Annotated in this window: 48 protein-coding genes and 4 pseudogenes (1 of these 52 running past the window's edge); 23 read left to right on the top strand and 29 right to left on the bottom strand. The window is 34.4% G+C overall.

Annotation, left to right across the window (positions count from 1 at the left end; all coding sequences use genetic code 11):
- From IPK14_17085 to IPK14_17135, 11 genes and pseudogenes are all read right to left on the bottom strand, one after another.
- Nucleotides 1-436: CRISPR-associated DxTHG motif protein (locus IPK14_17085; protein ID MBK7995030.1), on the bottom strand; the 436-nt coding region annotated here is incomplete at its 3' end.
- 38 nt (nucleotides 437-474) lie between these two features.
- Complete coding sequence (locus IPK14_17090) at nucleotides 475-942, bottom strand: hypothetical protein (protein ID MBK7995031.1); 468 nt, start codon at nucleotides 940-942, stop codon at nucleotides 475-477.
- A complete protein-coding gene (gene cmr6 / locus IPK14_17095; GenBank protein ID MBK7995032.1) occupies nucleotides 833-1,519 on the bottom strand; it encodes a type III-B CRISPR module RAMP protein Cmr6 in 687 nt (228 codons plus the stop codon). Before cmr6 ends, IPK14_17090 begins: the two co-directional genes overlap by 110 nt.
- A gap of 21 nt (nucleotides 1,520-1,540) precedes the next feature.
- Complete coding sequence (gene cmr5 / locus IPK14_17100) at nucleotides 1,541-1,894, bottom strand: type III-B CRISPR module-associated protein Cmr5 (protein MBK7995033.1); 354 nt, start codon at nucleotides 1,892-1,894, stop codon at nucleotides 1,541-1,543.
- 18 nt (nucleotides 1,895-1,912) lie between these two features.
- Nucleotides 1,913-2,799: pseudogene (gene cmr4, locus IPK14_17105) on the bottom strand (type III-B CRISPR module RAMP protein Cmr4).
- 14 nt (nucleotides 2,800-2,813) lie between these two features.
- Entirely contained in the window at nucleotides 2,814-3,509 is a 696-nt protein-coding gene (locus tag IPK14_17110; GenBank protein MBK7995034.1) for a hypothetical protein, read from the bottom strand.
- A gap of 110 nt (nucleotides 3,510-3,619) precedes the next feature.
- Nucleotides 3,620-4,044: pseudogene (gene cmr1 / locus IPK14_17115) on the bottom strand (type III-B CRISPR module RAMP protein Cmr1).
- Nucleotides 4,044-5,234 (bottom strand): type III-B CRISPR module-associated protein Cmr3, encoded by a 1,191-nt coding sequence (locus IPK14_17120; protein MBK7995035.1) that lies wholly within the window; start codon nucleotides 5,232-5,234, stop codon nucleotides 4,044-4,046. Before IPK14_17120 ends, cmr1 begins: the two are co-directional and overlap by 1 nt.
- A 3-nt stretch (nucleotides 5,235-5,237) precedes the next feature.
- Entirely contained in the window at nucleotides 5,238-5,555 is a 318-nt protein-coding gene (locus IPK14_17125; protein ID MBK7995036.1) for a hypothetical protein, read from the bottom strand.
- Nucleotides 5,531-6,034, bottom strand: coding sequence for a type III-B CRISPR-associated protein Cas10/Cmr2 (gene cas10 / locus IPK14_17130; GenBank protein ID MBK7995037.1), 504 nt, complete (start codon nucleotides 6,032-6,034; stop codon nucleotides 5,531-5,533). The genes IPK14_17125 and cas10 overlap by 25 nt, the downstream gene beginning before the upstream one ends.
- Before the next feature lie 73 nt (nucleotides 6,035-6,107).
- Nucleotides 6,108-6,743: a hypothetical protein gene (locus tag IPK14_17135; GenBank protein ID MBK7995038.1), complete on the bottom strand. Its 636-nt coding sequence runs from the start codon at nucleotides 6,741-6,743 to the stop codon at nucleotides 6,108-6,110.
- Between the two features lie 466 nt (nucleotides 6,744-7,209).
- Here IPK14_17135 and IPK14_17140 point away from each other — a divergent pair, with 466 nt between their 5' ends.
- A complete protein-coding gene (locus tag IPK14_17140) occupies nucleotides 7,210-7,974 on the top strand; it encodes a hypothetical protein (GenBank protein ID MBK7995039.1) in 765 nt (254 codons plus the stop codon).
- A 269-nt stretch (nucleotides 7,975-8,243) separates the two neighbouring features.
- Here the strand turns inward: IPK14_17140 and IPK14_17145 are convergent, their stop codons facing one another.
- The 3 genes from IPK14_17145 to IPK14_17155 all read right to left on the bottom strand — a co-directional run bounded on the left by IPK14_17145 (nucleotide 8,244) and on the right by IPK14_17155 (nucleotide 11,524).
- Entirely contained in the window at nucleotides 8,244-9,092 is an 849-nt protein-coding gene (locus IPK14_17145) for an OmpA family protein (protein ID MBK7995040.1), read from the bottom strand.
- A gap of 285 nt (nucleotides 9,093-9,377) precedes the next feature.
- On the bottom strand, nucleotides 9,378-10,322 hold the full coding sequence (locus IPK14_17150) for an SAM-dependent chlorinase/fluorinase (GenBank protein MBK7995041.1): 945 nt from the start codon (nucleotides 10,320-10,322) through the stop codon (nucleotides 9,378-9,380).
- Between the two features lie 14 nt (nucleotides 10,323-10,336).
- Nucleotides 10,337-11,524 carry an MFS transporter gene (locus tag IPK14_17155; protein MBK7995042.1) on the bottom strand — a complete coding sequence of 396 codons (1,188 nt, stop codon included), beginning with the start codon at nucleotides 11,522-11,524 and terminating at the stop codon, nucleotides 10,337-10,339.
- A gap of 206 nt (nucleotides 11,525-11,730) precedes the next feature.
- On the opposite strand from IPK14_17155, the gene IPK14_17160 reads away from it, so the two are divergent.
- On the top strand, nucleotides 11,731-12,534 hold the full coding sequence (locus IPK14_17160) for a carbon-nitrogen hydrolase family protein (GenBank protein ID MBK7995043.1): 804 nt from the start codon (nucleotides 11,731-11,733) through the stop codon (nucleotides 12,532-12,534).
- 12 nt (nucleotides 12,535-12,546) lie between these two features.
- Nucleotides 12,547-13,488 (top strand): GntR family transcriptional regulator, encoded by a 942-nt coding sequence (locus IPK14_17165; protein MBK7995044.1) that lies wholly within the window; start codon nucleotides 12,547-12,549, stop codon nucleotides 13,486-13,488.
- A 3-nt stretch (nucleotides 13,489-13,491) separates the two neighbouring features.
- On the opposite strand, the gene IPK14_17170 is transcribed toward IPK14_17165, so the two are convergent.
- Nucleotides 13,492-14,007, bottom strand: a complete 516-nt coding sequence (locus tag IPK14_17170) for a (2Fe-2S)-binding protein (GenBank protein MBK7995045.1) — start codon at nucleotides 14,005-14,007, stop codon at nucleotides 13,492-13,494.
- 32 nt (nucleotides 14,008-14,039) lie between these two features.
- Entirely contained in the window at nucleotides 14,040-14,606 is a 567-nt protein-coding gene (locus IPK14_17175; GenBank protein MBK7995046.1) for a DUF4287 domain-containing protein, read from the bottom strand.
- 147 nt (nucleotides 14,607-14,753) lie between these two features.
- Here IPK14_17175 and pepP point away from each other — a divergent pair, with 147 nt between their 5' ends.
- Together pepP and IPK14_17185 are read left to right on the top strand one after the other, a co-directional pair.
- Complete coding sequence (gene pepP / locus IPK14_17180) at nucleotides 14,754-16,118, top strand: Xaa-Pro aminopeptidase (protein MBK7995047.1); 1,365 nt, start codon at nucleotides 14,754-14,756, stop codon at nucleotides 16,116-16,118.
- Nucleotides 16,119-16,122: 4 nt separating this feature from the next.
- Nucleotides 16,123-16,833: a hypothetical protein gene (locus tag IPK14_17185; GenBank protein MBK7995048.1), complete on the top strand. Its 711-nt coding sequence runs from the start codon at nucleotides 16,123-16,125 to the stop codon at nucleotides 16,831-16,833.
- A gap of 70 nt (nucleotides 16,834-16,903) precedes the next feature.
- Here the strand turns inward: IPK14_17185 and IPK14_17190 are convergent, their stop codons facing one another.
- The 5 genes and pseudogenes from IPK14_17190 to IPK14_17210 all read right to left on the bottom strand — a co-directional run bounded on the left by IPK14_17190 (nucleotide 16,904) and on the right by IPK14_17210 (nucleotide 21,089).
- Nucleotides 16,904-17,686 (bottom strand): hypothetical protein, encoded by a 783-nt coding sequence (locus tag IPK14_17190; GenBank protein ID MBK7995049.1) that lies wholly within the window; start codon nucleotides 17,684-17,686, stop codon nucleotides 16,904-16,906.
- Between the two features lie 95 nt (nucleotides 17,687-17,781).
- Nucleotides 17,782-18,428, bottom strand: a pseudogene (locus tag IPK14_17195) (NAD(P)H-dependent oxidoreductase).
- A 130-nt stretch (nucleotides 18,429-18,558) separates the two neighbouring features.
- On the bottom strand, nucleotides 18,559-18,828 hold the full coding sequence (locus tag IPK14_17200) for an HU family DNA-binding protein (protein ID MBK7995050.1): 270 nt from the start codon (nucleotides 18,826-18,828) through the stop codon (nucleotides 18,559-18,561).
- Nucleotides 18,829-18,833: 5 nt separating this feature from the next.
- Nucleotides 18,834-19,997: a hypothetical protein gene (locus IPK14_17205; GenBank protein MBK7995051.1), complete on the bottom strand. Its 1,164-nt coding sequence runs from the start codon at nucleotides 19,995-19,997 to the stop codon at nucleotides 18,834-18,836.
- Nucleotides 19,998-20,033: 36 nt separating this feature from the next.
- Nucleotides 20,034-21,089 carry an aldo/keto reductase gene (locus tag IPK14_17210; protein ID MBK7995052.1) on the bottom strand — a complete coding sequence of 352 codons (1,056 nt, stop codon included), beginning with the start codon at nucleotides 21,087-21,089 and terminating at the stop codon, nucleotides 20,034-20,036.
- A 275-nt stretch (nucleotides 21,090-21,364) separates the two neighbouring features.
- Here IPK14_17210 and IPK14_17215 point away from each other — a divergent pair, with 275 nt between their 5' ends.
- The 5 genes from IPK14_17215 (at nucleotide 21,365) to IPK14_17235 (ending at nucleotide 32,172) form a co-directional block, all read left to right on the top strand.
- Nucleotides 21,365-23,662: a hypothetical protein gene (locus IPK14_17215; GenBank protein MBK7995053.1), complete on the top strand. Its 2,298-nt coding sequence runs from the start codon at nucleotides 21,365-21,367 to the stop codon at nucleotides 23,660-23,662.
- A 157-nt stretch (nucleotides 23,663-23,819) separates the two neighbouring features.
- A complete protein-coding gene (locus tag IPK14_17220; protein MBK7995054.1) occupies nucleotides 23,820-24,230 on the top strand; it encodes a hypothetical protein in 411 nt (136 codons plus the stop codon).
- 626 nt (nucleotides 24,231-24,856) lie between these two features.
- The gene (locus IPK14_17225; protein MBK7995055.1) at nucleotides 24,857-27,550 is read left to right on the top strand and encodes a VWA domain-containing protein; all 2,694 of its coding nucleotides are present in this window, start codon (nucleotides 24,857-24,859) and stop codon (nucleotides 27,548-27,550) included.
- 177 nt (nucleotides 27,551-27,727) lie between these two features.
- Nucleotides 27,728-28,603, top strand: coding sequence for an alpha/beta hydrolase (locus IPK14_17230; GenBank protein MBK7995056.1), 876 nt, complete (start codon nucleotides 27,728-27,730; stop codon nucleotides 28,601-28,603).
- A 23-nt stretch (nucleotides 28,604-28,626) separates the two neighbouring features.
- A complete protein-coding gene (locus IPK14_17235; protein MBK7995057.1) occupies nucleotides 28,627-32,172 on the top strand; it encodes a protein kinase in 3,546 nt (1,181 codons plus the stop codon).
- Here IPK14_17235 and IPK14_17240 read toward each other — a convergent pair.
- Nucleotides 32,169-32,621, bottom strand: coding sequence for a hypothetical protein (locus IPK14_17240; GenBank protein MBK7995058.1), 453 nt, complete (start codon nucleotides 32,619-32,621; stop codon nucleotides 32,169-32,171). The genes IPK14_17235 and IPK14_17240 overlap by 4 nt on opposite strands.
- A 194-nt stretch (nucleotides 32,622-32,815) precedes the next feature.
- Here IPK14_17240 and IPK14_17245 point away from each other — a divergent pair, with 194 nt between their 5' ends.
- Nucleotides 32,816-33,331, top strand: coding sequence for an NUDIX hydrolase (locus IPK14_17245; protein MBK7995059.1), 516 nt, complete (start codon nucleotides 32,816-32,818; stop codon nucleotides 33,329-33,331).
- A 49-nt stretch (nucleotides 33,332-33,380) separates the two neighbouring features.
- Here IPK14_17245 and IPK14_17250 read toward each other — a convergent pair whose 3' ends face one another.
- The 3 genes from IPK14_17250 to IPK14_17260 form a co-directional block, all read right to left on the bottom strand.
- The gene (locus tag IPK14_17250; protein MBK7995060.1) at nucleotides 33,381-34,463 is read right to left on the bottom strand and encodes a serine/threonine protein kinase; all 1,083 of its coding nucleotides are present in this window, start codon (nucleotides 34,461-34,463) and stop codon (nucleotides 33,381-33,383) included.
- Nucleotides 34,464-34,677: 214 nt separating this feature from the next.
- Nucleotides 34,678-35,847, bottom strand: a complete 1,170-nt coding sequence (locus tag IPK14_17255) for a thermonuclease family protein (GenBank protein MBK7995061.1) — start codon at nucleotides 35,845-35,847, stop codon at nucleotides 34,678-34,680.
- A gap of 126 nt (nucleotides 35,848-35,973) precedes the next feature.
- Nucleotides 35,974-37,515: an MFS transporter gene (locus IPK14_17260; protein ID MBK7995062.1), complete on the bottom strand. Its 1,542-nt coding sequence runs from the start codon at nucleotides 37,513-37,515 to the stop codon at nucleotides 35,974-35,976.
- Between the two features lie 249 nt (nucleotides 37,516-37,764).
- Between IPK14_17260 and IPK14_17265 the strand changes: the two genes are divergently transcribed.
- Together IPK14_17265 and IPK14_17270 are read left to right on the top strand one after the other, a co-directional pair.
- Nucleotides 37,765-37,980: a hypothetical protein gene (locus IPK14_17265; protein MBK7995063.1), complete on the top strand. Its 216-nt coding sequence runs from the start codon at nucleotides 37,765-37,767 to the stop codon at nucleotides 37,978-37,980.
- 161 nt (nucleotides 37,981-38,141) lie between these two features.
- On the top strand, nucleotides 38,142-39,266 hold the full coding sequence (locus IPK14_17270; GenBank protein ID MBK7995064.1) for a response regulator: 1,125 nt from the start codon (nucleotides 38,142-38,144) through the stop codon (nucleotides 39,264-39,266).
- A gap of 19 nt (nucleotides 39,267-39,285) precedes the next feature.
- On the opposite strand, the gene lepB is transcribed toward IPK14_17270, so the two are convergent.
- Nucleotides 39,286-39,921, bottom strand: coding sequence for a signal peptidase I (gene lepB, locus IPK14_17275; protein ID MBK7995065.1), 636 nt, complete (start codon nucleotides 39,919-39,921; stop codon nucleotides 39,286-39,288).
- A 693-nt stretch (nucleotides 39,922-40,614) separates the two neighbouring features.
- Here lepB and rpmE point away from each other — a divergent pair.
- The 6 genes from rpmE (at nucleotide 40,615) to IPK14_17305 (ending at nucleotide 48,360) form a co-directional block, all read left to right on the top strand.
- Entirely contained in the window at nucleotides 40,615-40,824 is a 210-nt protein-coding gene (gene rpmE / locus IPK14_17280; protein ID MBK7995066.1) for a 50S ribosomal protein L31, read from the top strand.
- Nucleotides 40,825-41,029: 205 nt separating this feature from the next.
- The gene (locus IPK14_17285; protein MBK7995067.1) at nucleotides 41,030-42,127 is read left to right on the top strand and encodes a DUF1385 domain-containing protein; all 1,098 of its coding nucleotides are present in this window, start codon (nucleotides 41,030-41,032) and stop codon (nucleotides 42,125-42,127) included.
- 67 nt (nucleotides 42,128-42,194) lie between these two features.
- Nucleotides 42,195-43,271: a peptide chain release factor 1 gene (prfA, locus tag IPK14_17290; GenBank protein MBK7995068.1), complete on the top strand. Its 1,077-nt coding sequence runs from the start codon at nucleotides 42,195-42,197 to the stop codon at nucleotides 43,269-43,271.
- Between the two features lie 251 nt (nucleotides 43,272-43,522).
- A complete protein-coding gene (locus IPK14_17295; GenBank protein MBK7995069.1) occupies nucleotides 43,523-44,722 on the top strand; it encodes a hypothetical protein in 1,200 nt (399 codons plus the stop codon).
- 13 nt (nucleotides 44,723-44,735) lie between these two features.
- Nucleotides 44,736-47,681, top strand: a complete 2,946-nt coding sequence (locus IPK14_17300) for a TonB-dependent receptor (GenBank protein ID MBK7995070.1) — start codon at nucleotides 44,736-44,738, stop codon at nucleotides 47,679-47,681.
- 226 nt (nucleotides 47,682-47,907) lie between these two features.
- Entirely contained in the window at nucleotides 47,908-48,360 is a 453-nt protein-coding gene (locus IPK14_17305) for a DUF2721 domain-containing protein (GenBank protein ID MBK7995071.1), read from the top strand.
- Between the two features lie 30 nt (nucleotides 48,361-48,390).
- Here IPK14_17305 and IPK14_17310 read toward each other — a convergent pair whose 3' ends face one another.
- The 3 genes from IPK14_17310 to IPK14_17320 all read right to left on the bottom strand — a co-directional run bounded on the left by IPK14_17310 (nucleotide 48,391) and on the right by IPK14_17320 (nucleotide 53,275).
- Complete coding sequence (locus IPK14_17310; GenBank protein ID MBK7995072.1) at nucleotides 48,391-49,689, bottom strand: UDP-glucose/GDP-mannose dehydrogenase family protein; 1,299 nt, start codon at nucleotides 49,687-49,689, stop codon at nucleotides 48,391-48,393.
- Nucleotides 49,690-49,725: 36 nt separating this feature from the next.
- The gene (locus IPK14_17315; GenBank protein ID MBK7995073.1) at nucleotides 49,726-51,060 is read right to left on the bottom strand and encodes a nucleotide sugar dehydrogenase; all 1,335 of its coding nucleotides are present in this window, start codon (nucleotides 51,058-51,060) and stop codon (nucleotides 49,726-49,728) included.
- A gap of 88 nt (nucleotides 51,061-51,148) precedes the next feature.
- The gene (locus IPK14_17320) at nucleotides 51,149-53,275 is read right to left on the bottom strand and encodes a hypothetical protein (protein ID MBK7995074.1); all 2,127 of its coding nucleotides are present in this window, start codon (nucleotides 53,273-53,275) and stop codon (nucleotides 51,149-51,151) included.
- A gap of 713 nt (nucleotides 53,276-53,988) precedes the next feature.
- Here IPK14_17320 and nuoH point away from each other — a divergent pair.
- The 4 genes and pseudogenes from nuoH to nuoL all read left to right on the top strand — a co-directional run.
- Nucleotides 53,989-55,023, top strand: a complete 1,035-nt coding sequence (gene nuoH / locus IPK14_17325; GenBank protein MBK7995075.1) for an NADH-quinone oxidoreductase subunit NuoH — start codon at nucleotides 53,989-53,991, stop codon at nucleotides 55,021-55,023.
- 15 nt (nucleotides 55,024-55,038) lie between these two features.
- Nucleotides 55,039-55,542: an NADH-quinone oxidoreductase subunit J gene (locus IPK14_17330; GenBank protein ID MBK7995076.1), complete on the top strand. Its 504-nt coding sequence runs from the start codon at nucleotides 55,039-55,041 to the stop codon at nucleotides 55,540-55,542.
- A gap of 14 nt (nucleotides 55,543-55,556) precedes the next feature.
- Complete coding sequence (gene nuoK, locus IPK14_17335; protein MBK7995077.1) at nucleotides 55,557-55,859, top strand: NADH-quinone oxidoreductase subunit NuoK; 303 nt, start codon at nucleotides 55,557-55,559, stop codon at nucleotides 55,857-55,859.
- Between the two features lie 34 nt (nucleotides 55,860-55,893).
- Nucleotides 55,894-57,671, top strand: a pseudogene (gene nuoL, locus IPK14_17340) (NADH-quinone oxidoreductase subunit L) (it continues 303 nt past the right edge of the window).

A 57,671-nucleotide genomic window follows, 5' to 3' on the forward strand; every position in this document is an offset into this window, starting at 1 on the left:
CACCATAAAGTAAATATTTAATTTTGATGTTCTTAGCAACTCGTAAATATGAAATAGCTAGTAGTGATAAAACAGGTAGTGAGCGAAAACTATGAGTTATGTCAAAAGCAACTTCGTCATTTTGATTAATAGATTCTGTAAGATTAGAAAATATATCCCAAAGCTCATTTTCGCTACTTCCATTAGGAATATTTATGGGTTCAATAGATTGGCCTTCAAATTTTGTTTCTAACAAATTTTTTAACTCAGTCCAATTATTATGTTTTTGAACAGTTTCTGTTAAAACTATTAGAATTTTTTCTGGTTTAAGCCAGCTAATAACAGCTTCAGAAAAAAACTTTGTTTTATATTCTAACTTCTTTGATGCGTCTTTTTCCCAAAAATAATTTGTTTCTTGATAGTTACCTGTACCTACAAGAAATGTAATTAATTTCATAAAATATACTCCAAAAATTTATAAATCATTTCAAATGTTCAACTAGCAGAATAATTTTTAAACTTTTCATACCAATGTTTATCTTTAAACTTTTTCTTATCAACTTCGTCGGCTCTTTTTATTATTACTTCAGCCACTTTTAGTTTTTGACTAGGTTCTGTTATATCTTCCCATTTTTTAATATAATTGCCAATTTCACCAGCAAATCTATTATTTGGTAAATTATTAATTGCCATTATCATAGGATCTTCTATTTTAGTTTCTTTTTTTTCTAATACTGCTACTGACTGATTTTCTACAGATATTTTTCTTTCAGGAATTTCTAATTCCATACGACCATATCCGCTAGATGTTTTTGCTCCAACACCTAATTCTTTTAATGCTTCTTTTAGTATGTCAAAAGTTAAACTTACCCAATCTTCTGGGCCTGATAATGCAATTAAATATTCTCCTGTAGCAGTAAGAAATGAAATAGGCGTTGTGCTGTCCCAATCTGCTGGTTGCAAGATTTTTATCTTGATAATAATCTTGGTGGTGGACTGTGATTACATCAGCATGTAAAGCTTGTTTATTAATTCCACTATCAGGAACATAAAGCGCGTCATAAAATGTAACAAAACCTGCTGCTTCTTTATTATTTTGATCATCTGCGGAAGTACCAAAGACAGTTGCATAATTAGGAGAAGTTTTTTCCCAACCTTGTAAATAATCTCTTGCATAACTAGCTGTTACACCTTTTAATGCACTAGCAGGGATATAAGGCACGCCATAAGTATGATGTAGCTTTATGGAAGTTTCTAAAACGCTTTCTGTGCCAAGCCCAACAGCCATACGGCCTTGAACCGTAGCTTTACCAGTTTGCACATCTGAAATTTGCTCTAAAGTTTGCTTCCAGCGTTGATAAAATTTTGTGTAAATTTCTGGTTGAGAAATTGTTCCTACTTCATTGACTAATCTAGTTTTTGGTTGCTCATTGTTATTGGTTGATTCCTGTTGAGTTGTAAGAAATTTATCTAGCCAAAGACCTGCATGGTTAGCTATTGATTTATCTAAATTAACAAAGACATTTCGACAACTATTCATAAATATTTCCTTGTAAGTTTTTTAATTATCTTTTTCCTCTAACAAGCTTTGTGAAAGGCGTTTGTACCAAGACAAGGCATCTAAAACATCTTTAGTTAATTTCATATATTCGGCTAAATTTGCTTCACGGCTTTGTTTTAGTAAATCATCTTTGTTGCTGTTAGTGTTCAGTGTTTTAGCTAAGTCTTCCAGCAAAAAAGCACCATTTTTAGCATTAGCAAAAGCTAAGGCTTGAGCTAGACCAGCAGTATGGATTAACACAGGGAGTTTATCTGCCATTGTTTTGTATTTGTCTTTTTTTTCTTTAGATTCTGTAGCAACTTGGCTAACGTGTCCATAAGCACTGCTTGCATATTTTTGATTTCGTGTTGGCATAGTTTTTTTCCTCCTAACTTACTGGTTTATTAATTTGACTGAGCATAAGCCATGACCAACGGTTGCTTTACCGCCAAATTGCACAGTTTTGTTAGTTATTGTTGTAATAGCTTCAAAGACTTTGTTGGTAGTTATCTCTGCTTTCTTAGTAGGGTTAGCAATGACTAAGCCAGACAAAATTGTTTCTGTTGGCAAGGTTTCTTCATACCAAAGATTTTCTGCTGTTTTAGATTCATCATTTATAACAATTCTTGCAGAAACTTCTGTTGCAGTTTCTAACAAAAGCTTAATAAATCGTCTGAGACAATACAAAAACGTGCTTTAAGCATATCTTGCCATTCTGGAGAGTCAGCAAAAATTCTTGGTGCTAGCCAATCAGCCCAATTGCTAGCTTTTACAACTTCAGTATTATTATTGCTTGGAGTTAAATCTAAATCTTCTAAAAATACCTTGCTATTATTGTTAACACCATGTTTTAGACAACTAGTTGTTATTACTAAACAAGAGGTTTCTTGTAATGTTTTTGGGGTTTCAGGCAATTTATTTATTCCTGCTACCTTAGCATCACGAACAAATCTTTGTAGAATGTAAGGCGAAGTCACCCAAGCAAACGTTCCTACAAGGCTACGAATAGGCAGCAACAACAAACGTTGATCAGAAAATTGCACAGATCCAGCATGTTCCATAGTTTGAGATTTTTCTTCATTCCCAGTTCCAAAAATACTTTTTTGTTGTTTTTCGTCTGTGCAAAGATCTCGCAAACTACCTTTTACAGATGAACCTGGCAAAAAAGGTATTCCAGTAGCTTTTTCTCTAGCGATAGGCAAATCAATTACACCAATTCCTTGGCCTGTGCCAGCGTGCAAAGGCGATAGTGCATGGACAAAAGCTAAACGCGCTTCCATAAAATTTCTCCTTGTTAATTTTGTTTAGTAAGAAAATCAAGAAATGCTTTAAGTATATTAGTTTCTTTATTTAATAATGGGGTTCCATTACTTCTTGTTATTTTAAGTGCTTCTTGTTCTGTAAGGTTAATTTGGACATTTTTTGGCTGATTCCAATTATTAGCTTTTAAGACCACTTGATTATTAATCGCTTGTTGAGTACCTTCTAAAACCGCAGCTAAACCTACATAACCATTGCTACATTTGATTGGCCGCAAAATAAGAGGACTAGCTAATCTATCAGAGTTTTTTAGAGCAAGTGTTGTATCTTGTGGATCACTAGTTTTATATCTGTTCCCATCCTTAAAATGAAAAATTATTGGTAAACCAAAAACTGCACGAGGAAATTTATTAACAGGATGTGTTGGATTATGATCTTTATTTTGGTTAACTAAATGTTGTCCTGTTAATCGCCTAATAGCATCTGGTTCAGGCCATCGGCTACGGCCTTGGTTCCCGTTGCGTTGTTGGCGAAAAATTTTTAGTTTACTGATTAAAATGTTACTGGCTTCTTTACCATTAGCAAAAGTTGTTGGAAGAATCTTAAATTCTAGCTTATGGCTTAAATGAGGAACATTTTGAGGCCAATTTGTAGAATCAATAACATGTTTTTTTAAGCCTGCACGAATATTATTTTCTACATCTTTTGTACTAATCTCTTTTGATTTCATAGAGATAGCTCCAAATCCGCGTCTAGTTCTTGCTCCAATGCCGCCAAATGTTTCCCAAGCCCAAAAAGCAGCTTCTACATCAGTTTGTAAATCTTTTGGATATTTAATGCTTAATTTAAAAGTAATGTTATCTCTGAGTTTTTGTTTTCTTGTCTTAAAGCAAAAGCTGCATAAGGGTTAACATCCTTTGCAGATTGAATAAGTTCTAACACCTTGATAGTTGTTTCAACAAAAACTTGTACTTTTGAAGCAGGCTTTTCACCTTTTTTATCTTTGCTAGCTGTTCCCCAAATCGCATCTTCTGCTCTTTTCATTTGTTCTAAGTTTGCAATGCCCCACCACGACAAGCACGCCACCAAAAAAGAAGTTGCCCACGAATGCTTGAACCACGAATTGTTGTTATTGGGTCGGCTTCGCCCGGCTTTACTCCACCACCAAACAAAGGTGTGATTAATTCATATTTACGTTCTTGAGTAATGTTTGATTCCTTAAGTGGAGGAAATTTTGGGCATTCAACCTTTGGTTTTCTATTCATTATTTCACCTCCATTATTTCGTTTTTTCCTGACCAAGTGCCTAGCACGGCTAAACCAAAACTGTCTAAGCGGCTTTGTTCATCGTCGCTAACTGAACTTAACCAGATTTTGTCAACCCAGTTTTCTAACTCTTTTTCATTTGTCGTCTTCTCATCAAACTTTAAGAAAAACACTGTTCCAGCAGGTGCCAAGCGTCGTGTAGCTTTAGGCTTGTTAGTTTCAAAGTCCCAGCCAGAGATGACTTGAGGACGCTCTACACGAATGGCTTTTATTTGTGGAGTTAAAGTTTTGTGAGGTGTTATCAAATATTCAGGTTGACAAATATCCTTAAAACAGCCTGGCGTTAACAGCAACACTCTACAAGCTTTTGTGCAAAGAATTTGTTTTTTAATTTGGTCAGGACATTTAGCAAAAGGTATTGAATCGTTGTTTTTATGCCAATTGACTATTCGCCTTTCACCACCAAGCATGGCAACACCTTCGCGTAAATTAGCCTCAGTTTGCACAGCTAAAGCAAGACGAGTTAAATTAGCAAGCTTTTTATCAGCTTGTTTTTGATAAGTAAATTCTAAGCCTTGTGTTTGAAATAACGCGCCTTCTCTAGCAGTTTGGCTTTCATTCAAAATGCTTACATGTGTTCGTATATCTAAACTTGGGCCTTTATGCCCAAGATCAGAGAGATTAACATCTAGCTTATCTTGAGCGTTATTTAACCACTCTTCAAGTTTTTTCCAATACCAAAATCTTGGTGGAGGTTTATGAGGTTTTCTGTTGTCGCTTTGAGTCATGCCAACCAAAGAAAGGTTTGGAAAATCTGTTTGTAGATCAGTAAAACTATTTTCAGGCATGTTTATTGGTACAAGTTTTTTTATATTAACTGTAGTTTCATTATTTGAATCATTGTTAAGAATTACTAAATCCATTGGTGCAGGCATTAACCAATTTTGAATGCTTCCTGTTTCAGCAAGTTCAACTAAAAATGGCCCTTTAATAGCAATTTTTTTAACTTCACTAATTTTTCCTTTTTGGAAATTTCCTTGTGCATCTAGTCCAGCACGGGTACGAACTCCGCCAGCAATCGTTGATGGGAAAGGAAAACTTAAGCTAGCGGCTCTCGCACCAGGATCACCAAATGGACGACCATCACGAAAAATTATTGGATCACGGGGTTCAAGTATCCAAACAGTCATATGCTATTTTTCCTTTCCTATTAATTTTTTAACTTCAGCAAAAATGCGAGCAACTACAAGTTCATCAGCTAGATCTTTGATGGAAACTTTGTCTTCATCAATTCTTTTTTCAATGTTTGTTAAAACATCTTTATCTACTTTTTTGCGTCTAAAAATTCTTTTCGCTTCTACTTTAATTAAATCTTTTAAGTTAGCTGTATCACCTAAACTTAAAACTAAATCTCTTAATTCATAAGCCACCCCGTCAGGAATTTGACCATTTGCATGCAATGTGATCCAATTTTTTAGACGGTCATCTATTTCGCCCCCAACTTTGCACAATCTAAAATTGTATGTATTGGCACAAACGCTAGCACATCATCGCCACCAGCATAAACAAGTGAGCCTTTATGCTCTGCTACAATTCTTCGGACATTGCTAGCAAATCGACTTAGAGCGTTAGAAATATTTCTGTGTGCTTCTGGAGTGTTTTGGCTGTCAATAGCTTCACCCATTCGATCACCATCAGCTAAAAGCAGCCCGTAATAGGGGCTTGGGCGTTTGTCAGCAAGATTGCAACTTTTATAAAATTCGTTTAGTGCTTTTTTAGCTTGTTTTAGTTTCTCATCTTCATTTTTAGCAAAAAAATCAACTAATCTTTCTTCAAACAAAATATGTCCATCATAATTTTCAAAAACAGGATGAGGATCTCGTGGCACATTTCCCAGTTCACTTTCAAGACCAAAATCTTGTTTTAAGGTAAGAATATATTTTCTTACAGCAGTTTTATGCTCTTCTTTTAGCAATTCTAAAAATGGCAAAGATGCTACGTGAGATGTAGAAAAGAATCTATCTTTCCCTTTCGCCGTTCTCCATGACGTTTTAATAAGCCTACTACCCGCAAAGCTTTTCACCTCGACCAATACCATATTTACGCCAAAGTTTTTCATCATCAAATCGGTCATATTGTTTTTCAGGAATAACAGATTCACGTTGTCCATCTAGCGACGATTTTGGCACACCTGCTTTTCCCCAAGAAACAGCATTGTAATTTTTAGTAGCTTTTCGTGCGGCCATTAAAGCTTCTGCTTGCTTGCGAGTTTCAACATATTTTTCTAAGCTCTCTAATTTTGTAGCTACCCAGAAAAACTCTAGCATGTCCGCTATTTGTGCATCTGCGGTTTTATTATCAAAATATCCTCGAAGATTTTTCAAGCCATCTTCTTTAATTTCATTAAGTCGAGTTTTTACATTAGTTAGAGCTTGTTTACAAATTTCTTCAGGATTATTTTTAACAATTGCTACTATTTTGTTTGCAACATCAAAACTAATATCAGGCTCTAAATCAGATAATTCTGTTGGAGCAGGGAAAATTAAGTTCTCAATGCCTTCTTTTTCCGCAATGCTATGAGCAGCCGTTTTTGAAAGCTCACTAAGTAGCCAAGAACCAAACCAAAGATCCCGACTTCGCCTAGCAGTGATAATAAAATCCTGCACTGGGCCGATATGAATAATAATTAAGTATTCCATAGCACAACCTGTAAATGAAAGTTGATTAAATTGTTATTATGAAAAAGTAATATGCTATTTTTGCTAGACGCAAAATTTACATAACTTTTTACTAATAATCAACTACTTAATCTTAAAAAGATAAAATTACTATTTATAGCTTTTTAACTAAAGCATTATTTGTATTTTTATTGGGATTCTAAAACAAAATTGGCAGATTAAAAGAGCCAGCAAGCTTGCTGAGTGGAAAATTTTTAGGGTTTATGTTGTCTATTTAGCTACTCTCATTTTCTGACTGCTGCTAAATTCCCAAACTCTAGTTAATCCTTGGGAAATGTAAGTAATATAGATTCGTGAGAGTTTTTTAGAGTTTTTTGACATTTTTTTCATAGAACTTTTTTGCAGGTTAAGCAAAAACACCCAAATTATGCTAGGAATATATCTTGCATGTTAAATGGGTTAGCATGATTATGGAGGTTAAACTGTTATGAAAAAGGTAATAAGCTTGTTGATCTCTAGAATAGCTATTATTAGTTCTCTAATAATAGCTACTACGCTAGGTGTAACAGCACAGTGGAACAACCCGTATTGGGGAACAAGTTGGAATAATCCTACATCAAGCCTACTGCAAACTATGACTATGAATAAAGTTTTTGCCGATAGTATGAGAAAACCGTTTGAGCAAAGAGGCAAAGCTTTAGATCAAAGGTCGATACCAAAGCAAAATAAACTTACTCCATACCAGCAAAAATCTGTAACTTTCTCGCCTGTTGCTAATATGATTATGCCAAAACAGCTAGCTGAAACGATTGGAGCAACACCCAAGGATCGCAAAGAACTTCAAAAAGCATTTACCGAATTTTTGCAGGTTTTCGACCAGGAAGCCGCTTTAGACAAAGAAGAAAATAATGTTGCTCGTGCAGTCACTTTTTTTATTGTTTGCAACTACATTGTTGCTACAGGCTTGGAGTTTGAGGAAGAACAGATCAATTTTATGGAGAGAGATATAAATATTTACCTAGCAGAAAACGAGTATTTTTGCGCCTTTGATAACCACAGGAAGCAAGAACTTTATGAAAGCTTGGTCATTCTTGGCACCCTTGCTGCCGCAGGCTATCATGACGGAGAGGAAAACGGACGAAAAGAGCAAATGGAGAGATTCCGCTCTTTAGCACGTAATGGCTTGGAAACCTTGCTAGGTGTACCTGTTGAGAGGTTGAAATTGACAAAAGTAGGGTTGGTTATTAAATAGTTTTACTTCTGCTCGAATAATCCATTTCTATCAGATTTGCCTTTTTAATGTCTTCTTGTTTTTTTCCTTAACTCTAACAGAAATAGAATAAAGGGAAACAAAAGGATATTACGATACAACTCAATAAGCAAATCATACAAAATCAATAGTTTATCTATTAAAACATCTCAATTCTTGAGAGTTTTCTAATGATTAAGTAGTTTTATCTAAAATCAAAAATGCAGCCGTGCTACAAACAACAGGACTAAATTTTGACCATGCTGGCTATATTATTGCTTGACCAGTTCTACACGACGGTTTTTTGCGCGACCTTCTTCGGTATCGTTGCTTGCCATAGGAGCTAAGGGGCCGACACCGCGGCTAATAAGGCGACTTGCAGAAATACCGTGTTGTGTAATGAGTGCTTGCACTACTGCTTCAGCACGGGCATGGGAAAGCCTCATATTTAGATCCAGCGAAGCAATATTATCTGTATGACCTACTACATAGACCTTCAATGCTAAGTCTGCTTTCAGCAATTTGGCAATTTCGGTTACGGCGTTGTCTGATTCAGGTTTCAACTCAGATTTTCCTGTGTCAAAGTAAATTCCTGGAACCTCAACGTGTCCACTAGTTCTAAGGCTAGTTTTAAAGATTTCTGCACTTGAAGTTACTTCCTGGGTCATTGCTTCCTTTTCGATAATGGTTAGCATATAGCCTTTTCCCCAAGCAGTGTCAAGCAATGCCCAGACTTCCTTACCATTCTTAGCTACTTTCAGAACTGTATAGCGTTTATCTTCAAAAAGTGTTGTTCCACCGATTTGAGCGATAGCTTGCTGATGATTACGTATGATCTGCAAGGGTGAAGGGGCTACTGTAGCATCAGTCTTATATCTAATTTCAAAGCGTTTTCCTTCTACAGCAGTTTCGGTTGTCTTTCCAGTTTTAAAAGCAAATCGGTCAAAAGCGACTGTTTTGCAATATTCTATATGCATGTCCTGCATGCGAGTAAAAAGCGGATGGTCTTGGCAGCCAGCTTTATCTGGACTCTGAGACAATACAATACTACAAAACAAAAAAATCCAAATGATGAGAACATGGATGGAAACCAATAGAGATTTTAATTTAGTACATTGCATATGATGCCTCCAGTCAAAAGTTGCTCATTGTTTTGCTTAATACATCAATTACTTACAATAACTACAAAAACAAGACTTCCAAAATCGTCCCACAACTTTGCTGATGTGCTTCTATACTTAAAGCAATGAGTATGCCTAATACTAAGCTTATAAAAATGGGTGGTTATATTTTGTATATGGGTTATATTTCCCAAAATTGAAGAATAATTGGGGGAATTAACTGTAGTGATTGCAATGTCTATTGACCATATTTAATACTCCAAAGTATTTTTGTTTGAAGTTTATTTATTTTCTTGCAGAGATATAAATTTTTACAGGTGGTTGCACTTTGTACACTTGAGCAAAGTTGTTTTGGTTGATTGCTAAGGCTAAATGGCCGCGAGAATCAATGTAAAGCAGAGGTTGGTTAACTGCCACATCACTAAAGGTTTTTACAAAAGGTAAGGAAATATTTTGCTCCCCTATTTTTATATTTATTTTTTCACTAATTTTATAGCCTAGTTTATAAAAAACTTCTGCATCAACATTGGTGACTAAATTTCCATAGGGGCCATCTAGCCCGATGACCTCAGCACTTAAGCCTTTTTCATCAATTTGTGCAGCACTGATATTAAGTTTTACTAGCTCATTAATTGGTAATATGGGCCCTACTTTAGCCCAATTTTCACCTTTTGCTATGTGTGCTGCTACAGGTGAAAAAATATCTCGGCCATGAAAAGTTGATGACAAGGCTTGACCAATCATTAATTTAGTGTTGGTAATTTCCCTTACAGCTTCTAATCCGTCTTGTTGCTCAACTAGCGTTAGCAAACCATTGTTAGGCAAAACAAAATATTGACCGCGCTTTGATTTAGCTACAATAGCTTTTCTTTCACTCCCAACACCAGGATCTATAACAACTGCAAACACTGTTGCAGGCGGGTAATAAGCAGTTGTTCCTGCCAAAAATCGCGCTCCATCTAAAATTGAGTAAGGCGTAACTTGATGGCTAATATCAATAATTTTAAGTTTTGGTTCGATTGAAAGCATTACACCTTTACAAATTGCTACAGAATCGTCAATTACTCCAAAATCAGACATAAACAGTATTGTAGGGCTGTTAGTTTGCTGAGTTTTCGGAGTTCGCTTTGAAGTTTGATAACTGCTAGCAAAAGTCATTAAGCTAGGCGACACCAACAAATTAAAAAGAATAAAAAAAGTAGCAAAAATAGATAAGATTAATTTTTTCATATAGATAAAACACTCTAAGCTTTTTGTTTGATTTTTAGCATCATTATTGCAGAAAGAAAACCAAGAAATAAACAACTTATCCAAAGTGTTGATGCTCCAAAGTTTTCTAAAACGTTTGTACCAAAAACTGGCCCTAAAGTAGTTCCAAAACCAAAAGACATTGCAAAAATGCCCATGTATTCACCACGTCTACTAACTGGTGAAACTTCAGCAACATAAGCAGAACTTGCAGGAAATAAAATCATTTCTCCAAAAGTCCAAATAACAACGCTAATTGCTGCTGTGATTGGATCGCTAATCCAAATCATTGCACCAAACCCTAGTGCAATTAAAATACAACCTAATGCTAGAGAATATTTGTAAGCCCAAGTGTTGGTGACGGAATTAATAGGAATTTCTAGAAATGTGATAATTATTGTATTTAATGTAAATAATAAACCATAAATGGCTTCTGACATTTTTAGATCTCTAACTAAATAGAGTGCTGCTGTACTTTCTAGCTGAAAAAATACTAATATAGTTGGAATTAGTGCTAGTAGGAAGTAAATAAAAGCTCTATTTTTAACTGGGGGCAATGGATTATCAATGTTTTCTAGCTTTGCATGACTTTCGCTTTTTACGATAAAAGCTTTTTTTACATGCTTAAAGAAAAGTATAAGCACAATTCCTGCTACTAGTGAAGTAACACCATCTACAACAAATAGAAGAGGATAAGAAAAATAAACTAAAAAACCTCCAACCGCTGGGCCAACACTCATTCCTAGATTTATTGCTAGACGATTTAAGGCAAAAGCTTGTTTTAACTGCGAGCTTGGGACTATTTCGCTAATTATTGCCATACAAGCTGGCCTAAAAGCTTCACTAATTATTGACCAAATAAAGGTGAGGGCAACAATAGCTGGAAAACTATTGATAAAAGGAAATAAAAACAATGTTAAACCAGATAAAACTAGGGAGGTTTTCATCACTTTACTTGCACCAATGTTGTCGGCAATACGCCCAGCTATTGGAGCCGTCAGTATTCCACCAATTCCATGCGCTATTAAAGCAAGACTAGCTTTTTGTGCTGGAATATTTAATGCTTTGGTTAAATAGATCATTAAAAAAGGCAGTACCATAGTACCAGCACGATTTATTAACACGGTTGCAGACAGTAACCATAACTCTTTAGGTAAACCTTTAAGATCTCGCCAAGGATTCATAAAAATTCTTCTACCCAGACAACAGCAATTTGAGCTACAAATTGGGGATTCACGGGATTTTTAGATTAAAAATTAAACTTCTATTTGCTATTTGCAAGAATATAAACTAAAAACAAATACAAAAAGGCTTGCTAAATTGTTCTCTTTGTTGGCAGATTTGGCTTTAATGGCTATAAAAACTAATTGTAAAAGAGGAGATTATACAGATGTTTACTGTTGGTGTGGTGCAAATAAATTCTACAGATAAAGTTTTAGACAACTTAAATCGTTGCGAGAAGCTTATTTGTCAAGCTGCTGAACGAGGGGCAACAATGGTAGCTTTGCCAGAAAATTTTGCTTATTTACGCTCAGAATCAGAAGCTGTTGAATATCGACAAACTCTTACAAGTGATTTAGTTACATGGTGTAAAGAGCTTGCTCAAAGATTAAAAATTTTTCTCCTAGCAGGAAGCTTTCCAGAAAAAACGGAAACGTCTGATAAAATATATAATACAAGCTTAGTTTTTGACACGGAAGGTAATATTATTGCTCATTACCGAAAAATACATCTTTTTGATGTTACATTGCCTGATGGTACAGTGTTGATGGAATCGCAGTTTGTTCAAGCAGGCGGTGAAATGGTTACTACAACGGTATTAGGTCATAAAATAGGTTTAACTATTTGTTATGATTTGCGATTTCCTGAACTTTATCGACGGCTAACTTTAGCTGGAGCAAAAGCTATTTTTGTCCCTTCGGCTTTTACATTGCAAACAGGGCGCGATCATTGGGAAGTGTTACTGCGAGCGCGAGCAATAGAAAATCAAGTTTATATAATTGCTCCAGCGCAATTTGGACAGCATACCCCAAAACGTGCTAGCTATGGTCGAGCTTTAATTGTTGATCCTTGGGGAACTGTAATTGCAAAAGCATCTGATAAAGAAACTGTAATTCTTGCTGATTTAGATTTTGATTACCTTGATGCAATTCGTCAAAGAATGCCTTGTAGCAAACATATTAAGTTAATTTAACTAGGAGATTTAATGACTAACTTACGCGGTAACAAAACTTTGGAGCTAGTTTTATCTCGTGACAGCACGATTTCAATTCATGAACAATTAGTAACACAACTAAGCTTGCAAATAGTTAATGGTCTGCTTAAACCAGGTGATAAACTTGCCTCAGTTCGTACCCTAGCACGTCGCTTAGGTATTCATCATAATACAGTTAGCACTGCTTATGGAGAATTAGCAGACCGTAATTTAGTAGAAATTAAACATGGAAGTGGAGTTTATGTAAGTAAACCTAGTTTAATTACTTCAGAAGAGACAGATTTAGATAGCATTATTCGTAGCTTTTTAGATGTTGCTCGTAAACAAGGCTATTCTTTGCAATCAATTCGTGAGTCAGTAATAAAATGGTTAGATAAACAGCCGCCAGACCATATTTTAATTATTGAGCCAGCAAAAGATTTACAAAAAATATTAATTTATGAGCTAAAGCAGCATTTTGATTGTGAAATTTTAGCAGCAACTCCAACAGAAGTAGCTACAAAAACAGCAATTTTAACAGGTGCGCTTTCAGTTGCTACTATTTATCATTCAGTAGAAATTAAGAAGTTATTACCTAAAGATATTTTACTAATAAATATAAATTTACAAACAGGTCAACAAGAAGCTGAAAAGCTTAAAAAGTTGCCTGTAGGGGCAATGGTTGGACTAATTTCTATTGGGGAAACAATGCTAGAGTTTGCCCGAATTGTGATAGGCTCTTTACGAGGGGAAGATTTAATGGTTAGAACAGAAATTTTTGCTGATACTAAAAAATGGCAATCGCTAGTTAATGTTGCTGATTTAGTTATTACAGATAGTTTTTGTTTTGAAAAAGTGGCTCAAGTTGCAGGGAAAAAAGTCTTACAACTAAACTTAATTTCCCCTCAAATAGTTCGTTATTTGCGTAATGCCTTAAAAAATTCTTTTAGCTAATAATTAGGCAATAATAACTGTGATAGTTGAAAATTTTTCATGAAATCTTAAATCTAGCCAAAAACCTAAAGTGTATTTTTGCTCTTGGTCAGCACCGTTTAAGGCTAAAACTATTTCTTCACCACTTTCTATAACTTGAGCCGTGACATTAAATTTTGCTAAATAGGGATTAATTTCTTGTAAAAGGAAATTTTTAATTTCTTCTACAACATAACTTTCAATTACTTTATCTTCTGTATTTTCAGCTAAATGAAAATGTAAGTCTTCCTCATCATCTCCAATATGATTATGAAAATCTAAAGTTGTACAAAAGCGACGTGACATAATAAGTCGAGCAATTTCTTCATGACAGGAGCCACAACCGCCGCCAGCTTTGCACTTACGGCGGACTTGAGCTACAGTATTTGCATCTATTTCTAAAATTGTGTCTAAAACTTTTTGTCGGCTAACTTTTAAGCATAGACAAATTAACTCATCTGGAGAGCCTGTATAAATTCTACGGTCGCCATGTAAGTGCATAAATTTTCCTTTTCTGATTTTATTAATAAAAATTATTCAGCCGCTTCATAAGCTTGTTTAATCCAGTTAATAAGCTCTGAGTCTACTTCATCAACAGTTGTTAACTTTACCTTAAAATGACACATACTATTAGCAGGCATTTCAGCTAGTCTATCAGTAGCTTGAAGACTTTTTAGGTTTATCCCCACTTCAACACGACTATTAGTAGCAGGTGTAATCATTGCAAATTGTTTTTTACGACGTAGACTAACATAGCCTTTTTTTGGTGCAATTTCAAATGTGCCAAATTCATTAATTGCTTCCATTAGCTTTTCATGGATTGGTCGTAAACTAGCCTTAGTTCCTGCGTAAATTTCATTAAGTATGTCAGTTGATGAATTATCTTTAGTTTCATTTTCAGCAGGCTTAAGAAATAAATGTGTTAGAGTGTTAGCATCTCCATGCCCTAAAGTTAAGTCTTTTTTAAGCATGTCTCGGATTTCACCATGTTTTGCAAGGCCACTTTGTTTAATTATTGACATTAAATCATCTAGAGTTTTACCTGTTTTTGTTTGAATATTTTTTAGCTGAGTTTCAATAGCTTTGTTAACATCACTCATAGATTTTTCCTTTCAATAGCTTGTTTTTATCATTTAAAAGGCTTTGCTAGCTTTGTTATGAGTACTAGATTTAAGCGTGTTATATTAGCAAGATCAAGTTTTCTTTATCTATCAAATTTTCCAAAAAGCAGTTTAGGATAAATTTTTATGTTTAGCCCAGAAACCATTATTACCGAGCAAATAGCAAATAATTATTGGCCTACTTTATCACCAGAAATTTACAAAAAACGTCGGGAAGAATTTTTGTCAAAACTAGGTAATGGAGTAGCAATTTTTCCTAGCGCACCAACTACTATTCGCACTAATGACACAGATTATCGTTATAGACAAAATAGCGATTTATATTATTTAACAGGATTTACTGAACCAGAAACAGTATGTTTACTTGCACCAAACCACCTAGAACATAAGTTTGTCTTATTTGTTCGTCCTCGAAATGAGGAAAAGGAGATTTGGGAAGGGCGACGAGTGGGCCCGGAAGGAGCTAAAGAATTACTTGGCGCAGATGCTACTTATGAAATTGAAAAGTTGGATGAAGAACTACCTAAATACTTAGAAAAAGTAGATTTTATTTACTATTCATTAGGCAATGAGCAGCGTTTTGACCAAAGAATTATTAATTTAATTAAATATTTTCGCTCAATGCGTCGGCGCAATGGTGTAGGGCCTTATTCAATAATTGACCCAACGGAAATTTTACAAGAAATGCGGCTTATTAAAACACCTGAAGAACTAGAACTGATGAGACGTTCGGCTACAATTGCTGCACAAGCTCATTTAGCTGCAATGAAAGCAGTTAAGGTTGGGATGTATGAGTTTGAAATTGAAGCAATTATTGAGCATTATTTTCGTCGAAGTGGTGCTAATGCACCAGCTTATAACTCAATTGTTGGAGCAGGTGCTAATGCTACAATTTTGCATTATGTAGAAAATAACTGCCAGATAAAGGATAACGATCTTTTACTAGTAGATGCTGGTGCAGAATATGAGCATTATTGTTCAGATATTACCCGAACTTATCCGGCTAATGGACGATTTACTAAGGAACAAAAAGAAATCTATGAAATTGTTTTGGCGGCTCAACTTGCTGCAATTGAAAAAGTAAAGCCAGGTGCAGCCTTTGATGATGTTCATCAAGCAGCTTTAGATATAATTGTAGACGGACTTTTTAATTTAGGGCTGCTTTCTGGTGAACGGGAAAAAGTTATAGAAGAAAAACAATATCAAAAGTTTTTTATGCACCGTACTAGCCATTGGTTAGGGATAGATACACATGATGTAGGTAAATATAAACAATCCGATGAGTCGCGTATATTAGAGCCAGGAATGATACTAACCGTTGAGCCAGGAATTTATATTAGACCAATGGATGATGTACCAACAAAAGATCATAATATTGGAATACGTATTGAAGATGATGTATTAGTTACTGAGCAAGGGTCAGAAATATTAACTGCTTTTGTACCAAAGCAAATCAATGAATTAGAAGCAATTATTGGACGGGGGAATTAGAAAAATGAAGCGTTGCCCAATATGCGATAAGATGTGGGAGATTAATAAAGTATTTTGTCCCTGGGATGGATACCGGCTAAAGGAAATGACACCTGAAGAAGTGACAGAAAGAATGGCTGCTAATGCTATAGAGCCACAATTTGAAATCTTTGAAGAAATAAGAAAGATGGATAAAACATTGCTTGATTCTGTAGCTGAATTTGGGGCAACAGAAACCAGCAAATTAGTTGATATTGCTATTTCTGCATTGGAAAAACGCCGGGAACGTGACCAAGAAAATGTCCGTGATCAAATGAAACTAATAGATTTATTTAATCTGCATTGTAGGACAATGCAATATTTTGTTGATCGGCTGAAAGGACAAAGTGAATTATTCTCCTTTCAAATTGAACATAGAGACGATGTGGATCAAATGTATATGGTTTTTGTAGTCTCTTTTGGACAAGCTCAGTATCGACGGCATTTTCCTGTAAAGATTACTTATTTTCGTGATCCTGTTAGGGAAGTTACTTTTGAAATCAATCTTCATGATATTGCAGATAATAAAGATAAAAGACACTTAAAAACAGAAAGAGTTGGAGGAAAAGCAGAAACAAATATTTTTGGACATAAATATTTTATAGCTGCTCCTAAAGGTTTAGAAGGTATTGAACTGCTCCAATGGTTGGAAAATTCATTTAAGGATGTTTTCAAACAAGCTTACTCAGTTGATTAAGTAGTTAAAAAATAAATGTCTTGCTTACATTTTAGCAAGACATTTATTTTGAATGTTTTCCAAAGTTATTTTAATTTTGTTGTGTTGTGGGTTCTGCTGTCTCTACAGGTTTAGTTATTTCAGTAGTTCTATTCAGTAATATATCTGCATCTAATCTAACTTGTAAGCGTGAACCAGATAATAATTCAATATCACGTCCTCTTGCTAATAACACTCCACCTAAACCAACTCCAGCACCAATGCCAGCACCAATACCAGCACCAGCAGCACCTCCAGTAATTGCACCAATACCAGCACCTATGCCAGTTTGAGTTGCTACTGTTCCAGCTTTACTTTTTCCTTTGCTTGGATCTTTTATTTTACCTTCTCCATCTTCTTCTACTACTTGATCAGTGCGGTTAATCACAGAAAAAAGAGAAGCTTTCAAAGGAATTTTTGTTCCATCATCTAAAATTAGTTCATCAAAACCAATGGTTAAAGATCCATTTTTTCCCTTACGTGCTGCTGCTTCAACATTTATTATGTGGCATTTAACCGATGCTCTAGTAAGTGCTAGTTTATCCTTAACAAATACTGGTTCAGATAATCTAACAATAAACTCTTCACCTTTTTTATTAGTTTTTGAGCTTAAAGATTGATCTAAATGTAGGTTTAACAAAGTATTTTTAGGGATTTTGTCAGCAGTTGGAGTGTTTGAAGGAATTGAAGTGCTATTACTATTGCTACGGGAAAGAGAATTAGGAGTGTTACTATCACGAGATTTTACACGTCCAGATTGAGCAAAAACATTAGCTGAAAAAAGATTGGCTATTAAAAAAAGAGTAAAAGATAAAGATAATTTTTTTAATGACATAATAATTATTTACCTCAAATTACCAGATCTACCCTTTGAATAATAGAATAGGCCATTGGATGTTGCAAACAATCTAATTAGGTAAATAGAGACTATTACTTTTTAAGCTGAAAAGTCTCGTCATAATCGGCTAAGGTTGGAAAAACAAGTTTAGGTGTTTCGTTAACACTTAATAACCTTTGTTTATATTCTTCTAAGTAAGCTTTGCGGCGTTCAGTGTTAACACGGCTAACACCATAAGCTATAAATGGTGGTAAGACATCAAAGCCAACAAAATAAAGGATTCCATGATTAATAGGGAAAAGAATTTGGTGAATACTTCCATTTAATCCTAATGGAGTATACATTGACTCACCGCCTCCAGTAGTAAGCACAAGCATAGCTTTTTTGCCATGAAAAACACCCTGGTCATACCATTTACCCCCGCCATAAATGCGACCCATAGCAAAAACACGATCTACCCAACCTTTTAATATTGCTGGAAGACCAAACCACCAAAGTGGGAATTGAAAAACTAGTACATCACACCAATCTAGTTTAGCCATTTCAGCTTTTACATCAGAGGCAAAGCTATCTGTTTCTGAAGCAAAGATTTCTTCAACTTGTTGTTTATAGTAATGTGGCTCTTTGACATTAAGGAAATTGTGACGACCAGAAACAGGATTAAATTGTCTACCATAAAGATCAGATACTATTATTTCATGTCCTGAGCAGGCAAAACTTCTTTGGCTAAATTAAGCATCGCACCATTAAAGCTTTTTGGTTCTGGGTGTGCATAGACAACAAAATACTTCTATCTTTTATACTCCTGCGCTTTTTGGGGAAGTTATTTTAGAAGTTTAATATGTTAAGACTTAGTTTTGTCAAACTGATTATTCTGTTTTATTAATAATATTGCGCAATTTAGTACTAGGTACAAAACGAATTATGGTTTTACTAGTTGATGGCGGGGGATTTTCTAGGGGATTTTCTGATTTAGCAAAAAGCTTGAACCCTCCAAAATCCCCTAAACTAACTTGTCCATCTTTTCTTAACCCTTCTGCTACACCACTTAAAATAAGATTAATAGCCCGTTCCGCTGAATCTAGCGGGAGATTTGTATCACGGGCTACTTTTTCAATTAAGTTAGTTTTTTTGCTCATAGAAATTAAATAGTCTCTATCAGTGATTTTTTAGGTAAGAAAAAATTAGAAATTTCACTTACTACCCGTTGAGTAGCATCTGGTGTAGATAACTCTTGTGCTGCTTCACTCATTGCTTGGCAGTCACTTTGGTTATCAATAAGATTTTTTAGGATTGGTACTATATCGCTTACTTGACAAAGCCTCAAACCAGCATTATGACTAGCAATTAAATCTGCTGTATTAGCTTCTTGGGGCATTGGCTCAGTAATATGATCCATAATAATTGGTAGTTGACAAGCCAAAGCTTCAAAGGTTGTTAACCCACCTATTTTAGAAATCATTACATTAGCTGAACGCATTAGCCGTTCCATATTATTAGAATAACCTAATACTTTAACAGGAAAACGAGAATTAGCAGCAAGTTTGTCCATTTCTTGTTTTAGTTTTGGATTATTTCCTGCTAGGAAAATTGCCTGCATATCTAGGTTAGTGTTAGTTAAATGGGCAAAAACTTTTGGAATGTTTCCACCACCAATCCAACCTGCATTAATAAAAACTGTGAATTTATCAGGATCTAAGCCAAGTTCTTGCCGCATTTCGCTTGGTACTAATTGGCTAGCTTTTTGGAATTTAGGATGTATTGGCATACCACAAATACGAATACGTTCAGGACTAACACCATAAGTTATCATTTCTTGGCGAGCTTGTTCATGTGCTACTAAATAAAGTTGTACATGCTCATTTGCCCAACCTTTCCATGAATTTCCACAGGGATCTGTTACTACAGTAACTAATGGAATACGATCTAATAATTTTAAGTCTTCTAAAATACGAGCAATACCATACTGCACCATTGGATGTACTGATACAATTACATTAGGACAAAACCGATCTACAGTTTGACTTATATATTTACGGTAAAACCTATAAAGAGAGCGATCCAAATTAAATTGATGTATTGCCCAATGATAGTATTTAACATAGGACTGATAATGACGAAGTAAGAAATTATAAAAATTGATAGATTGGCGAGTAACATAACTAGAATCTTCAACAATACGAGAAATTTCTACTAAGTAAGAGAGGCGACCGGCAAACATTCCTAACCCAGCTTCAATAGCATGAGCAGCCGAAGTATGACCACCACCACTGTCAGAGGTAAGGATAAGTATTTTCTTTTGTGACATTTAATGGCCTTTCATCACAGATTTGCGATAAATAAGTTAAATAACTTCAAAAAGTTCTAAGAATTCTTTTTGTGCAATTGGAGATATTGATGCTGTAGAAAGATTTTCCTCTACATGCGGTTTTTGGCTCATTCCTACTAAAGCTGTAGTTACTCCAGGAGTTGAGCGTACAAATTGAATTGAGCGTTGAGCATCGGTTTTTAATCCAGGAAAATGAACTTTAAGCTCTTTAGGTAAATTATGAGCTAGCCGAGATTGCAAGATTGAAGCAGAAGACATCACTGTTAAACCATAATGTTTGGCAGCTTCTAGGACACAATATTTTTCATCATCAATAGTTTGATTAGTAATTGTAAAAGCTTCTGGCATAGCTAAATTATATGGTAATTGGATAAATCGAAAATGATGGCTTTCCCCTGCTAATGACTTAGCTATTTTTACTAGATCAGTTAAATCTAAAAAATCTCTAGTATTTGACATTTGACGGTAGCCATTCCATGTAGAAGTACCATAAAAGGCTATTTTTCCATCAGATGCTTTTTTTTCTAAAAACTCAAATGCTAGCTGAATACGATGGTAAAATTCTGACTGGCTAACTTCTTGTAATTGAGTTTCTGGATTATGTAAGTAATAAATATCAATTTTATCAACATTTAAGTTTTGTAAACTTTGCTCTAGTTGGTTTTCTAGATAAGCTGGGGTCATACAATGGCAATCAGCTACAATATCATTTTGAGTAATTATACCTGGGTCAATAAATTGTTTTTGTCGGTATTGATAAGGATCTGGTGCTGCTTTTGAATCAAAGGGAAGAAAACCACCTTTTGTAGCAATAATAATTTCTTCTCTATTTATTTTACCTTGTTGGAAAAGTTGTTTTAGAGTTGTTCCAATAATTCGCTCACTACGTTGGCTACGATAATTAATTGCTGAATCTAAAACATTACAACCAAGCTCAATTGCTCTAGTAATAGCAAGTTGATAAGCTAGGTCTGTTATTTCATTAGGTTGGCCCAGATAAGTACCTAATCCTATAGAAGAAAACCAAAGATTTTGTTCTTGACGAAAGTGTCCTAGTTGGGCTTGGGGTATTTTTTTTCACAATAAGCCGCTGTTGCAGCTAAAGTTGCTCCCGACCTCATCAAAATCTCCTAAAAGAATTTAAGCCTTATATATATGAATTGTTTATAGTAATGCCGAAAGCTACTAAGAGTCAATTAAAGTCAACCATTAGAATTAATAAAAATAAAAACTAAAGAAAACCTTTTTGTTTTTATCCAACCTTGCTTTATTAAATTATCACTTTCATAATAGTTAATCCTTAGACTTTGTTCTCTAAATTTTTACTATATAAGAAAGGATGTTTTATGGCAGAAAGAGATGTCCGGGAACGGGATATTTTAGTTGCTCCTAATGAATATGCTTATGTACAAGACTTAACTAAAGGAGACATTATCCTTTATGTAGGCCCTACTAAAATAAGTCTTTCCAATACAGAACGCTTGGTTGAATATTATGAAGGTCGGTTTATCCCAATTCGAGGAGAAGAAGGAGGTGTTGGAGTCAAACCTTTTATTATTGCTTCTTCCTCAAAATATATAATTTTAGAAAATCCTCCTAAAGATACTAGCGCAAAACCAATTAAAGGTGCTAATTATTCCATAGAATTACTTATAGGTAGAAAAGTTGTTGTTTCCGGCCCAGCGGCTTTTCCACTCTGGCCCGGACAAATGGCAGAAGTAATTGATGGTCACGAATTAAGAGAAGACCAGTATTTAATAGTAAGAGTTTATGATAGGGTAGAGGATGATAATAGTCCTATTGGTACAGAAAAAGTTATTAAGGGTATAGATGTTAGTTTTTATATTCCCAAAACTGGCCTAGAAGTTGTTCCAGATGAAAAAGATGATTATGTACGAAGTGCTGTTACTTTACTTGATGGAGAATACTGTATTTTACTTTCTCCAAATGGTAAAAAGACTTATTTTAGAGGCCCAGCAGTAGTATTTCCAGAAGCCACTGAAGAATTTGTAGAAAAAGATGGTGAACGAGTATTTAAGGCGCATCATTTAAGAAAAAATATGGGCTTACATGTCCAGGTGATAAAAGATTTTCAATCCGATGGAAAAGATCAAGTTCCAATGGGTTCTTATACAGCAGGACAAGAAATTTTTCTTAAAGATAAAGAAGGATTTTTCTTTCCTAGTGAAAATTTAGAAGTAGTTAGCGAAGTTTATTCTATTCCAATTGCAGAAAAAGAAGGAATTTACGTAAGAGAGATTGAGACAGGAAGAATTTCTACAGAAGTAGGGCCAAAAAATTACTTACCAGATCCTACAAAAGTAGACATCATTACTCGACAACTGGACAAAGAAACTATGCGGCTATATGGGCTTATTGAGCGAAATTCCCAGCTTGTACCTGCACAAAATATGATTTCACAAGTGGAAATGGAAGAAAAACGAGGCAGAAAAAATGTTGCAGTCCAACGTTTTGCCAATGTCATAGGCCCAAAAGCGGCTGAATATGACACAACTAAAGCTATTTCAATTTATATTCCTCCAAGTTTTGCTGTACTTGTTACAGCAAAAAATAAACGTGAAGTTGTAAAAGGGCCTCAAACCCGGATTCTAGATTATGATGAAGACCTGGAAGTTTTACGACTTTCTACAGGTAAACCAAAAACAGATGAATATTTGCTTACAACTTGTTTTTTGCAAAAAGATGGTAATAAGGTTTCGGATATTGTTAAAGTCAAAACAAGTGACCATGTTGAGTTAGAAGTTTTGCTTTCCTACAGAGTTTCTTTTCTTAGTAAAGGAGATCAGCAGGATGAAAAATGGTTTAATGTAAAAAATTATGTTGGTTTACTTTGTGACCATTTAGGCTCAATTGTTCGTGGAACTGTAAGAAATACCTCTATAGATGCTTTTCATGCAAATAGTACAGAAATAATTCGCACTGCTATTTTAGGCGATAAGCGCGAAGGAAAGCGTGTTGGGCGACTTTTTGAAGAAAATAATATGTGGGTTTATGATGTAGAAGTTTTGGATGTTAAGATTTTAGATTCAGACGTTAATAAGTTACTTTCCGATGCTCAACGAACAGCAATTGTTTTTGAAGTTAATAGCAAACAAGAGTATATGCGCTTAAATAGTGAAAAAATTAAAGAAGAAGTAAATCAACAAATTTATCAAACTCAAATGGCTACAGTAGAAAAAGCTATTGCGCTTGAAAATGTTAAAAAAGAACTAGTTCTTACAAAAGCACAACTTAATATTGATACTGACAAACTAGAAACAGTTGGTAAGGCTAAAAATAGGGCCGAAGCAATAGAAATCACTGGAGTTAAACAAATTGAGTTAGCTAAACAACAAGCTGAAGTAGACCAACATATCTTAGCTAGCAAAGTTGCTGCTTTTAAGGAAGAAATGGCTGCTTTAGCTCCAGAACTTGTTACAACTCTAAAAGTTTTGGGAGATCAACAACTTGCTACAGAACTAACAAAAAATCTTTCTCCCTTAGCAATACTTGGTGGTGAAAGCGTTGCAGAAGTGGTTCAACGTCTATTAAAAGGCTTGCCTATAGGTATAAATCTGGATAATAATGGTGATGCTAAAGCTGTTGGGCAATTACAAAAGCCATCAGAAGAGAAGAAAAAATAATTAAATTTCTTAATTGTTAAAAATAAAAAGGTTAATCTTAAAGGTTAGCCTTTTTTATTTGCCGGAAAATATTAAAAAATTTTTCTTAAATAAAAGACAGATTTTTCTGCATAAACGCATCTACAACTAAAAAATAATCTTATAGGAGTATAAATTTATGCAAAAAACCTTAATTAATAAAACTAGTAAAACTAGTATTTCTCTCTTTCCAAAACAAACTTTTGCTTCTGAAATTTTATTAACAGATAGTAATATTCGTAGCTTTGAAGTTATTACAGAAAATAGTACCTACTGTTTTCTTAAAGTAGGACAAACTACAGAAGATTTTCCACTTTGGTATGTTATTTCAGGTCAAAAAGACTTGTTAGGTTGCAAAGTTGGAGTTTTAGTTCTAAATGAAAAAGGACTTTCTCCTAAAGCTATAAACCGTGGTGATAGACTTGCAATTTGTCTTAATGAAGTAATTGCAGATGCTCCTGTTAAAGTCTGGTATACAACAAAAATATTAAACTTTTCTATTTTAGATTATCAAGATAACAATTTAAGTAACCTTAAGAAAGCATGTTAATTTATAAAAATTCTCCCTAAAACGAAATTTTGGCCTTACCAATTTAATCAGAAAACTTAGTTTACATTGTACTAAATACACTGTAAACTAAGTTTTCTGATATTTTAATCTTAAGCCCCAACGGGGCGGCATATTATACGTAGGGTTTCAACCCTACGTATAATAGTATAGTATTTACAGAGTCACGAACTTGACGACATAATTAACTTATTGAATTTAATATGTTTATTATGTTGTCGCTACGCGACTCTGTAATATTATATTACAATACGTAGGGTTGAAACCCTACGCTACAATTATTTCGTCACGCGCATGACTTAAGAAATTGAAAAAATATTAACTTACTTTGTTTACAGTATACTAAATAATTTTAATCTTGACAGCATTACAGTAATTTTTTAACATACTGTCAGTTTGCAAATATTTAAGCAATCTTCGCGTTAGTTTTGGGGAACGTATCCAATTTATTTTTATGATTGGATAGCGCAAGATTGCTTAAATTTATATCTAAAATAAATAGCAAATAGGAACTTGTTAGGTAGATAAACGATGTTAATAAAAAATAAATCTCTAGCAATGTTATAGATAAAGAAACTAAGTAAATAAAAAAGTTGGAGGGTAAAAAGATGAGTTGGTCAGTAGAAGGTAGCTATATCCCTAGAATAGAAATTCCTAGTGAAAGAACTTGTGGTGTAGGTAGTATTTTTGCAGAAATAAACTCAAGACGTGTAATGTTGCCCTTAGCAGATGTAAAAATCAATGCACAAATAGCTAGCCAAGTTGCTTCTGTAGTGATGAAACAGACATTTGAAAATCCTTATCAAGAGCATTTAGAAGCTGTATATATTTTTCCCTTGCCAGGTGGGGCTGCTGTAAGCGATTTTGAAATGAGGATTGGATCTAAGATTGTAAAAGGTAAAGTTGAAGAACGCGCTGAGGCTCGCCGCCAATACCAAGAGGCAATTAACCAAGGCAAAAGAGCCGCTTTGATGGAAAAAGAAAGAGACGATGTTTTTACTCTACAATTAGGAAACTTGCCTCCTGGACAAGAAATTACAATTGCTATTACCTACTCTGAAAAATTAATATTTTTTGAGGATGGGACAACGGAAATTAGACTCCCATTAGTTGTTGCGCCTCGCTATATTCCAGGTCAATCTCTATATCGTGACCCTGTTGGAGATGGTATTGAGCCAGACACAAATATTGTTACAGATGCTTCTAGGATTTCCCCTCCAAGGCTTGCAAAAAACTTTGATCCAAAAATTTCTTTATCTATTGAAACGCTAATTCTTTGGGACGATACAATAGATGGCGGAGAATTACGTAATCTTTGTTGTTCTCAACACGCTACACGAACTTCTGCTGGTAAAGAAGGTGTTAAAGTCTCGCTAGCACGTCAAGATGAAGCTTTAGACCGGGATTTTGTACTTCGTTGGACTCTTAGCAATGCAAAACTACGTACCTCACTTTTAGTTTATCGAGACTCCTATAGTGAAGCTTATGGAATGCTCTCAATTATTCCGCCTTCAGAAGAAGGACGTTACAACCAAGCCCGAGATGTTGTTTTTATTGTTGACCGTTCTGGATCAATGCAAGGGATAAAAATGGCTTCTGCTGCTCGTGCTTGTGCCTTGCTGCTTAAAACCCTTGGCCCACAAGATCGATTTGCTATTCAATCTTTTAGTAATGGGGTGGAATGGCTTAATCCTAATTATAGTGCTTATGGTAGAGATAATTATTTTATTCCAGCCGATTATTATGGGCTTGAGCAAGGAGAACGTTATTTAAGGGGTATTAATGCTGCTGGAGGAACAGAAATTTATAAAGCTTTGGTTGAAGCAATGAAAATGCTTGAGCAAAGGCGCGATAGCTATCGACGAGTACCAGTAATTGTTTTACTTACGGATGGTGAAGTAGGTAATGAATCTCAAGTCTTAAAAGAAGCACAACAGAGATTAGGCGTAACTAGACTTTTTACAATTGGAATTGATACAGCCGTCAATCAAGGATTTTTACAACATTTAGCTAATGTTGGTAGTGGAACAGCAACTTTTGTTACTCCTGGCTCGCAGTTAGAAGATGCTTTAGTCAATGTTGGGCGGGAAATTGGAAGTCCATTAGTTGTAAATTTAAGATTAGAAGATGTGGATAGCGGACTAGACATTTCAGCTATTGCACCAAGTAAAATACCTGATCTTTTTAATGGTCGTGCTAGTTCAGCATTCTTTGTTGCTAGAAATATTGGACGTATTAGAGTTAGGGGACAATTTATTGCAGGCGGGGATTTTGACATAATTGTTAACCCTCAAGAAGTGTTTATGTCGGCTATTGCTCAACTTTGGGCTAAAGAACGAATTACAGATTTAGAAGATCGTTATAGAGTAGAACTATCATCACAGGAACGCTTAAAACGGGAAATTATCAGTCTTTCAACAAGGTTTAATATTTTAACAAGGTTTACTGCTTTTATTGCTGTAGATCATAGCGAAATAGTTAACCATCAAGGCTATCAACGTCATGTTGTTCAACCTGTGGAAATGCCTGCTGATTGGCAAGCTGCTCCAGCATCAACTTCTTATGAACAGGCAAGTAAATCTAATTGCGCTACTAAATCAATTCGTACTCGTGGCGATTATTTAATGCAAGAAAGAGAAATAGCAGACACAGCTAAAAGAAAAGAGAGTATTGTTAGTAAGAGTTCTAACAGGCCAATGGCACCACAAGTGCCACAATCAGCACCTCCAAGACCTGCTGCGCCACCAGCACGACCCATACCACCAGCAGAACCAATGCTTGATAGGAGACAAAGCAAATCTGAAAGTTTTGGACAAATAGAAGGTGTTGTACCTGCAAGCAAAAAAGTTGATGTAGCTAAACCTCAACCCAGCATTGTTGAAAAGGCAATTGATGCTGTCAAAGGCTTGTTTAATACTGGTGTTTCTAACAGTCAACCAATTAACGCTTTACCAACTAATGAACGAGAGTTAATAGAGCTTGCAATTAAAACTCTACAAGATACTTATAGCGATGTTATGAATGGATATGCTCCTTCACCAGAACGTTTAGATCAAATTCGTAGCAGCATAATTAATTTAACTAACACGCTACTTAAGCAAAATCTACCAAAATTCTTTAGATTTTTTGAGGTAGAAGTTTATGACTTAGTTGGAGGTTTAAGAAGACAAACACCAAAACCAATTTTTGAGCAACATCAATATATTTTTCAACAAGTAGTTGTAGAAGTAAAAAATTATTTTGCCAGTCCGTCCCAACCTTCTAATCGTAAAGATGGCTCTTTTTGGGACTCTAACATCTAAGCAAAGTCTAATCTGGTTAAAGTAAATATCTTACCTTAAAAAGTAGCTGCTAAATTTGGTAGCTACTTTTTAATTTTTAGCTCTAAGTTTTCCCTAGGCTATATTCAATTACGGCGAAGTTATAAGACAAACTAGATATTTTTTAATAAGATAAAAAGAAATTCAGAAAAAAAAGTTATGTTAGAAGTAAAATCACAAGTGCTTGGTCTTGCTACCAATATGGTAAGCCAGTTGGTTTACTACCGTAATGGTATGGAAAGACAAAAAAATATCGCCAAATTTATTAAAATTAAAGGCCATAGAATTTGGTATCAGGATATTGGGCAGGGTCAGCCTATTTTGTTTTTACATGGGCTAGGGTCAAATTCTCTTAGCTGGTTGATGAGTGTTCCTATGTTTTGCCAACAATATAGAGTGATTGCTATTGATAATATTGGACATGGACGTTCTGATAAACCAGATTTAGATTATAAAATTACAGACTTTGTTAATTATGTTGAAGGTTTTTTGGATACGCTAAATCTTAAGGAAATTTATATAGTAGGTAATTCCTTGGGAGGTTGGATAGCAGCGCGGTTAGCAATAAAACGGCCTGAACTAATAAAACGGCTTGTTTTAGTTTGTAGTGCAGGCTTGCAACCTTGGCCGGAGCTTAGAGAAAAACTAGAAAAAGTTAAATTTGCCCCCCGTACAATTTCGGAAACTAGGTCAATGTTATCTCTTTGTTTTTATAATAAAGTACAATATGTTAATCAAGTTAGCGTAGTAATTAGCTATTTGCTACGGAATTTAGAATCTAACCATAAAACAGTAGAAAAGGTTTTAGCATCGGCTTTAGATCCTAATGAATGGCTAGATGATAAATTAACTAAAATTAGAGCAGAGACTTTAGTTTTATGGGGTCAACACGATGAATTGATGCCAATAGAATTTGCTAGACAATTTGCAGAAAATATCCCTGGTGCCAAACTAGAAGTAATCCCCAATTGTGGGCATGTTCCACAAATTGAACGACCAAAAGAGTTTAACCAGTTATTAAAAATTTTTCTTTAATTAATTTTTGCTAAGGATTTTTTATGGGGCAAGCTAATAACGCTACTTTAGCTGCTGATACACTTATAGCTGATAAATATAGAGTTATTGAGCTTATTGGTTATGGTGGTGTAGGAGAAGTCTACTTAGCGAAAGATGAAAAAATACAACGACTTGCAGCTATAAAATTGCTTTTTAAGGAACTTAATAACGATATTGATCATAAATCTCGATTTCTTCGAGAAGCTCGGACAATTTCCTCTCTAAATCATCCTAACATTATTACCGTCTATGAAATAGGTTTTTTTGATGATCAATTATTTATTGCTACAGAATATGTTGAAGGTCAAACACTACGCCAAATTGTAGAGAAAAAAGGGAGTTTTAAGCTAAAAGATTTTTTTAGTATTGCAATCCAATCAATCCAAGGCTTAATGATTGCCCATCAAAATGGTATTGTTCATCGAGACTTAAAATTAGAGAATTTTATTTTGCGCTCAGATGGATTAGTAAAAATTCTAGATTTTGGCCTAGCAAAAGTTTCTGACAATTGCTCAAATACGGTTTTAAGAAGCGGTGCAGGCTTTAAGACTGATGCAGGTGTGATTTTAGGAACGCCTAATTATATGTCTCCAGAACAAGCCAAGGGGGAAGATGTAGATATAAGATCAGATATATTTTCTTTAGGATCAGTATTTTATGAGTTGTTAACAGGTAAAGTTGCTTTTGATGGCAATAGCCTAGTGCAAACCTTAATGAATTTAGCTGTATCACAGCCTCCACCAATGCCAGCAACTGTTCCTAGTAAGCTTAAAGCAGTAATAATGAGAATGCTGCAAAAATCACCAGCAGCACGCTATCAAACAATAGAACAAGTTTTAACAGAATTAGCAAGTTTATATGATGAGCTTAATTTAGCTAATAATCTTACTAATTATGTAACAACAGCCAATAAAATACCTACAGGAGTTTATAAAAAAGTTGGTACTGCTGCTTTAACCCCAACTACACCACAATATGATCAATTTGTTGGACGTATAGAAGAACTCCAACTAATACAAACTCAAATCTTACAAATGGGTCAACAATCAGCCCATCCAATAATAATTTTATCTAATAGTGGTGCAGGCAAGACGTTTTTATTAAGTAAGTTACAGGAAATTATTAGTCAACAAGATCTATTAGTTACATTAGTTAATCTTTTTGATCAGGATAATTTTACTCAACCTTATCAATGGATTTTACCGATGCTTGCTAATTTACTAGGCTTTCGCTTTGAAGATTCTTTAATGGATAAAAGCGGAGCATTAGCACAACGTGTTAACGCTAGAATAAAAGCTCGTTATGGTTTAACTTTGCCAGCAGAAATATGGAGTCAGAATTTAGAAACAAAACATGAAAGTGAAAAATGGCCTGTTTTTGAAGTTATTAATCAAATCCTTCAAGCTCTAGTTAAAGATAAAAAACTTCTTATCCTATTTGATAACTTACATTTAGCTAATGAGTTAAGCCTAGAGTTGATAGGTTATACAATTAGAAATAACAGTAATAAAAAAATATTTTTAGTTGCTACTACGAATTTATCAGAAATAAATCGATCAGGTAGTTTTCTTGAAGACTGGTTTTTTAGACAAAGTAAATATGTGAAGTTTGAAATTGTTGACTTAAAATCTTTTACTTTAGAAGAAACAAAAATTTATTTTGAAGCTTTATTTCGTCAGATAGAAATTTCCGAGCGAGAGCTAAACTATATTTATCAAATTACTAATGGTAATCCTTATTACTTAAGCGAAGTTGTTCGTTTATTGGTGCAGGAAGGAAAAATACATTTAGTTGGTAGTTGGTGGCATTGCGAAGCTTTAGAAAATATTGCATTACCTAACACTATTGGAACAGCTTTACTTTATAAAATAGAGAAATGTGACGAAGAGTTAAAAGAGTTAATTACTAAAGTTTCCATACTAGGTAATAGTTTTAGCTTTGATTTGCTTACAGAATTTTTAGAATTTGAGCCAGAAAAGCTAGAACCGTTATTAGTAGAAGCAGAAAAAGAGCATTTTATTTATGAGCAACGAAGCTCAAAAATAGATGAATATTGTTTTCAAAGCTCTGCTCTTCAACAAGTTTTGTATGATTCTCTTAGTAAACGTCAAAGGAGAAAGCTACACTCACAAGCAGCCCTAGCGATAAAGAAGATATTTCAAAATAATTTAAGGCAAGTTTTAAGCACACTTACTTTTCATCATTATGCTGCAACGGAATGGCAAGAAACTTTTTATTTTGGACAACAAGCAATAATACAATCTTTTGAACAATCTGCTTGGGGTGAAGTTGTAAAACTTGGTCAATTGGTTGAAGAAGCAGCCACAATTTTACAAGAAAATCAAGAAATTAATTTGGCTGATTTAGCTTTACTAGTAGATATAAAAAATAAACATGCTAGCGCGTTAGTAAATTTAGGTAAATTAGAGCTAGCATTGACCATAGCTCAAAGCGCGCTTCAACTAGCAGAGAAATTACAAGATAATAATCTTCTGGCTCAAAGCTATGGAAATCTTTCACATTTTGGTTGGTATCAAGGGCGTTTCAAAGATGTAATCATTTGGGCAGAAAAAGGGTTATCTATTGCTCAAATAGCACAAAATAAATTTTGGCAACAACAGCTAAACTTGCAAACAGGCCGGGCTAAATTGCGAGTTGCTCATTACAAAGAAGCTCTATTTAATTTAACAGAAGCTTGTCGGCTAGCTGAACAACTCCAAGAAGAAAAGCTACTTGCTCATGCTCAGGTTTTTCAAGGTCTTTGTTTACAGCTTTTAGGTGAGCGTCAAAAGGGTTTTGAATTAGTTGAGAAGGGCATGGCATTAGCTAACAAATTAGGGGATTCACTCTTTTTATGCCGAGCTTATTCTATGCTTTCGGTTATGTATTTTTATGAATACAATACAGATTCTCTTAAAGAAGTTCATAAAAAAGGAGTTGTTTTATCTCGTCAAATAGGTTGGAGGCTTGGAGAGGTTTACCAGCATGTTTATTTAGGAAATGCTTATCTTTTTGAAATTAGTTTTGATATAGATCAGGCATCAAACCTTTTACAACATGCTTTAGCTCTTGCTTTAGAAATAGGGGACAAAGCTACTACACTTGTGATTAAACGGGGAATAGCCAAAATAGCTGCTTTAGAAGGAGATTATCATTTAGCTACCAATCAATTAAAACAATTTGTGGCAGTGCTAAAAAGTTTTGGTGAATTGCCAGAACAAATGTTAACCCTAGAAGTACTAGCTCAAATTCAAGAATCAGCCGGAGAAAATGCAGTTGCTTATGATACTTATAATAATGCCCTAGAAATAGCTCAAAATATTGGAGCTATACATCAGCAATGGAGTATTTTACTTGGTAAAGCTCGCTGTTTGTTTAAGTTAGAAAAATTAGAGGAAGCTTTAGAGACTTTAAAATTATCAGAAAAAATAGTGAAAATTTTGTTAGAAGGTTTTACTAATGACGAAGATTCAAAATGCTTAACTAAAGCAACTCAAAGTGTGTATCAGCTTTTAAGGCAGATTCAACTTCAAAGCTCTACAAATTAAAATGTTTCTGAGAGAATAAACTGTACCAAACGATTAGTAGCGTCTAAAGCTGCTTGTGCAATTCCTCTGTGCATCATAGGTTCTTCACATTGACAAGCCCCTGTTAACTCATATTTACTGCGTCCATATGCTAAATCAGCAATTACTACTAACAATGGTGTATCAAGAAATTGAGGATTTAGCTTAATTGCATTTCGTAGAGTAAACTCAACTGAGACAGGTAAGGCTTCTTGAACTGCTTTTAAGGTGGCTGTTGCAACAGTGGCTAGAGAGTCTTCATTTGCTTCAGCTAAGTGTTTAGCCGTAATACGTTGCCCTTTTAAGGATAATACTACGGAAGCTTCTTTAGGTGTATTAGAATCACCTATTATTAGATTTACATCAATTAAAATTAAACGTGCCATTTTTTTAGTAGAATTATGGGGTTTGGATAACTGGTTTTGTGGCATAACATTATATGTAGCAAAAAGAGTTTTGGCTAGCTAGCTTGGAAATTTATTGGATTTAACCAAATTAAAGAAATAAAGTTTTTGTTTAAATTTGAAGGTTAATTAAGATAAAAATACTTTTTGCCACTTTATAGAAGTTTGATAAGATCTAAAGGTACGTTAATAGTAAAAATCTTAGGGAGAAATCATTATAAATGACTACAAATTATCCAAAACCTTCTGTTACAGTAGACACAATTATTTTTGCTTTACACCAACAAGATATAAAAATTTTGCTAATAAAGCGTAAATATCCGCCTTTTGCTAATAAATGGGCAATTCCTGGAGGGTTTGTAGATGTAAATGAAGCTTTACCTTTAGCCGCAGCTAGAGAATTAGAGGAAGAAACAGGGCTAAAGGGTGTTGAATTAAAACAATTTTATAGTTTTGGTGATCCTGGACGTGATCCAAGAGGTCATACAGTAACTGTTGCCTATCATACTTTTTTAGCTGATCTTCCAACAGAAGTAACCGGAGCAGATGATGCAGATAAAGCAGAATGGTTTTCTATTAAATCTTTGCCGGAAATGGCTTTTGACCATAAAGAAGTATTGGATTTAGCTATAAATGATTTGAAAAATAGAGTAGAAATAACTTTGAGGCTATCAGATTTTTTTAGTGGTGAGTTAAAAATATCTGATTTGAGAAGCATTAATGGAATATTTAAATAGATAAAATTTTATTAAAATAGCCTCTTCCAAAAGAGGCTATTTTAAGGTTTTAACGAGCGAAGACCAAACTAAGTAATCTTTGCCAAAAACTTTTCTTTTGCTCAGGAGGAGGTGGAGGAGGTTTTTCTTGTTTTGGCTCTTCTTTAATAGGAATTTGCTTAATTTCTGGAACTTCTGCTGGAGCATTAGACAAAGCTTCTTCCAATTCCTGGGCTAAAACAGCAGCAGATTGTTGTCGATCTTTAGCTTGCTTAGATAAGGATCGCAAAACAGATTGTTCTAATCTAATAGGGATTTCCGGCTTTATTTCACGAGGAGGTTTAGGTTTTGCCTGAATATGTTGCATTAGCAACATTGCTGAGGTTTTACCAGTAAAAGGAACATTACCAGTAAGCATTTGATAGAGTATTATCCCCATACTATAAATATCAGAACGGTTATCCAATTCTAGACCTTGAGCTTGTTCAGGTGAAATATACTGAGGTGTCCCTACCACAACACCAGCACTAGTAAGATTAGGGTCTTTGCCACTTTCTTTCATTTTAGCAATAGAAAAATCTATTACTTTTACTTTTTCTGTGTCTTTACCATAATCAAGGATCAAAATATTATCGGGTTTAAGGTCTCTATGGATAATAGATTTTTGGTGAGCAACATCAACTGCTAAACAAACTTGGCGCATTATTTTTACTGCGCGGCTGCTTTCAATAGTAGTTTCTCTTTTTAAGACTTCTTGTAAGCTTATACCATTAATTAACTCCATAACTAGGTACAAGACATTATCTGATGTTACGCCAAAGTCCATTATAGAAATAGCATTTGGATGATTAACTGTGCGGGCAGAACGGGCTTCACGTCGAAAACGTTCTACAGCAGTGCTATCAGTAACTAAATGTGGATGGAGAATTTTGACTGCTACGGGCAGTCCCATATGTAGATGTTTGGCTTCATAAACATTACCCATACCACCTTTACCAATTAATCTTTCAACTTGGTATTTGGCATCTAAAACCAAACCAACAAACTTATCTGGAGATTCTTCATCATCAACTAACCTTTTGCCATCATTTGGACAAAAGACCGCTGTTTCTGCAAAAAGCTGACTGCAGGCTGGGCATTTTTTCTTGGCCATTATCTGTTCCTGTTTTTTATTAATATATTATTATTTAATACTGAGATTTTAATAAGCCCTATATAAGTTACGACTTTCTTAGCCAAGAATCAAGAAAATCCTGAATATAATTTAGTAAAAGAAGCTAATATGATGTTTTATTGATGTAATAATTCAGGAGTTTAGCATAGTAACCCGCTAAAAATTAATAAAAATTAACGGGTTACTAACAAGATTAGATGTTACCAATAGCGATCTGCATTTTTAAGGCACTTTGTCTTGTAAGATAAAATTTAGTTGTTCCATCTCTTCCACTTAAATTAAGAACTAAACCACCATCTTTTCCAGTTGAAATTGTGACACTAGTTCCATATTGACCGCCAAAACTACCAACAGATGTTTGTACAGCAGTAAGAGTAGGTTGACTATCAGTTCCTTTACTTAAAAGTTTTTCTAGATCTTTTAGACCATTGTATGTAGTAATAAAGGTAATTTCTTTGTTTTCTTGTTTTATGCTGATGCGATAAGAGGTTCCTATTACTTTGTTAACAGCTTTATAAAGCTCTAATTTTTGGCTTTGGTCAAAGGCAGAAAAAAATACTGAACGAGTAACATCGTAAACTTGCTTAATGTCTTCATCTGGATCATTATTTTTTATTGTTGTGTTATTTGATGTTGCAGGGCGGGTATTAGGATTTGTTTTTCTTAAATCATCCATGCTCATAGCAGCAGGGGGACGGTTATTTGAATTGTTGGATGTGTTGCTAGTAGGACGATTAGTAGCTAAATCATTAAGGGTTACACCTGGGCCTTGTAATATTGGAGTAGAGGGACGAATATAAATTAAGTTTAAGCTTGGTTCTGGTTCTTGAAAGCTTTTTCCTTCAGCTTCAGCTATTTCTATTGGAGACTTCTCAGAGTTGGCCCAAATACCTACTTTTTGTTTACGAGCTTGTGCTTCAGCAGATTTAAGTGCGCCATCAATTTGTAGGTCTTCTTTTGCTGGTGTATAAAATCCAACTCCTAGTTTTAGAAGTTCTGTGTTTGCAATATCTTTTTCTATTCCACGTGAAAAAGTAACATAAATAAGTGCGCGACCAAATTGATCTCTATGGCCTAAACTTCCATAAGCACGATCAAAAGATATTTCTATTTTTTTACCTAAAAGCAAATCTTCCGTTAAAGCACGTGCTTGATCTCCAAATGGTTGTCCTTCTTTTTTACCATGTTTAGCTTGTGGGGAGGTTATTCCTATTAATTTGGCTACTTCACCATTATCTAATACTAAAGTGTCAGCATCTTGAACACTTATAACAACACGATTTTTCCAAGGGTCAATTTGAGCAAGTAATAAAATAGGGAAAAATAACATTGTCAAAGTTGCTAACCAAAAATTCTTGAGCATAAGCAAATCTCCAAACACATCAAATTACTAAAAATTTTATTGTTTTCTTATTATGCTTATAAATGATTTTCTTTGCAATTGTAGATATAAATTCATTTCTTTTAACAATTACCTAGCACTTTTCATTTAGTGAGAGGTATTGACTTTTTCTTGTTCAAGCAAAGAAATTTCCTTAAATTCATTTGATTGACTGCTTGGAATTAATAAAGCTGTTAAGAGTCCAAGTAGAGAAAGAAAAAAACAAATTGTAAATATTGAGTGTAAAGAATTTGATAGTCCTTGGGCAAATATATTTATTGACTCAAAACTTAAATTAAGACGAGTTGAAGAATCAAAAATTATACTAGGATTATCAACTATTTGTGTAAGTTCTTGTCTTATTTGAGAGTTAGAAGCTTGTGCAGTTATTTTTGCTAAACTAAAAGCTAGCATACTTCCTAGTATACCTGTACCTAATACACCTCCAATATTGCGGAAAAATTGAGTTGAAGAAGTAACTACACCTAGTAGTTTATGCTCTACCTGGTTTTGTACAGCCATCAATATAGCAAAAGTAGCAAAACCCATGCCTATACCAATTGTTGCTATACTTAGGTAAATATAATATTTATTGCTGTTAGGGTTTATAGATAAAATAAGAAGAAAGTTTCCTAAAACTAGAGCTATCATTCCTAATATTACTAAAGGACGATAGCCAAAGCGTAAGATTAATTTACTGCTTATAAAAGAACTAAAAATCCAGCTAAATAATAGAAACATAATAGTTTTACCAGCTTCTGTTGCCGTGGATTTTAGAACAGATTGCATAAAAAGTGGTACAAATGACAATGTTCCAAAAAGTACACATCCTAATAAAAAGTTTCCTACACTACTAATTAGAAAGATTCGTTCTTGAAATAAACTAAGCGGTAATATTGGTTCAACAGCTTGTTTTTCAAAATAGATAAAGGCAAACAATAGAAGTAAACAAATTAGTAATAAACTTATTGTTATTAAAGAAGAGGAAATTTCTTTTGATTCTAAACAAACTATTAATAACAGAGAAATTAAAGCTGTTAATGAAATGGCTCCAGAATAATCAATTTTAGGTTTAGTTGTAGCAATAGGTAAGTTCTTCATACTAAAACTAATAACCAAAGTGGCTAACAAGCCAAAAGGGATATTTATATAAAAAACCCAACGCCAAGAAAAATTATCACTAATAAAACCACCTAAAACCGGCCCAAGTATAGAGGCAATACCCCAAACACTACTAAATAAGCCTTGCATTTTAGCTCTTTGCTGTATGGTGTAGATTTCTCCAATAATTGTTAATCCCAAAGGAATAATTGCTCCAGCCCCAAGACCTTGTAAGGCACGAAAAATGATCAATTGATTCATAGATTGGGAAAGCCCAGAAAGTGCTGAACCAATTAAAAATATACTAATACCTAATAGATAAGCAGAACGTCTTCCATAAAGATCAGAAAGTTTGCCCCAAATCGGCATGCTAACAGTAGAAGTAAGTAGATAAATAGAAAAGACCCAGCTATATCTAGCCAATCCACCCAGACTTGCTATTACTGTGGGCATTGCTGTTGAAACAACAGTTGATTCCATTGCCGCAAGTAACATTCCTGTTAATACTGCAATAGTAATCCATAAACGTTGTTGTCTAGATAGTTGCATAAAGTGTTTTTCCTAGTTTGACAAATTAAAAAAATACAAAACATAATAAGTAACAAAAATGAATCTACGCAATAGATCTAAACATAGTTGAACTATTTGCCAAAAGTAGTGACAATAACAAAAAACTTGCGCTACTATAACTAAAAATATTTAGTTATATCAGAAATTACTTAAAGTAATCTAAAGAATTAAACATATAAATAAGCTATAGTTTTTTATTGCTAAGGACAATAAGTTTTAGAGGTGATGATGTCATCAGAAGCAAAAAGCATTTTTTGTGAACATATTAGGGTAGGCGATAAACCTTTGTTTGAAGATGATGATCCAACAATAGATAGTTCACAAGTGGAAACAGCACCTGCTTTTCAATGTGGATTAAGTGTGCAGCCCTGTCGCTATGCAACACGTAAAAATCAATGCCCCACTTATCAAAATTATTTAGTAAAACTTTCCTCTATAAATTAGTTAAGTAAAAAGTTAAGATTATTAAAAATCTTAATTTTCTGTTAAAAGTGCTTTTATAATAAACTATTGATTTGTTAGTTATTTGGAAACAAAGAAAATATTTAGACATTTAGATAATCATATTTTTGTTTTATAAAAGATTTTATATATTTAAGGATGTTATGGGTACAATACTTGTTATTGATGATGATAAATTTATTACAGAAATAATAGCTAGATTTTTAAATAAGCATAATCATGAAGTATTAAAAGTACATAAAGGTAAAGAAGGTATCAAAATAGCTATAGATACATTACCAGATGTTATTTTACTAGATCAAGTAATGCCAGATATTGAAGGCACTGCTGTTTGTGAGACCTTAAAAAATGATGAAAGAACAAAAGATATCCCAATAGTTTTTGTTACTTCTAAGGTTGAGTTAGATGATCAAGTACAAGCCTTAAGACTAGGAGCGCATGACTATATTTGTAAACCTATTGAGCCAAAAGAGTTAATTGCTCGTGTTGAGGCTGCTTTAAGGATCAAATATCTTCAAGATCAATTAAAAGATAAGTTACGCATTAGCCAAGAATTAGAAGAAACTCGCCAACATTTACTTGAACAATATATGAATTCTATGTTTGGGCAACTAGCAGAAAGTCTAATGCATGAATTAAATAATCCTTTAATGGCCGTTATTGGACTAGCAGAGCTAGTAAAAGGACGTGGTTTATCTAGAGACAATCAATTGTTATCCCATATGGAAATGATTAGAGATATGGGATTAAGGGCTAGTGCTAAACTAAATAGTCTACTCTGTATTGCTAAAGATGAAGGTAGTAGTATAAGTATTGATGTTAATAAAATTGTTAAAGATGTTGTTGAATTAGTAAATGCACATCTTTTAATTGCAGGTGTGGAGTTAAACTTAATCTTGCAAGATAACATAAAGGAAATTAAAGGTAATCAAAGTCAAATTGCTAGAGCCATACTAGCCTTAATAAATAATGCTATTGAAGCTACAGAAAAAAGTTCAGATATTAGCAATAAAAAAATTGCTGTTCATACATCACAACTACCAACAGGAGAAGTTAGTATAAAAGTCTATAATTTTACAGGACATATTTCTGAAGATATAAAAGAAAAACTGTTCCAACCCTTTTTTACTACCAAAAAGAGTAATTATCATGCAGGTTTAGGATTATATTTTGTCCAAAATATAGCTAAAGACCATAAAGGTCATATTAATTGGGAAAGTACATTAGAAAATACTTGGTTTGAGGTAGTTTTACCAGTTAATCTATAGACTCACGTTTTTATTTAGGTTAATCTCCTATAGATCCAATACTATCTAAAGGCCAATAGCGAAATATTGCTTTACCATAAATATATTTCTCTGGTACTAGTCCCCATGCACGACTGTCATTAGAAGCATCCCGATTATCTCCCATTACAAAATAATGGTGTTCATCAACTATCCAATAACGATTGGGTATTACGTTAGATGTATATTCGGCAGAAAGATAAGGCTCAGGTACATAACTATTATTAATGTATAATTTACCGTTAGTAATACGGATTTCATCCCCAGGCACACCTATTACTCTTTTAATAAATGATTGACTTGGGTTTTTTGGATACCAAAAAACTACTATATCTCCTCTATTTATTGACTCAAATTGGTAAATAAATTTATTAATAAAAATCCGTTCTCCATCATGTAACTTAGGCAACATACTTGTGCCTTCTACTTTTACTGGTTGAATAACAAAAATAACTATCATTAATGCAACAGTAGCAGCAAAAAGAAAATCCCTAGTTAAAGATTTAGCCTCACTAAACCAAACTTTAGAACTAGGAGTTTCTTTGTCTAAATTTACTAACTCTATTTGTAAATCATCTGTAGGTAAAAAACCTTTTAGAGGAGTATTTTTATTAGGGCGAATATAAAGACTTGGCATTGATAACTTTTGTTTTTTAATTGCTTTTTGACTAGAAATAAACAAATCTTCTTTTGTGCTTTCTTTTAAGGTCAGGGCTATCTGATTATTGATTGTTTGGTTTTCTAACATAGCCTTGCCTAGGGCATCAGCTTCATCTATTTCTGTTATTGGCAATGCTTTATCTAAAACTATTTTATCTACTAATAAATTTATAGGTTGATCTAATAAACAAGTTGCTGATTGCAGATCTGTTAAAGGTATTTCAATTATATTAGAATTAGTTGTAGATAATACACTTTGAGCATTTTCACTATCTATGTTATTTTTAAGTAAGTTATCGTGTGTAGTAGGATTATGTTTTTCTGTTTCTAAAGTTGGTTGAAGGTTGTTTTTAACTTGAGTAGTTAGATCTCTATTTTCCATAAAATTTTGTTTATTTGAATTTTTAATAATTTGTATTGCTATTTGAAATTTTCTTTGGCTACAAAATTATAACCTAAATATACTTAGAGCAAAATAATTCTATTGCCTAATAAGTTAGATAAGAAAATTTTGTTTCAAAAAATTTTTGATTTTTTAAGAACTAAAGCTAATCTTAAAATTATATGGATAATTTAAGCGATTAAGCTCTTGACAGAAAGTAAATAAACAAACTATCTTTACTGTTTCTGTTTTCAACATACAAATTCTTAACCTAAGTGGAGAAAAACCTTGAAAGAGAAAATTCATCCTCAATACAATGTAATTACTGTTAGTTGTTCTTGTGGAGAACAATTTCAAACTAAATCAACCAAAAAAGAATTAAGACTAGAAATTTGTTCTGCTTGTCACCCTTTTTATACTGGCAAACAAAAGCTAATTGATACTGCTGGGCGTGTAGATAGATTTAACAAGAAATACGCACGCGCTATGCAAAAATAAGTTACTATAAGCGAGGTTGGAACTGGTGAAATACACGAGAGGAAAAATAAATTAATGTCCACTCATCCAACCAAACTAAGCTATATACACTAGCTAACTAAAAACCACAATATTAGTCTTAAGTAAAATGCTACTTTGATAGCGTTACTTAGGTCTAGTGTTGTGGTTTTTGCTTTTAGTTAAGTTTTTTGCAAAGGGAAATTTTATGAAAGAAGAAGAAATTATTGTTGGTGGACAAGCTGTTATTGAGGGTGTAATGATGCGTGTGCCAAATGCTTATGCTGTGGCTGTACGCCGTCCCGATGGAGAGATAGTTAGCTTACAAGAAAAACTTCCTCAACATAATATAAAATTCCCTTTGTTAAAGTTACCTATAGTTAGAGGTAGCGTTACTTTAATACATTCAATGTTACTTGGGGTTAAAGCCTTAACATTTAGTGCTAATGTAGCAATTGAAGCCGAAGAAATAGCAGCAGGTAAAACGCCAACAAAGAATACTCAAACTACAATTTTTGCTATTTTGCCTGCAATTGGGTTTAATTTACTGATTTTTGTCTTTCTACCATTGTTTTTAACAAATCTGATTTTTTTAATGGCACGTGGGGAAAATTTTGAGAAATACCATCAACAAAATTTAATAAACAACCATCAAAGCATTGAAAGCCCAAACAACACAGGTACTTGGCAAAATAAAGCTTATGAAACGCTAGAAAAAGTAAAATTTTATGTTCGACCCGTTAGACCATCTCTACTTTTTAACTTAGTAGATGGTGTAATTCGTATGTTGTTATTTTTAAGTTTTATTACTTTGATTTCTCGAATGGATGATATTAAAAGAGTCTTTCAATATCATGGGGCAGAACATAAGGTTGTTTATAATTGGGAATCTGGCAAAGCCTTAACTGTTGAAAACGCTCGTTGTCAACCACGTCAACATCCTCGCTGTGGTACATCATTCTTAATGATTGTTATGTTAGTAAGTATTATTACTTTTTCTATTATTAAATTTGACACTTTTTTGTTGAATTTTCTAGCTAGAATTTTTTTAATTCCTTTAGTTGCAGGAGTTTCTTATGAATTTATTCGTTTTTCTGCCCGATGTTTAGCAAACAAAGATGGAAATCTAAAAACTAAAAATGTTTTAGCTGTAGCGTTATTTCAATTTTTAACTGCTCCAGGGCTTTGGCTACAAAATATTACTACTCAAGAGCCATCTGATGATCAATTGGAAGTAGCTATTTATGCCTTAAAAAAAGCCTTAGAAGTAGAAAATCCAACTACTCTACAATTAGCCGCAGATTGATATTAGAAAGCTAAAACACTCAACGGATTGCTTAATAAAATTTACTTGAGATTATAGAGGCAAAGTTATGTTTGAAAAATTAGCGTCAATAGAAAATAAATATGAAGAATTAGCTCAACAAATGAGCGACCAAGAAATTTTGTCTGACCCTAGTCGTTACACAAAAATTGCTAAACAACATCGTGACTTAACAGAAGTTGTTAATAAATATCGTATTTATAAAACTTCTTTAGATGAATTGGAACAAGCCAATGAACTCTTAAGAGAGTGTGACGATCCAGAAATGCGAGCCTTAGCTAGAGAAGAAGTTGGTAGTGAAGAAAAAAGACTTTCTCAGACAGAAGAAGAATTAAAAGTATTACTACTACCAAAAGACCCAAATGATGATAAAAACGTGTTGTTAGAAGTTCGTGCTGGCACAGGTGGCGACGAAGCTGCGCTTTTTGCAGCAGAAATTTTCCGTATGTATGCCCGTTATGCTGAACGTCACGGATGGAAGCTAACAGTTTTAGATTCTTCTGAAACAGGTATTGGGGGGCTTAAAGAAGCTGTAGCAATGATTGAAGGCGATAAAGTTTATTCTAAGCTTAAACATGAATCAGGTGTTCATCGTGTTCAACGTGTTCCACAAACGGAAAGCTCTGGGCGTATTCATACTTCTGCTGTAACAGTTGCTGTTTTACCTGAAGCAGAAGACGTTGATGTTCATATAGATATGAAAGATCTAAGAATTGATACTTTTTGCTCTTCTGGGCCAGGGGGTCAATCAGTAAATACTACATATTCTGCTGTAAGACTTACTCATATTCCTACTAACACCGTAGTTTCTTGTCAGGATGAAAAATCTCAAATTAAAAATAGAGAAAAAGCTATGCGAGTTCTACGCTCTCGTTTGTTAGAAGTTGAGCGACAAAAACAACAAGATGCAATCTCTGCTGAAAGAAAGCAACAAGTTGGCTCAGGTGATCGTAGCGAGAAAATTCGTACCTATAATTTTAAGGATAACCGAGTTTCAGACCATCGAATTGGTTACACTGTTCATCAATTGGATATGTTTATGGATGGAGAAATCGGAGATCTAATCCAAGCACTTATTACTTATTATCAAGCAGAAAAACTACGTCAACAAGCTGAAGCAGCCTAAACAAATTAATATAAATGTTTAGAAATTGGCTAAAAGCTGTGTAAAGTATTTAGGCAATTTTAAGTATTCATACTTGTAAGCTATGCTAAAGAATAAAACCTGCTAACACAGGTTTTATTTTTTTATAAAAAAGGCAAAATTATCTAAAATTTACACTTTCGCCAGTAAATTTCCAAACTTGTAAATAAGTGATTAAGTCTAATGAGGCAAATGAGCAAACCAATAAGAAAAAATTTAGGAGGCTCGAAAAGATGCGCTTAATTATTTGCTTTTTTTTATTATTTTTAACTTTAACTTGGAGCAATGTTGCTTTAGCTCAAACTCAAACAAACACACCTGCTACAACTCAAGCCAATCCTAGGATTTTAGGCGAAGTGAAAGAAATTAATAAACAACAAAACTATTTAACAATTAAAACTCCTAATGGAGAATTTCGCGTTAATGTAGCAAGTAATGTTGTTTGTAAACGTGTTGCTCCTGATGCAAAAACTCTGGATGGAGCAGAAGAAATTACTTTTACTGATATTATGGCTGGAGATCGTGTCTGGGCTAGAAATACTACTGCCGAAACTACACCAAATTCAGTACAAGCTAAACAACTTGTTTTAATGAGTGCTACTTCTATTGCTGAGCGTAATCGCCAAGAAAGAGATAGTTGGCAACGTAGGGGGGTTGTTGGTGAAATTACTGAGATAAATTCAACTACCAAAGAAGCTACAGTGAAGTTAAGAAATGGAAGCACTATGGTAGTAACAGTTACCCCTCAAGCAGATGTTCGCCGCTATCCCCCAGGATCAGTTGAGTTTACAGATTCTAAACCAATAAGTTTTGAAGAAATTAAAATAGGGGACACTATTTTTGGACGTGGTGAGCGTAGCGAAGATGGAAAGAATTTTCGTGCAGAAATGCTAATTACAGGTGATGTTCCTCGTCCAACTTTTGGGCAAATTGTTTCTATCAACTTAGAAAAACAAGAAATTATAGTAAGAGGCCAAGGACAAGAAACCCTCATACAAGTAACTGCACAAACTCTTCTACGTAATATGCCAGAAAATCTAGGTGGCCCAGCGGCTACAGACCCAAATAGACCTCCAAGAACAAATAACCCAGATCAAACTAATCAAACTAACCAAGTTAATCAAACTAACCAAGCTAACCAAGCTAATGCTACTGGGCAAAGTCCAAATCCTGCTCGTCGGGAAGGTTTTCAAGGTGGGCGAGGTGGTATGTTTAACCCTAATGAAATGATAGAAAGACTACGTAATGCACCAGCAATACAATTAACAGATCTAAAAGCAGGAGAATTTATTGTTGTTAACGGGCCAAAACTAGAAGATGGTAAATCTATTAAGGCTTTATTTTTGGTTAAATTACGCATTCCTACCAATAATCAAAATACCCCCGCAATTAGTCCTAATGGCGGTGGCTTTGGGGAAATAGGGCCACAATAAAGGGGGGTTAAAAATGAAAAAATTAAGTAAATGGAAAAGAGAATTTTTCCTAAATTGCTGTTTAGAAATTGCTAGGTTAGTTGGTATGGTTGGGCTTACTTTTTGTTTAGTTTCCACAAGTTATGCACAATCTAAGCAAAATACTAAGTTAAAAGGACAGGTTTTAGATGAATCTGGGGCAAGTTTAGCTGGTGCAGAAGTTACATTAACTGAGGTTAATGGTAAAACTACTCAAACTGTTTCTTCTGAAAAAGGAGACTTTGAATTTTCAAGAGTTGATTTTGGTACTTACACTCTAACTGTTTATGTACCAGGCTTTACTGTTTATGAAAGTTCAACTTTTAGCGTTGGAAATACTTCTCTTACACCTTTAGAAGTTCGTCTTGCTGTAGCTGCTGTAACAGAACAAGTTACAGTAGATTCTAGCTCTCCTGTTAGTCTTTCTTCAGAAAATAATGCTACAGCAATAGTATTAAAAGAAAAAGATTTAGAATCGTTACCAGAAGATCCAGATGAACTAGCTAGCGCGTTACAAGAATTAGCAGGCCCGGCTGCTGGCCCAAATGGAGCGCAACTTTTTGTTGATGGTTTTAACGGTCTTCGTGTTCCTCCAAAAGGCTCTATTAGGGAAATTCGTATTAATTCTAATCCTTTTTCTGCTGAATATGACCGTCTTGGTTTTGGGCGAATTGAAATTTTAACTAAGCCTGGACTTGATAAATTACATGGTGAAACTTTCTTTAATTTTAATGATGAAAGTCTTAATGCTCGCAATGCTTTTGCTCCTTTTCGCGCACCGCTTCAAATAAGACGTTTTGGAGGTAATTTATCTGGAGCAATTAAGCCTAAAAAAGCTTCATTTTTCTTGGATTTTGAACGTCGAGAAACAGACGAAAATACTTCAATTAATGCCACTATTTTAGATAACAACCTTTTTGCTGTTCCTTTTTCTGATGTAATCTTAACTCCTCAAAGGTTTACTACTTTTTCAACTCGTGTAGATTATCAACTAGATCAAAAGACTACTCTTGTAGGACGTTATAGCTTTACAGATATTAGTAGACAAAATCAAGGAATAGGTAATTTTGCTTTAGATTCTCGCGGTTTTGATAGCACGATTCGTAATAATGTACTAAACTTTACTGCCACAACAATTATTAGTCCTAAAGTCATTAATGAAATACGTTTGCAGATGACTCGGCAATCATCTACAAGTCAAGGGGATAATTCCACGCCTTCGCTTAATGTTTTAGGGGCATTTTCTGGAGGAGGTGCGCAAGTAGGGCTTAATCGTCGAACAGAAGATAGTTTTGAGTTACAAGATTATATTTCTTATGCCTTAAGTACTCATACCTTAAAAACAGGTGTAAGGCTTCGTGGAACTAGAATAACTACCAGCAACACAGAAAATTTTGGAGGAAGCTATAGTTTTGCTGGTGATGTTAATCGTGATCCAATTACAGGATTACCCGTAGGTGGGACAATTACTAGTTTAGAGCATTTTCGCCGTACTTTATTGGGTTTGCCTGGTTATCGTCCTTCTCAATTTTCTGTTAATTCAGGAGATCCTTTTGTTTCTGTCAATCAATATGATGTAGGGCTTTTTGTACAGGATGAATGGAAAGCAAAACAAAATCTAACGGTTTCTTTGGGCCTACGTTATGAAGCACAAACAAATCTAAATGCAAAATATAATTTTGCTCCACGCATTGCTGTTGCTTATGCTCCTCGTTCAGGTGCCAACAATTCAGCCAACAAGCTAGCAACTGTAATTCGCGGAGGTTTTGGCATTTTTTATGATCGGTTTAGTGAGGGTTTTACTTTAGAATCCCGTCGCTTAGATGGAAATCATATTACCCAATTTATCGCTACTAATCCTGACTTTTTTCCAAATATTCCTGATCTTTCTAGTTTGACAGCATTAAGACCTATTCGCCGTCAAATTGAGCCTAATTTGGAATCTCCTTATGTAATGCAATTTGCTTTAGGAGTGGAACAACAACTTCCTTATCAATTAGTTACAACGGTAAATTACTTATTTGCTCGTGGTAATCATCTTTTACGCTCACGTAATATAAACGCGCCGTTGCCAGGCACTTTTACTGGTATTCCTGGGTCAGGCATTCGCCCACTAGGAAATATTGGAGATATTTATCTTTATGAAGCAAGTGGGATTTCTAAAATGCACCAACTACGAGTTGGACTTTCACGTCGATTAGGGCGGGTTAGTTTCTTTTCTAGTTATGCTTATACAAAAGCTGATACTGATGCAAATGGAGCAAATGATTTTCCTGCTAATAGTTTTAATCTAGCTCCTGAATATGGAAGAAGTTCTTTACAAGTAAGCCATCAAGTATTTTTAGGTAGTACAATCACCGCACCTTATGGAATTAGAGTCAATCCTTTTTTAATAATTCGTTCAGGTCGTCCATTTGATATTACCACTGGGCGAGACAATAATGGGGATACTCGTTTTACTGATCGCCCCTCTTTAGTTGCACCAGGAACACCTGGCAGTATTACAACAGAATTTGGCACTTTTAACCCAAACCCTAGACATGGTGAGCAAATTATCACACCAAATTTAGGTGATGGGCCAGGTTTTGCATCCTTAAACTTGTCTTTAAGTCGCACTTTTAGCTTTGGTACTAAGCAAGCTGATGCAAATACTCAAGTTAGTGGCGGTGGAGGCCCAGTTGCAGGTGGTTTTGGTGGTGTGGCAGGTCGTGGAGGCCCGGGTGGTGGACGTGGTGGCGGTGGACGTGGCCCAGGTGGATTTGGTGATGCAGGAGATGGTAATAAACGCTTTAATATGGTACTTACATTTAGAGCCTCTAATTTATTTAATCGTACTAACTTAGGGGGTTTTACAGGTTCTCTAGGTTCACCAATTTTTGGGACTGCTAATTTTGCTAGTGAAGCAAGACGAATTGAAATGCAGATGCGCTTCCGCTTCTAATAAGTTTTACTGGGTTTCTTAACTTAAAATAGCCAGACTAAAACTAGTCTGGCTATTTTGTTTATTATCTACTTTTTAACAAGGAGATTACAGCCCATTTTTCTTATTTCAAACTTACGTTAAGTAAATACTGCAAATACACTTAAGTTTATTAGATTGTTGTTTAAGTTATATATGTTAAAATGGGTCGTCTGCAAAATAGTAAAATATTGAGAAAAGACAAATTATGCAAATAATTGAAATAAATGAAGTTACAAAAATACTACAAACTGCAATTTCTCCTGTAGTTTTAGTTTCAGGTGTTGGGTTATTAGTACTTTCTATGACAAATCGATTTGCTAGAACTACGGATCGCGCTAGGGCTTTAGCAAGGGAGATTGAGGAGAAAAATATTGCTACAGATGATGTAAATAACTTAAAAGCTCAAATAGGAATACTTTATAAGCGTTCAAAAATACTAATGTTTTCTATTAGTTTTGCTATTACTAGTATATTTTTTGTTTCTTTATTAATAATAGCTCTATTTTCTGCCTCCACATTAGGGCTACATATTAACATTATAATAACAATTTTTTTTGTACTTAGCCTTATTTCTTTAACTATTTCCTTAGTTTTATTTATTAAAGAGATAAGTTCATCTCTAAAAGCATTAAAACTAGAAATCAAAGAGCTTTTATAATAGGTGATTTCTAGTTTTAGATGGCTTTCTTTAACGACCTACACCAACATAATCAAAGCCTAATTTGCGGATATAGTTGGGATCATAAATATTGCGTAAATCAGCAATTGCAGGCTGTTTCATCAATAGTTTAACTTTTTCTAGGTCAAGTTTGCGGTATTGGTTCCATTCTGTAAGAAAAACTAGTAGATCTGCATCAGTTGCAGTTTCATAGGCATCATTGCAAAACTTAACTTTTGGAAGTAAAGTAGCCGCCTCGCTCATTGCTACAGGGTCATTAGCTTTGACATTAACACCTAGTTCTAAAAGTTCATTTACAACTGCAATGCTAGGGGATTCTCTGATGTCATTAGTATTAGGTTTAAAAGCTAATCCTAAAACTCCAATAGTTTTATCTTTAGGATTGCCAAGCATGGTTTTAATTTTACTTACCATTAAATCTTTTTGACGTTCATTAACTTCGATTACAGAACGGACAATTTTGAAATCGCACTCTACACGATTAGCTAAATGTAGCAAAGCACGAGTATCTTTAGGAAAACAAGAGCCTCCAAAACCTGGGCCAGGATGAAGAAATTCTGGGCCAATACGTTTATCTAAACCCATAGCACGGGCAACATTATAAACATCACAACCTAAACGGTCACAAAGCATAGCAATTTCATTAATAAAAGAAATTTTAGTAGCTAAAAACGCATTAGAAGCATACTTAATTAATTCTGCTGTTTCTATGCTAGTTATTACAAACGGAATATCAATTAAGTAAAGTGGGCTGTATAAATCTTTTAGAATTGCAACTGCTTGTGGGTCAGAGCAGCCAATTACAATTCGGTCAGGGTGCATAAAGTCTTCAATAGCAGCACCTTCACGTAAAAATTCAGGGTTAGAAGCAACAGAGAAATGACTTTCTGATTGAGAGTTTTCTGTAATTATTCTTTTAACTAAAGCTCCTGTACCTGCTGGAACAGTGCTTTTGGTGACAATTACTTTATAACCGTTTAGATGTTTACCAATTTCTGCTGCTACTTCGGCAACTTGGGAGAGGTCTGCATCGCCATCTTCACGCGCAGGAGTACCAACAGCAATAAAGATTACTAAAGATTTTTTTACTGCTTCTGCTAAATTTGTAGTAAAGCTTAAGCGGCCTTCCTTAAAACCTTTATTAATAACTACATCTAGTCCAGGTTCATAAATAGTTGGTTCACCAGCCATTAATCTATTTATTTTGTTTTCGTCTTTGTCAACACAAGTAACATTAACTCCAAACTCAGCAAAACAAGCTCCTGTCACTAAACCAACATAGCCTGTTCCAATAATTGCGATATTCATAAATTTTCCTTGTCAATAAAATTTGGTTTGTAAGTTTTATAATTTGATAACTTTATCTAAATTTTCTGTTACATAACGTGTAGCATTTCGAGTATCAATTATTAATGGGGCATGATCGACTATAAATTGATAATTAAAATCGCTGTGATCTGTAACAATTATTACTGCATCAGAGTAGGTTAATACAGTACGATCTATTTCTACGCTTTCAATAACAAGGTCATTTTCTAAAACTAAAGAAGGCACATATGGGTCACTATAAGCAATAATAGAGCCTTTTTGATGCAACTTTTGCAGAATTTCTAAGGCTGGTGATTCTCTAACATCATCAATATTTCGTTTATAGGCAACACCTAAAACTAATATTTTTGACCCATTTAGAGGTTTACGATGTTTATTTAAGGCATCTGAAACTATTTCAACAACATGACTTGGCATATTAGAATTAATTTCTTCTGCTAAGGAAATAAACCTAGCTTCAAAGCCATGCATACGAGCTTTCCAAGATAAGTAAATAGGATCTAGTGGAATACAATGACCGCCAATGCCGGGGCCAGGATAAAAGGGCATAAAACCAAAGGGTTTGGTAGCGGCTGCTTCTACTACTTCCCAAACATTTACACCTAAAGCATGGCATAACATAGCAATTTCATTTACTAGGCCAATGTTAACACTACGAAAAGTGTTTTCTAGTAATTTAGTTGTTTCTGCTACTTTAGCAGAAGATACTTTGTGAACATTACCAATTACTTTTTGGTAAACCGTAGCAGCAATTTCGGTTGAAAGCTGCGAGACTCCACCAACTACTTTAGGAATATTACCTGTATGAAATTGAGGATTACCTGGGTCAACTCGCTCTGGGGAAAATGCTAAGAAGAAATCCTGATCAACTTTTAAGCCTGTTTCCTCAAATAGTGGCAATAAAACTTCATCTGTTGTACCAGGATAAGTAGTGCTTTCAAGCATTATTAATTGTCCTGGGTGCAAATGAGTTTTGATAGCTTCAGCAGCAGCTAAAATATAAGAAATATCAGGTTCTTTTGTTTTACTTAAAGGTGTAGGGACACAAATTATTACAATATCTGATTCTGATAAAACATCAAAACTTGTACTAGCACTAAAAAGCAGGTTTTCAACCAGTGTTGAGACTTTTTCACTAGCAATATCTTTAATATAAGAAAAACCTTGGTTTAACTCTGCTACTTTTTCTGGGTTAGTATCTATTCCTAATACAGAAAAACCAGCTTGACCAAATTCTACGGCTAAGGGTAAGCCAACATATCCTAAGCCAATAATTGCTATACGTGCTTGTAGGGAAGAGATTTTACTAAGTAAAACATTTTGGCTACTTAAAACTGTGCAACTACTCATTAATAATGCTCCTAAAAACAAAAAATAATGCTCTTAAAATGTTAATAGGCCACCAAAAGGTGGCCGAAGGAATTATTTACTGGTAGATTTAAGGTAAGACGACTCGGCGAACTCTATGATTACCTGAATCTACTACTAAAATGACTTTATCTTCTATCATAAGCATAAATCTTGGATCACGAAATGCTACTTTTGGTGCTGATCCGTCTTCAAAACCTCTAGCACCACCAATAACCGTTGTAACTACTCCATCAGGCGTAACTCTACGGATACGGCTGCCATCAAAATCTAGTACATAAAGATTTCCAGCCATATCAAAAGTAGATGAAATTGGGCCTTTTAGGACTGCAAAAAATCTATTGCCATCTCCAAAAGTAGGACTATTAACATTTACTTGGTTTAATGCGCTAGATTGAATGCGGCGACGAAGGCCAACAAATACCTGTACTTGATTGGAAGACATATCTACTTGGCGAATTGAGTTATTAGAAAAATCACTAACAAATAGTGTGTTATTTCTCATTATTAACCCTAATGGACGGTTAAACTGTACGCTATTTCCATTTCCATCAGAAAGGCCAGGAAAACCATTACCTAAAACTGTAGAAACAGAAGTTGCCTCACCATTTTCTAAGGTAATTTTACGAATTACATTATTAAATGAGTCAGATATTAATAGATTTTTGTCCATATCTATTGCAATTCCATAAGGGCCAGAAAAGACGGCTCTTGAAGGAATATCATCTAAAAAGCCCATTTCGCCTACACGTTCTTTAGTACCATCTTCATTTCTTGCCATTCGACTTTTACCTGCAATTGTGTCAACTGTAAAAGTACCTGAACTATTAGGTCGTAATCTTCTGATAGCTTCATTACCAAAGTCTGTAACATAAATAGTGTTATCAGGAGTAACAACAATTCCAATAGGATTACTAAAGCGTACTGTAGGATTATTTTTATTTATTTCATCTGTATCAACATAACCAGGTATTCCATCAGGATCTCCTGCTATGGTGACAAGTTGACCTGAGCTTGGGTTAAATCTTCGGATAGCGTTATTGGTTTGATCTGCAATATAAATCATTCCATCTGGCCCAACTGCTAATTGGCTTGGATTAGTTAGCAAAGCATCTTTTCCTGAGCCATCAGTAAAACCTGGAAAACTACCTAATATTGTTGAAACTGTACCAGCAGGTTCTACTACTAAAGGGACAATATTTGTTGTTCCTTTATTGGTGCTAAGCTGTAAATTTAATGTAGTTGGACTTTCAAGTTGTTTAGTTCTAACAACTATTCTTATAGTACGTCTACTTAATTCTGTAACATCATCTTTTTTAATTTTTATTCCATTAAATGTAGCTTCTTTAAAGTTTTCTAGGTTTGCACCTATAACAATCATTTCTACATCTTTTGTACCAGCAACAATGTTGGAGGGATCAATTGAATAAATTAAAGGGGTTTTATCAGAAGGTGTGACATCAAATAGTAAAGTTTCTGAGTCACCAACATTAGGAGTTACTACTTTTACTGTTATTTGTCCTACTTTAGTAAATAAGCTTGCATCAAAAGTTGCTTCAAGCTGAGTAGTTTTCTTTTTACCTTTTTGTAATGTTACTGGGACAGATTGACCATTAACAAGTACAATACTATCTTTAGTAAAGTTACCACCTTTAATTTTTACTTTAGTTGTTTTTGCTCCAAGATCTGCACTACTTGGTTCTAACTCAGTTAGATTTGGCCCAGGAGAGGCAATAGTAATATTAAAAGTGTTAGAAAGAGTTCCATCACCATTTTCTATTTGAACAGGCAATGTACCAACAAAAGTAGTTTCAATAGGATCAACTGTTCCAATTGCAAAAGAAAGTTCGCCTTTGCGTCTAATTTGTGTAGTGGTCTTAAATCCACCAACTCTAACAATTGATTTGCTAGTAAAGTTATTTCCTTGAATTTCTACACCAAAGTTAGTAGCAATTTCATTAGCAATAACAATTCTAGGGCGAATTGCAGTAATTACTACATCACTAGCAGCAACAACATCAATAGTATCAGTATTTGATATTGTTCCTTTGGACATTACAGCAATAGTAATTGTACCTGGTTGAGCAATTAAATTGGCTGGAACAGTGCCAATCAAAGTTCCCTCTTGGAATTGAGTATTTACAGGGCTACCATTAACTATTAATGAAGAATCTTTTTTATATTTGCTTTTACCCACCACTCTAACGCGAAGTTCGCTATCTCCAGCAGTTACTTTTTTAGGAAAAATATTTTTAATATTAGGAGTATTGTTTTTGGGCCAGAGCTTGGTTAGGATTAATAAAAACTAAGCTAAAAAAAACAATTAAAAGACTAAATATCAGTCCTCGCATAATTTTTAACCTTCCTCAGTATCAAACATAAGCTAAAATAATGTTGATAAAAATTTTTTAGATACACAATTAAGAAATCAGCAGTTTAACAAACTTACTCTGCTATCTTCAACCTAGATGCCTTAATTGTTTCCTAAATATCTTATAAATCAATTACTATTACTTTTGATAACTCAATAAATTTAAGATACTAGATTTAATTTATTTCCCTTTTGTTTTATTCCAAAGAAAATAGTTTAGATAAATAACCTAGTGTATTTACCGTTTTAATTTTACTAGATTCTAGCTTAAAGCTATAGATGTTAAACACCAGAATTGGATTAAAAGTTTAATTAGCTCCAAAAATTTTTGTCTCTCATGGATTTATAAATACTCCAAAAAATATATTTAAGCTGTTGTGGCTAGGATTGCTTAACAATTAGGAACAAAAGCTTGAGTATAAATAGAGTTTCTCTTATCCTATTGCATTGTCAAAATTAGTTCCTCTAAATCTTTTAAGAGTTCAGTTAAATTTTTAGTATTTTGTTAGGAAAGCAACTTACTTTCTCAGGATATTATTATGGACATAGCTCTATTAATTGAATGGTCAGTCAAAATAGGCATAGTATTTTTTATCTTGATGACAGCCTTAGCCTATATTGTTTTATTAGAGCGTCGGCTACTAGGTTTTATCCAAATGCGTTTAGGCCCTAACAGAGTTGGCCCATTTGGACTTCTTCAACCTTTAGCTGATGGAATTAAATTCTTCTTTAAGGAAGAAATAATTCCTCATGAAGCAGATCGCGCACTCTATATTTTAGCTCCAATGGTTGCCTTAATTCCTGCTTTAACAACAGTTGCTGTAATTCCTTTTGGTGAAAGTGTAACTGTTAGCCTTTGGGGTTATACTCGTGAAATAGGACTTTATATTACGAAAGTAGATGTAAGTTTACTTGTAGTCTTTGCCTTAACCAGCATGGGAATTTATGGAATTGTTCTAGCAGGTTGGTCATCCAATAATAAATATTCTTTAATGGGTGGTTTGAGATCTTCAGCACAAATGATTAGCTATGAATTAGCTATGAGTTTAGCTGTTGTTGGAGTAGTAGTTTTTAGCGGATCTTTAGATTTAACACAAATTGTTAAAGAGCAAATGAATACTTGGGGCGGCATTATACCTAAGTGGAATATATTGACTCAACCTATAGGATTTTTATTATTTTTGATTGCTGCTATTGCAGAAACTAATCGTGTACCTTTTGACTTACCAGAAGCAGAAACTGAGCTAGTCGCAGGTTTTCACACAGAATATAGTTCTATGAAATTTGCTATATTCTTTATTGCTGAATATGCCAATATGGTGACAGCATCTTCAATGGCTACTTTACTATTTTTAGGCGGTTGGCACGGGCCATTTGTAAAAGAACTTCCCCTACTTGGGCCAATTTACTTTACCTTAAAAGTCTTATTTTTCTTGGTTTTATATATTTGGCTACGCGGCACTTTGCCACGTTTTCGCTATGATCAGCTAATGAAGTTTGGTTGGAAATTTATGATTCCAGTGGCTATAGCCAATGTTGTTTTGGTAGCTGGACTTGCTTTACTTTTATTTTAATTAATAGGGATTATTATGGAACAGGCTTTTTTCCTTGTTTTAGCGGTTTTATCAGTAGGCGCAGCCTTAAGCGTAGTAATTCAACGTAGCCCACTTTATAGTGCTTTTTCCTTAATTGGTTTATTTGCTTGTCTTGCCGCGCTTTATGTTTCCTTACAAGCACAATTTCTTGGTGCTATTCAAATCATTGTTTATGCAGGTGCGATTATGGTTTTGTTTATCTTTGTGATTATGTTGCTTAACATACGCAAAGATGCTCAAGTTTTAGATAAGCATCGCTATCTTTGGGTTTTAGGTGTCCCTTTTGGGCTAGTGCTAGCTATAGAAGTTCTTTATACCTTATCTAAAGTAGCAAAAGTTAGTATTGATAAACCTGCTATAGGGGATAGCCAAAGTATAGGTTATGGCCTGTATACTACTTATTTAATGCCATTTGAGCTAACTTCAATACTAATTTTACTTGCAATAGTTGGTTCAGTAATTTTGGCTCGCCGAGATGATGAAAAAGAAGAGAATTAAGGAGAGATATTTTTATGGTACCGCTTTCCTGGTATTTAGCTTTAAGTGCAGTGCTTTTTACTATTGGTGCTGTAGGAGTTTTTGTTAAACGAAATGTTATTTCTATCTTTATGTGTATTGAGTTAATGCTTAATGCAGTAAATTTAACCTTAATTGCTTTTTCTTCTTATTATAGAGAAATTTCAGGTCAACTATTTGTCTTTATTGTAATGACTGTTGCTGCTGCTGAAGCTGGTGTAGGATTGGCTTTAGTCATTGCTGTCCTTCGTAATCGTCAATCTTTGGATGCAGACGACGCAAATTTATTAAAGCTTTAGAAATTTTGCCAAAAAAAGTATAGAGGCATTATAAATGTTAAGAGTAATAGTTTTTGCGCCACTTCTAGGTGCTATCATTTTAGGTTTATTTGGTAAACGCCTTTCTGAACGTATCATTGCACTAATTGCATGTTCATCAATCGCTGTTTCTACAATAGCCGCTTTTGCCGCTTTTGCAAAATTACTTGCTCAACAACCTGACTCAGCAGGGGTACGTAGAATTAGTGATACTTTGTTTACCTGGATACAAGTAGGAGCATTTAGAGCAGACTTTGCTTTTATGCTTGATCCCCTTTCAGGTGTAATGATTTTGTTTGTTACTGGTGTAGGGCTTCTTATCCATATCTTTGCAACGGCTTATATGTCTGGTGAAGATAGCTATTACAGATTTTTTACTTACTTAAATCTGTTTATGTTTATGATGATTACCCTAGTGCTAGCAGACAATTATTTAATGATGTTTGTTGGCTGGGAAGGTGTTGGTCTTTGCTCTTATCTATTAATTGGTTATTATTTCCTAAGAGATTACGCTAATGACGCTGCTAAGAAAGCTTTTATTGTTAATCGTATAGGTGATTTTGGCTTTGCTTTAGGTGTAATGTTAATCTTCTATCACTTTAATACTATTAGCTTTATTGATAAGACTGGTATTGCTAGCGTATTTACTTTAGCTGCTAATAAACCCATTGAAGATCTTGCCAGCACAGCTTTATTTGCTGGTGGTTTAACAACAATTGCAATACTTCTTTTTATTGGTGCAACCGGAAAAAGTGCGCAAATCCCTCTTTACGTCTGGCTTCCAGATGCAATGGCAGGCCCAACACCAGTTTCTGCACTAATTCACGCTGCTACAATGGTTACAGCAGGCGTTTATATGATTGTGCGTTCCAATATGATTTTTGGTAAAGCACCAATGGCACTAACCATAGTTGCTGTTGTTGGAGCTTTAACAGCCTTTTTTGCCGCTACAATAGGTATTGCTCAATGGAACATTAAAAAGTCCTGGCCTACTCTACAGTTTCACAGCTTGGTTATATGTTTTTAGCTTGTGGTGCAGGTGCTTTTGGCCCAGCATTTTTCCACGTTGTTACACACGCCTTCTTTAAAGCTTTACTCTTTTTAGGTTCAGGCAGTGTTATCCACGCAATGCATCATAATGAAGATATGCGTACTATGGGCGGCTTAAGTAAATATCTAAAAATTACTTTTGCAACAATGGGTGCTGGTACACTTGCAATTGCTGGTTTTCCTTTACTTTCAGGTTTCTTTAGTAAGGATGAAATTCTTTGGAAAGTAAGAAGTTCTACTGTTCTACCAGGTAGTTTAGGCACTATTCTTTGGTTACTAGGTCTACTAACTGCTGCTATTACAGCTATTTATATGACCCGTATGATGGTTATCACCTTTTTTGGTGAGGAACGCTTTAGAAATGCTCATCATGATGATCACGGTCATAGCGGACACGACGATCATAAAGCTCATGATGATAAACATGGGCATGATTCACATGGCGGACATGGTGGAAATCCTCATGAATCACCTTTAGCAATGACAATTCCTTTAATTGTTTTAGCTATTCTTTCTGTAGTTGGTGGTTTTATGGGTGTTCCAGAAGGTCTAGCAGAAAAATTTCTCCCTCATTCACTACACCATTATACACATAGCTTTTATGCTTTCCTTCAACCAGTAATAAGCGTTCCAGTAATTGCTGGTAATGGTGGGGAAGCTTTAGCAAAAGACCATGGAGCAGAGTTAGTTTCTACAATTCTTTCATCCATAGTTGCTTTAGTTGCAATTGGCATTGGTTATCTC

The sequence above is a fragment of the Blastocatellia bacterium genome (assembly GCA_016713405.1).
Taxonomy (GTDB): Bacteria; Acidobacteriota; Blastocatellia; order Chloracidobacteriales; family JADJPF01; genus JADJPF01.

Bases quoted from the DNA above. Each gene is read 5' to 3' on its own strand.
- cmr6 (MBK7995032.1), bottom strand. From the start codon at position 1,519: ATGAATAGTTGTCGAAATGTCTTTGTTAATTTAGATAAATCAATAGCT.
- cmr5 (MBK7995033.1), bottom strand. From the start codon at position 1,894: ATGCCAACACGAAATCAAAAATATGCAAGCAGTGCTTATGGACACGTT.
- IPK14_17110 (MBK7995034.1), bottom strand. From the start codon at position 3,509: ATGAAATCAAAAGAGATTAGTACAAAAGATGTAGAAAATAATATTCGT.
- IPK14_17120 (MBK7995035.1), bottom strand. From the start codon at position 5,234: ATGACTGTTTGGATACTTGAACCCCGTGATCCAATAATTTTTCGTGAT.
- IPK14_17135 (MBK7995038.1), bottom strand. From the start codon at position 6,743: ATGGAATACTTAATTATTATTCATATCGGCCCAGTGCAGGATTTTATT.
- IPK14_17140 (MBK7995039.1), top strand. From the start codon at position 7,210: ATGAAAAAGGTAATAAGCTTGTTGATCTCTAGAATAGCTATTATTAGT.
- IPK14_17145 (MBK7995040.1), bottom strand. From the start codon at position 9,092: ATGCAATGTACTAAATTAAAATCTCTATTGGTTTCCATCCATGTTCTC.
- IPK14_17150 (MBK7995041.1), bottom strand. From the start codon at position 10,322: ATGAAAAAATTAATCTTATCTATTTTTGCTACTTTTTTTATTCTTTTT.
- IPK14_17155 (MBK7995042.1), bottom strand. From the start codon at position 11,524: ATGAATCCTTGGCGAGATCTTAAAGGTTTACCTAAAGAGTTATGGTTA.
- IPK14_17160 (MBK7995043.1), top strand. From the start codon at position 11,731: ATGTTTACTGTTGGTGTGGTGCAAATAAATTCTACAGATAAAGTTTTA.
- IPK14_17165 (MBK7995044.1), top strand. From the start codon at position 12,547: ATGACTAACTTACGCGGTAACAAAACTTTGGAGCTAGTTTTATCTCGT.
- IPK14_17170 (MBK7995045.1), bottom strand. From the start codon at position 14,007: ATGCACTTACATGGCGACCGTAGAATTTATACAGGCTCTCCAGATGAG.
- IPK14_17175 (MBK7995046.1), bottom strand. From the start codon at position 14,606: ATGAGTGATGTTAACAAAGCTATTGAAACTCAGCTAAAAAATATTCAA.
- pepP (MBK7995047.1), top strand. From the start codon at position 14,754: ATGTTTAGCCCAGAAACCATTATTACCGAGCAAATAGCAAATAATTAT.
- IPK14_17185 (MBK7995048.1), top strand. From the start codon at position 16,123: ATGAAGCGTTGCCCAATATGCGATAAGATGTGGGAGATTAATAAAGTA.
- IPK14_17190 (MBK7995049.1), bottom strand. From the start codon at position 17,686: ATGTCATTAAAAAAATTATCTTTATCTTTTACTCTTTTTTTAATAGCC.
- IPK14_17200 (MBK7995050.1), bottom strand. From the start codon at position 18,828: ATGAGCAAAAAAACTAACTTAATTGAAAAAGTAGCCCGTGATACAAAT.
- IPK14_17205 (MBK7995051.1), bottom strand. From the start codon at position 19,997: ATGTCACAAAAGAAAATACTTATCCTTACCTCTGACAGTGGTGGTGGT.
- IPK14_17215 (MBK7995053.1), top strand. From the start codon at position 21,365: ATGGCAGAAAGAGATGTCCGGGAACGGGATATTTTAGTTGCTCCTAAT.
- IPK14_17220 (MBK7995054.1), top strand. From the start codon at position 23,820: ATGCAAAAAACCTTAATTAATAAAACTAGTAAAACTAGTATTTCTCTC.
- IPK14_17225 (MBK7995055.1), top strand. From the start codon at position 24,857: ATGAGTTGGTCAGTAGAAGGTAGCTATATCCCTAGAATAGAAATTCCT.
- IPK14_17230 (MBK7995056.1), top strand. From the start codon at position 27,728: ATGTTAGAAGTAAAATCACAAGTGCTTGGTCTTGCTACCAATATGGTA.
- IPK14_17235 (MBK7995057.1), top strand. From the start codon at position 28,627: ATGGGGCAAGCTAATAACGCTACTTTAGCTGCTGATACACTTATAGCT.
- IPK14_17240 (MBK7995058.1), bottom strand. From the start codon at position 32,621: ATGCCACAAAACCAGTTATCCAAACCCCATAATTCTACTAAAAAAATG.
- IPK14_17245 (MBK7995059.1), top strand. From the start codon at position 32,816: ATGACTACAAATTATCCAAAACCTTCTGTTACAGTAGACACAATTATT.
- IPK14_17250 (MBK7995060.1), bottom strand. From the start codon at position 34,463: ATGGCCAAGAAAAAATGCCCAGCCTGCAGTCAGCTTTTTGCAGAAACA.
- IPK14_17255 (MBK7995061.1), bottom strand. From the start codon at position 35,847: ATGCTCAAGAATTTTTGGTTAGCAACTTTGACAATGTTATTTTTCCCT.
- IPK14_17260 (MBK7995062.1), bottom strand. From the start codon at position 37,515: ATGCAACTATCTAGACAACAACGTTTATGGATTACTATTGCAGTATTA.
- IPK14_17265 (MBK7995063.1), top strand. From the start codon at position 37,765: ATGTCATCAGAAGCAAAAAGCATTTTTTGTGAACATATTAGGGTAGGC.
- IPK14_17270 (MBK7995064.1), top strand. From the start codon at position 38,142: ATGGGTACAATACTTGTTATTGATGATGATAAATTTATTACAGAAATA.
- lepB (MBK7995065.1), bottom strand. From the start codon at position 39,921: ATGCCAAGTCTTTATATTCGCCCTAATAAAAATACTCCTCTAAAAGGT.
- IPK14_17285 (MBK7995067.1), top strand. From the start codon at position 41,030: ATGAAAGAAGAAGAAATTATTGTTGGTGGACAAGCTGTTATTGAGGGT.
- prfA (MBK7995068.1), top strand. From the start codon at position 42,195: ATGTTTGAAAAATTAGCGTCAATAGAAAATAAATATGAAGAATTAGCT.
- IPK14_17295 (MBK7995069.1), top strand. From the start codon at position 43,523: ATGCGCTTAATTATTTGCTTTTTTTTATTATTTTTAACTTTAACTTGG.
- IPK14_17300 (MBK7995070.1), top strand. From the start codon at position 44,736: ATGAAAAAATTAAGTAAATGGAAAAGAGAATTTTTCCTAAATTGCTGT.
- IPK14_17305 (MBK7995071.1), top strand. From the start codon at position 47,908: ATGCAAATAATTGAAATAAATGAAGTTACAAAAATACTACAAACTGCA.
- IPK14_17310 (MBK7995072.1), bottom strand. From the start codon at position 49,689: ATGAATATCGCAATTATTGGAACAGGCTATGTTGGTTTAGTGACAGGA.
- IPK14_17315 (MBK7995073.1), bottom strand. From the start codon at position 51,060: ATGAGTAGTTGCACAGTTTTAAGTAGCCAAAATGTTTTACTTAGTAAA.
- nuoH (MBK7995075.1), top strand. From the start codon at position 53,989: ATGGACATAGCTCTATTAATTGAATGGTCAGTCAAAATAGGCATAGTA.
- IPK14_17330 (MBK7995076.1), top strand. From the start codon at position 55,039: ATGGAACAGGCTTTTTTCCTTGTTTTAGCGGTTTTATCAGTAGGCGCA.
- nuoK (MBK7995077.1), top strand. From the start codon at position 55,557: ATGGTACCGCTTTCCTGGTATTTAGCTTTAAGTGCAGTGCTTTTTACT.